49 protein-coding genes (1 of these 49 running past the window's edge) are annotated in these 57671 nt (G+C 60.3%); 33 read left to right on the plus strand and 16 right to left on the minus strand.

The window, feature by feature from the left end:
- Window positions 1-632 precede the first annotated feature (632 nt).
- Together clpA and clpS are read right to left on the minus strand one after the other, a co-directional pair.
- Window positions 633-2903 carry an ATP-dependent Clp protease ATP-binding subunit ClpA gene (gene clpA / locus C1X29_RS05260; RefSeq protein WP_007951436.1) on the minus strand — a complete coding sequence of 757 codons (2271 nt, stop codon included), beginning with the start codon at window positions 2901-2903 and terminating at the stop codon, window positions 633-635.
- Between the two features lie 30 nt (window positions 2904-2933).
- Window positions 2934-3317, minus strand: coding sequence for an ATP-dependent Clp protease adapter ClpS (gene clpS / locus C1X29_RS05265; protein WP_011334948.1), 384 nt, complete (start codon window positions 3315-3317; stop codon window positions 2934-2936).
- A gap of 224 nt (window positions 3318-3541) precedes the next feature.
- Between clpS and C1X29_RS05270 the strand changes: the two genes are divergently transcribed.
- Complete coding sequence (locus C1X29_RS05270; RefSeq protein ID WP_085745987.1) at window positions 3542-3823, plus strand: cold shock domain-containing protein; 282 nt, start codon at window positions 3542-3544, stop codon at window positions 3821-3823.
- A 79-nt stretch (window positions 3824-3902) separates the two neighbouring features.
- On the opposite strand, the gene icd is transcribed toward C1X29_RS05270, so the two are convergent.
- Window positions 3903-5159 carry an NADP-dependent isocitrate dehydrogenase gene (gene icd / locus C1X29_RS05275; protein WP_064380687.1) on the minus strand — a complete coding sequence of 419 codons (1257 nt, stop codon included), beginning with the start codon at window positions 5157-5159 and terminating at the stop codon, window positions 3903-3905.
- A gap of 481 nt (window positions 5160-5640) precedes the next feature.
- Here icd and C1X29_RS05285 point away from each other — a divergent pair, with 481 nt between their 5' ends.
- The 25 genes from C1X29_RS05285 (at window position 5641) to C1X29_RS05405 (ending at window position 34935) form a co-directional block, all read left to right on the plus strand.
- Window positions 5641-7866 (plus strand): NADP-dependent isocitrate dehydrogenase, encoded by a 2226-nt coding sequence (locus C1X29_RS05285; RefSeq protein ID WP_102716997.1) that lies wholly within the window; start codon window positions 5641-5643, stop codon window positions 7864-7866.
- 78 nt (window positions 7867-7944) lie between these two features.
- Complete coding sequence (locus tag C1X29_RS05290) at window positions 7945-8391, plus strand: NUDIX hydrolase (RefSeq protein ID WP_102716998.1); 447 nt, start codon at window positions 7945-7947, stop codon at window positions 8389-8391.
- A gap of 59 nt (window positions 8392-8450) precedes the next feature.
- Window positions 8451-9575 (plus strand): tRNA 2-thiouridine(34) synthase MnmA, encoded by a 1125-nt coding sequence (gene mnmA / locus C1X29_RS05295; RefSeq protein WP_102716999.1) that lies wholly within the window; start codon window positions 8451-8453, stop codon window positions 9573-9575.
- A complete protein-coding gene (hflD, locus tag C1X29_RS05300; protein ID WP_039767411.1) occupies window positions 9572-10195 on the plus strand; it encodes a high frequency lysogenization protein HflD in 624 nt (207 codons plus the stop codon). The genes mnmA and hflD overlap by 4 nt, the downstream gene beginning before the upstream one ends.
- Window positions 10196-10322: 127 nt before the next feature.
- Complete coding sequence (purB, locus tag C1X29_RS05305; RefSeq protein ID WP_085712387.1) at window positions 10323-11693, plus strand: adenylosuccinate lyase; 1371 nt, start codon at window positions 10323-10325, stop codon at window positions 11691-11693.
- An 86-nt stretch (window positions 11694-11779) separates the two neighbouring features.
- Entirely contained in the window at window positions 11780-12955 is a 1176-nt protein-coding gene (locus C1X29_RS05310) for a cupin domain-containing protein (RefSeq protein WP_007951451.1), read from the plus strand.
- Window positions 12948-13373, plus strand: coding sequence for a GNAT family N-acetyltransferase (locus C1X29_RS05315; protein WP_007951452.1), 426 nt, complete (start codon window positions 12948-12950; stop codon window positions 13371-13373). Before C1X29_RS05310 ends, C1X29_RS05315 begins: the two co-directional genes overlap by 8 nt.
- A 242-nt stretch (window positions 13374-13615) precedes the next feature.
- Complete coding sequence (locus tag C1X29_RS05320; protein ID WP_007951453.1) at window positions 13616-14368, plus strand: secretin N-terminal domain-containing protein; 753 nt, start codon at window positions 13616-13618, stop codon at window positions 14366-14368.
- 476 nt (window positions 14369-14844) lie between these two features.
- Complete coding sequence (aceA, locus tag C1X29_RS05325) at window positions 14845-16170, plus strand: isocitrate lyase (RefSeq protein WP_007951455.1); 1326 nt, start codon at window positions 14845-14847, stop codon at window positions 16168-16170.
- 547 nt (window positions 16171-16717) lie between these two features.
- On the plus strand, window positions 16718-17131 hold the full coding sequence (locus C1X29_RS05330) for an NADH-quinone oxidoreductase subunit A (RefSeq protein ID WP_003223812.1): 414 nt from the start codon (window positions 16718-16720) through the stop codon (window positions 17129-17131).
- Window positions 17132-17141: 10 nt separating this feature from the next.
- Complete coding sequence (locus C1X29_RS05335; RefSeq protein WP_007951456.1) at window positions 17142-17816, plus strand: NADH-quinone oxidoreductase subunit B family protein; 675 nt, start codon at window positions 17142-17144, stop codon at window positions 17814-17816.
- A 69-nt stretch (window positions 17817-17885) separates the two neighbouring features.
- A complete protein-coding gene (nuoC, locus tag C1X29_RS05340) occupies window positions 17886-19670 on the plus strand; it encodes an NADH-quinone oxidoreductase subunit C/D (RefSeq protein ID WP_085745981.1) in 1785 nt (594 codons plus the stop codon).
- 2 nt (window positions 19671-19672) lie between these two features.
- Window positions 19673-20170 (plus strand): NADH-quinone oxidoreductase subunit NuoE, encoded by a 498-nt coding sequence (gene nuoE / locus C1X29_RS05345; protein ID WP_003223804.1) that lies wholly within the window; start codon window positions 19673-19675, stop codon window positions 20168-20170.
- A complete protein-coding gene (gene nuoF, locus C1X29_RS05350; RefSeq protein ID WP_007951458.1) occupies window positions 20167-21522 on the plus strand; it encodes an NADH-quinone oxidoreductase subunit NuoF in 1356 nt (451 codons plus the stop codon). The genes nuoE and nuoF overlap by 4 nt, the downstream gene beginning before the upstream one ends.
- Before the next feature lie 136 nt (window positions 21523-21658).
- Window positions 21659-24373: an NADH-quinone oxidoreductase subunit NuoG gene (gene nuoG / locus C1X29_RS05355; RefSeq protein ID WP_102717000.1), complete on the plus strand. Its 2715-nt coding sequence runs from the start codon at window positions 21659-21661 to the stop codon at window positions 24371-24373.
- Complete coding sequence (gene nuoH / locus C1X29_RS05360; RefSeq protein ID WP_007951460.1) at window positions 24370-25377, plus strand: NADH-quinone oxidoreductase subunit NuoH; 1008 nt, start codon at window positions 24370-24372, stop codon at window positions 25375-25377. Before nuoG ends, nuoH begins: the two co-directional genes overlap by 4 nt.
- An 11-nt stretch (window positions 25378-25388) precedes the next feature.
- Entirely contained in the window at window positions 25389-25937 is a 549-nt protein-coding gene (gene nuoI / locus C1X29_RS05365) for an NADH-quinone oxidoreductase subunit NuoI (RefSeq protein ID WP_007951461.1), read from the plus strand.
- Window positions 25938-25946: 9 nt separating this feature from the next.
- The gene (nuoJ, locus tag C1X29_RS05370; protein ID WP_007951462.1) at window positions 25947-26447 is read left to right on the plus strand and encodes an NADH-quinone oxidoreductase subunit J; all 501 of its coding nucleotides are present in this window, start codon (window positions 25947-25949) and stop codon (window positions 26445-26447) included.
- 3 nt (window positions 26448-26450) lie between these two features.
- Window positions 26451-26759 carry an NADH-quinone oxidoreductase subunit NuoK gene (nuoK, locus tag C1X29_RS05375; RefSeq protein WP_003180046.1) on the plus strand — a complete coding sequence of 103 codons (309 nt, stop codon included), beginning with the start codon at window positions 26451-26453 and terminating at the stop codon, window positions 26757-26759.
- Window positions 26756-28609 carry an NADH-quinone oxidoreductase subunit L gene (gene nuoL / locus C1X29_RS05380; protein WP_085612666.1) on the plus strand — a complete coding sequence of 618 codons (1854 nt, stop codon included), beginning with the start codon at window positions 26756-26758 and terminating at the stop codon, window positions 28607-28609. The genes nuoK and nuoL overlap by 4 nt, the downstream gene beginning before the upstream one ends.
- 39 nt (window positions 28610-28648) lie before the next feature.
- Window positions 28649-30181: an NADH-quinone oxidoreductase subunit M gene (gene nuoM / locus C1X29_RS05385; protein WP_011334963.1), complete on the plus strand. Its 1533-nt coding sequence runs from the start codon at window positions 28649-28651 to the stop codon at window positions 30179-30181.
- A gap of 7 nt (window positions 30182-30188) precedes the next feature.
- Window positions 30189-31652: an NADH-quinone oxidoreductase subunit NuoN gene (gene nuoN / locus C1X29_RS05390; RefSeq protein ID WP_011334964.1), complete on the plus strand. Its 1464-nt coding sequence runs from the start codon at window positions 30189-30191 to the stop codon at window positions 31650-31652.
- A 193-nt stretch (window positions 31653-31845) separates the two neighbouring features.
- Window positions 31846-32031, plus strand: coding sequence for a hypothetical protein (locus C1X29_RS05395; RefSeq protein WP_102687963.1), 186 nt, complete (start codon window positions 31846-31848; stop codon window positions 32029-32031).
- Between the two features lie 215 nt (window positions 32032-32246).
- Window positions 32247-33572 carry an OprD family porin gene (locus C1X29_RS05400; RefSeq protein ID WP_102717001.1) on the plus strand — a complete coding sequence of 442 codons (1326 nt, stop codon included), beginning with the start codon at window positions 32247-32249 and terminating at the stop codon, window positions 33570-33572.
- A 181-nt stretch (window positions 33573-33753) separates the two neighbouring features.
- On the plus strand, window positions 33754-34935 hold the full coding sequence (locus tag C1X29_RS05405) for an acyltransferase (protein WP_102717002.1): 1182 nt from the start codon (window positions 33754-33756) through the stop codon (window positions 34933-34935).
- Between the two features lie 85 nt (window positions 34936-35020).
- Here the strand turns inward: C1X29_RS05405 and C1X29_RS05410 are convergent, their stop codons facing one another.
- From C1X29_RS05410 to C1X29_RS05430, 5 genes are all read right to left on the minus strand, one after another.
- Window positions 35021-35353 (minus strand): DUF2790 domain-containing protein, encoded by a 333-nt coding sequence (locus C1X29_RS05410; protein ID WP_085745975.1) that lies wholly within the window; start codon window positions 35351-35353, stop codon window positions 35021-35023.
- Between the two features lie 66 nt (window positions 35354-35419).
- A complete protein-coding gene (locus tag C1X29_RS05415; protein WP_102717003.1) occupies window positions 35420-35620 on the minus strand; it encodes a co-regulatory protein PtrA N-terminal domain-containing protein in 201 nt (66 codons plus the stop codon).
- A 134-nt stretch (window positions 35621-35754) separates the two neighbouring features.
- A complete protein-coding gene (locus C1X29_RS05420) occupies window positions 35755-38907 on the minus strand; it encodes an efflux RND transporter permease subunit (RefSeq protein ID WP_102717004.1) in 3153 nt (1050 codons plus the stop codon).
- A gap of 15 nt (window positions 38908-38922) precedes the next feature.
- Window positions 38923-40116 carry an efflux RND transporter periplasmic adaptor subunit gene (locus C1X29_RS05425; protein WP_102717005.1) on the minus strand — a complete coding sequence of 398 codons (1194 nt, stop codon included), beginning with the start codon at window positions 40114-40116 and terminating at the stop codon, window positions 38923-38925.
- Window positions 40117-40165: 49 nt separating this feature from the next.
- Entirely contained in the window at window positions 40166-41413 is a 1248-nt protein-coding gene (locus C1X29_RS05430) for a TolC family protein (protein ID WP_102717006.1), read from the minus strand.
- A gap of 408 nt (window positions 41414-41821) precedes the next feature.
- Here C1X29_RS05430 and C1X29_RS05435 point away from each other — a divergent pair, with 408 nt between their 5' ends.
- The 6 genes from C1X29_RS05435 (at window position 41822) to C1X29_RS05455 (ending at window position 47499) form a co-directional block, all read left to right on the plus strand.
- Window positions 41822-42496, plus strand: coding sequence for a heavy metal response regulator transcription factor (locus tag C1X29_RS05435; protein WP_007951475.1), 675 nt, complete (start codon window positions 41822-41824; stop codon window positions 42494-42496).
- Window positions 42493-43902 carry a heavy metal sensor histidine kinase gene (locus C1X29_RS05440; protein WP_102717007.1) on the plus strand — a complete coding sequence of 470 codons (1410 nt, stop codon included), beginning with the start codon at window positions 42493-42495 and terminating at the stop codon, window positions 43900-43902. Before C1X29_RS05435 ends, C1X29_RS05440 begins: the two co-directional genes overlap by 4 nt.
- A 372-nt stretch (window positions 43903-44274) precedes the next feature.
- Window positions 44275-44403, plus strand: a complete 129-nt coding sequence (locus C1X29_RS29635; protein ID WP_007951477.1) for a hypothetical protein — start codon at window positions 44275-44277, stop codon at window positions 44401-44403.
- Between the two features lie 50 nt (window positions 44404-44453).
- Window positions 44454-45677, plus strand: coding sequence for a YcaO-like family protein (locus C1X29_RS05445; RefSeq protein WP_102717008.1), 1224 nt, complete (start codon window positions 44454-44456; stop codon window positions 45675-45677).
- Window positions 45674-46624 (plus strand): trans-aconitate 2-methyltransferase, encoded by a 951-nt coding sequence (locus C1X29_RS05450; RefSeq protein WP_102717009.1) that lies wholly within the window; start codon window positions 45674-45676, stop codon window positions 46622-46624. Before C1X29_RS05445 ends, C1X29_RS05450 begins: the two co-directional genes overlap by 4 nt.
- Window positions 46621-47499 carry an alpha/beta fold hydrolase gene (locus C1X29_RS05455; protein ID WP_102717010.1) on the plus strand — a complete coding sequence of 293 codons (879 nt, stop codon included), beginning with the start codon at window positions 46621-46623 and terminating at the stop codon, window positions 47497-47499. Before C1X29_RS05450 ends, C1X29_RS05455 begins: the two co-directional genes overlap by 4 nt.
- Window positions 47500-47541: 42 nt before the next feature.
- Here C1X29_RS05455 and C1X29_RS05460 read toward each other — a convergent pair whose 3' ends face one another.
- The 6 genes from C1X29_RS05460 to C1X29_RS05485 are packed head-to-tail and all read right to left on the minus strand — an operon-like array spanning window position 47542 to window position 53494.
- Entirely contained in the window at window positions 47542-49284 is a 1743-nt protein-coding gene (locus C1X29_RS05460) for an ABC transporter substrate-binding protein (RefSeq protein ID WP_007951484.1), read from the minus strand.
- Window positions 49285-49331: 47 nt separating this feature from the next.
- Window positions 49332-49604, minus strand: a complete 273-nt coding sequence (locus C1X29_RS05465; protein ID WP_039767461.1) for a DUF2160 domain-containing protein — start codon at window positions 49602-49604, stop codon at window positions 49332-49334.
- 10 nt (window positions 49605-49614) lie between these two features.
- On the minus strand, window positions 49615-50415 hold the full coding sequence (locus tag C1X29_RS05470; RefSeq protein WP_007951486.1) for a carbohydrate ABC transporter permease: 801 nt from the start codon (window positions 50413-50415) through the stop codon (window positions 49615-49617).
- A 9-nt stretch (window positions 50416-50424) separates the two neighbouring features.
- Window positions 50425-51291, minus strand: coding sequence for a carbohydrate ABC transporter permease (locus tag C1X29_RS05475; RefSeq protein WP_007951487.1), 867 nt, complete (start codon window positions 51289-51291; stop codon window positions 50425-50427).
- Window positions 51288-52400 carry an ABC transporter ATP-binding protein gene (locus C1X29_RS05480; protein WP_102687950.1) on the minus strand — a complete coding sequence of 371 codons (1113 nt, stop codon included), beginning with the start codon at window positions 52398-52400 and terminating at the stop codon, window positions 51288-51290. Before C1X29_RS05480 ends, C1X29_RS05475 begins: the two co-directional genes overlap by 4 nt.
- Complete coding sequence (locus tag C1X29_RS05485; RefSeq protein ID WP_102717011.1) at window positions 52400-53494, minus strand: ABC transporter ATP-binding protein; 1095 nt, start codon at window positions 53492-53494, stop codon at window positions 52400-52402. Before C1X29_RS05485 ends, C1X29_RS05480 begins: the two co-directional genes overlap by 1 nt.
- A 270-nt stretch (window positions 53495-53764) precedes the next feature.
- On the opposite strand from C1X29_RS05485, the gene C1X29_RS05490 reads away from it, so the two are divergent.
- The gene (locus C1X29_RS05490; protein WP_102717012.1) at window positions 53765-55615 is read left to right on the plus strand and encodes a sigma-54-dependent Fis family transcriptional regulator; all 1851 of its coding nucleotides are present in this window, start codon (window positions 53765-53767) and stop codon (window positions 55613-55615) included.
- A gap of 16 nt (window positions 55616-55631) precedes the next feature.
- Here the strand turns inward: C1X29_RS05490 and C1X29_RS05495 are convergent, their stop codons facing one another.
- Window positions 55632-56843: an MFS transporter gene (locus C1X29_RS05495; RefSeq protein ID WP_102717013.1), complete on the minus strand. Its 1212-nt coding sequence runs from the start codon at window positions 56841-56843 to the stop codon at window positions 55632-55634.
- A 339-nt stretch (window positions 56844-57182) separates the two neighbouring features.
- Window positions 57183-57671, minus strand: partial view of a cysteine--tRNA ligase gene (gene cysS, locus C1X29_RS05500; RefSeq protein WP_085690018.1) — the end only. Its footprint extends 894 nt past the window's final position; the window shows 489 of its 1383 coding nt (coding positions 895-1383); the start codon falls outside the window, past its right edge; it ends in the stop codon at window positions 57183-57185.

Below are 57671 nucleotides of genomic sequence, written 5' to 3' on the forward strand. Positions count from 1 at the left end.
CTCCTGACCATGATTGATACCTGTAAACCATGTCCCCGGTCTCAAACGTAAAGGATGTACCCGGTCTTTACCCACCCTAGCCCTCTCCCGGAGGGAGAGGGGACTGATCGAGTGATTTGGGAGAGGTTCGCCGACATGCGATACCGCGTTGAACTCAGGCTTTGAAAAGCACAAAAATCGGCTCCCTCTCCTCGGGGAGAGGGCTGGGGTGAGGGGTAAACCCACCACAAAACCAAAGCCGAACACCCGCTCCTCTCCACTCAAAACGATGAGCGTTAGCTCGAGTACCGCTTTTGATCGCAGGGCCCGTCGGCAGGCTGAGTGGAGGGATTGATCCGGGGGTGGGAGCGCAGCGACCGTGCGGCGCAGCCGCATGCATCGAGAGGAGGTGCAGCGAAGCAAACCGTAGGCGATGCCCCCGGATCAATCCCGGAGCGAAGGAACCCGAGCCACAGCGAGGGCCGTACGTCAGGGTTGAAGCCTTTTGGGTTACCTTTTCGGCGTTTGGAAAAGGTGACTCGCCGTAAGGGCGAAACCGCCAGCGGCAGCTCCCGAAGCAACGGATATGCCCCCAAAATAAAAACCGCAGACAATAAAAAGGCGCCCGAAGGCGCCTTTTCACTTACCAGCCGTCAGGCCATTTCTGCAGTGGTCTCGAAGTCAAACGTCAACTCACCATCCTTGATGTCGATGTGAACCACACCACCATGCTCGGCCAGCTCGCCAAACAGAATCTCCTCCGCCAGCGGACGCTTGATCTTGTCCTGGATCAGACGCGCCATCGGACGAGCGCCCATGGCCGAATCGTAACCACCGGCCGCCAGCCAGCTGCGCGCCGCATCGGTAACTTCCAGAAGCACACGCTTGTCTTCCAGCTGCGCCTGAAGTTCGGTGAGGAACTTGTCCACCACGCTTTTGATGACCTCATGACTGAGGCGACCAAACTGAATGATGGTATCCAGACGGTTGCGGAATTCCGGCGTAAAGCTCTTCTTGATCACTTCCATCGCATCAGACGAGTGGTCCTGATGGGTGAAACCGATCGAAGCACGTGCCGCCGTCTCAGCACCGGCGTTGGTGGTCATGATCACGATCACATTGCGGAAATCCGCCTTGCGCCCGTTGTTGTCGGTCAGCGTACCGTGGTCCATCACCTGCAGCAGCAGGTTGAAGACTTCCGGATGCGCCTTCTCGATTTCATCGAGCAGCAATACGCAATGCGGCTGCTTGGTGATCGCTTCGGTCAACAGACCGCCCTGGTCGAAACCGACATACCCCGGAGGCGCACCGATCAGACGCGATACGGTGTGACGCTCCATGTACTCGGACATGTCGAAGCGCACCAGTTCGATCCCCAACGCCTTGGCCAATTGACGCGCGGCTTCGGTTTTACCAACACCGGTCGGTCCTGCGAACAGGAACGAACCGACAGGCTTGTCAGGCGACTTGAGCCCGGCACGGGACAGCTTGATCGCAGTCGACAGCGAATCGATCGCCGCGTCCTGACCGAACACCGTCAGCTTCAGGTCACGCTCGAGGTTACGCAGCAGTTCCTTGTCGGAGCTGGTGACGTGCTTCGGCGGAATCCGCGCGATTTTCGCAACGATGTCCTCGACCTCAGGCACTTCGATGCGTTTCACACGCTTCTCGACCGGTTGCAGACGCTGGTAGGCGCCCGCCTCGTCGATCACGTCGATGGCCTTGTCCGGCATGTGCCGGTCATTGATGTAGCGCGAAGCCAGTTCCGCAGCGGCGCGCAGCGACTCATCGCTGTATTCGATGTTGTGGTGCTGTTCGAAACGCCCTTTCAGGCCGCGCAGGATACCGATGGTGTCTTCCACCGACGGCTCGACGACATCGACCTTCTGGAAGCGACGCGCCAGGGCACGGTCTTTTTCGAAGATGCCACGGAATTCCTGGAACGTGGTCGAGCCGATGCAGCGAATGTCGCCAGACGACAGCAGCGGTTTGAGCAGGTTCGAGGCATCCATGACGCCACCGGACGCAGCACCCGCACCGATGATGGTATGGATTTCGTCGATGAACAGGATCGCCTGCGGACGTTTTTTCAGTTCGTTGAGCAGCGCCTTGAAGCGCTTCTCGAAGTCACCGCGATACTTGGTGCCCGCGAGCAGAGCGCCCAGATCGAGGGAATAAACGACGCTGTTGGCCAGCAGGTCCGGCACCTGGTTGTCGACAATACGTTTGGCCAGGCCTTCGGCAATCGCGGTTTTACCCACGCCAGCCTCGCCTACCAGCAGCGGATTGTTCTTGCGACGGCGCGCGAGAATCTGCGCGACACGCTCGACTTCCGTTTCACGCCCGACCAGCGGATCGATCCGGCCCTGGCGTGCGAGTTCGTTGAGGTTGCTGGCGTAAGCGTCCAGCGGATTGCCTGAAGAAGAAGACTCACCGCCCTCGTCGTCCTGCATATCTTGTTCACCTTCAGAGTGATCGCCATGCCCCGGCACTTTGGAAATGCCGTGGGCGATATAGTTGACGACATCAATGCGTGCAACGCTCTGCTGTTTCAGCAGGAACACCGCCTGACTCTCTTGCTCACTGAAGATTGCAACCAGCACGTTGGCGCCGGTCACTTCGCGTTTGCCCGAGCTCTGCACATGAAAGACAGCACGTTGCAGCACACGCTGGAAGCCCAGGGTTGGCTGGGTTTCGCGATCCTCGTCATGGACGGGGATCAGTGGCGTGGTGGAGTCGATGAACTCCTGCAGGTCGTGCTTGAGTTTGTCGAGGTTTGCGCCGCAGGCACGCAATACGGTGGCGGCAGCCTCATTGTCCAATAGGGCCAGCAGCAGGTGTTCGACGGTCATGAATTCATGACGTTTCGAACGTGCCTCCTTGAAGGCAAGATTGAGGGTGACTTCGAGCTCGCGGTTTAACATAGCTTCACCTCATACCCAAGTGGTCGGCGATTAACCGTCCTTCTCGATTTCACAGAGTAGCGGATGCTGGCTTTCCCTGGCGTACTGGTTGACCTGCATGGCCTTTGTCTCGGCGATGTCGCGGGTAAACACTCCACATACTGCCCGCCCTTCTGTGTGGACGGCCAGCATGACCTTGGTCGCCAGCTCGCGATTCAGGTTAAAAAACACCTCGAGCACTTCGACGACGAAATCCATCGGTGTGTAGTCATCATTAAACAAAACCACCTTGTACATCGGCGGCGCCTGTAACGCAGGCTTTGCTTCCTGAACAGCAACGCCTGCCGAATCGTCGTCGTGCTCCTGTGGAAGATCCTTTTGGAGAAGCGGGCGATCCTGATTGAATGTTAGTCGAATCTGGCTGATTGCATGCATGGAAAGAAAGGTTCGTCAGTTGTGCAAATACAGTGGTGGGGGCGGCTTGACACGTTTTCAACTCCGACTGCCCGGTCACCTTGACTATCGGGAAAACGGTGTTACAACCAATAGAACCCACAGTGGGGAAAAAAGATCCGCGGAGTCAATCTTTTTAACGGATTCGACTGCGGATGAATTGGATGATACTCCAGCGATGGAGACTGTTGCAGAGGGATTTGAGCATGGCTGTCGGCAAGGTGAAATGGTTCAACAATGCCAAGGGGTTCGGCTTCATCAATACCGAATCCCGCGAGGGGAAGGACGAGGACGGCAAGGATATCGATTTCTTTGCCCATTTTTCCGCCATCAAGATGGACGGGTACAAAACCCTCAAAGCCGGGCAAATCGTCGAATTCGTGATCGTACAAGGCCCCAAAGGCCTTCACGCTACAGAAATCAAGAATGTCGAAGCCGCAAAAGATGCCGCCTCGGCAGCCGCTCATCACCAATCAGTGACCAGCTGAAGCAACCCGAACACCTGCCAGAAAACAAACCGCCCGGCTCGATCACTCGAGCCGGGCGGTTTCGTTGCAGCTGGCTTTATTACATGTGCTTGATCAGCGCATCACCGAAGCCCGAAGAAGACACCAGCGTGGCGCCTTCCATCAGACGTTCGAAGTCGTAGGTCACGGTCTTGGCCTTGATGGCGCCATTGGTGCCCTTGATGATCAGGTCGGCCGCCTCGGTCCAGCCCAGGTGGCGCAGCATCATCTCCGCCGACAGGATCACCGAGCCCGGGTTGACCTGGTCCTTGCCAGCATATTTCGGCGCAGTACCGTGGGTCGCCTCGAACATGGCCACGGTGTCGGACAGGTTGGCGCCCGGCGCGATACCGATACCGCCCACTTCCGCCGCCAGCGCATCGGACAGGTAGTCACCATTGAGGTTGAGGGTGGCGATCACATCGTATTCGGCCGGACGCAGCAGGATCTGCTGGAGCATGGCGTCGGCGATGGCGTCCTTGACGACGACTTCGCGGCCGGTTTTCGGGTTCTTGAATTTCATCCATGGGCCGCCATCGAGCAGCTCGGCGCCGAATTCTTCCTTCGCCACCTCGTAGCCCCAGTCCTTGAAGGCACCTTCGGTGAATTTCATGATGTTGCCCTTGTGCACGATGGTCAGCGACTTGCGGTCGTTGTCCACCACGTATTGCAGGGCCTTGCGCACCAGACGCTTGGTGCCTTCTTTCGAAACCGGCTTGATGCCGATGCCGCAATCCTGGTCGAAACGGATCTTGGTGACGCCCATTTCTTCTTTCAGGAACTTGATGACCTTGGTGGCCTCAGGGGAGCCGGCTTTCCATTCGATACCGGCATAAATGTCTTCGGAGTTCTCGCGGAAGATCACCATGTCGACGTCGCCAGGCTTTTTCACCGGGCTTGGCACGCCTTCGAACCACACCACAGGGCGCAGGCAGACATAGAGATCGAGCTGTTGGCGCAGGGCAACGTTGAGGGAGCGGATGCCGCCACCGACCGGGGTGGTCAGCGGGCCCTTGATGGAAACCACGTAATCCTTGACCGCGTCCAGGGTTTCCTGGGGCAGCCAGGTGTCCTGGTCATAGACTTGAGTTGCTTTTTCGCCAGCATAAACCTCCATCCAGGAAATCTTGCGCTTGCCCCCGTAGGCTTTCTCTACGGCAGCATCAACCACTTTGATCATCACAGGGCTGACGTCGACGCCAATGCCGTCACCTTCGATGAAGGGAATGATCGGGTTATCAGGGACATTGAGAGAATGGTCTGCGTTGACGGTGATTTTGTCGCCGACGGCTGGAACCTGAATCTTCTTGTAACCCATGCTGAACTCCATTGTTTGGATTGAACATCTGGCTTGGTTCGAGCGTAACCCAGTTAAATCAACACGCAAACCCTCTGTTCCGGGCGCGACCACATCTCGGTTCGTACAAGCCTGAAAGCAAAGGGAAAAGCGCCAATCTCAAGCATTCACGGCGACTCTACGCCCCACCCCGGCCTGCGACCTTTAGACCAATGGACGAGAATCGTTGCATATGAACCATCGGCAGATTGCCAGCTACCTATGTATAATGCCGCCCGCTGACCAAAGGGTCACGACGGCTGGCCTCTCTAGCACGAGACTTTCCGCCTGATTGGTCGGGTTGTTACCGCAGTCCGACTGCTTGACGCTCTACTGATGCACCCAACATCACCGCGAAGATTCTCGACATTCGGTTCATGGATGACTTTGAACGAACGCGCTTACCCGGCGCCCCTCGAGTTTCTGCGCACGCTTTAGCAAAGAAGAGAGAGTTAATCCGAATATGCCCACCCGCTCGAAGATCATCTATACCTTCACCGACGAAGCTCCAGCCCTCGCCACCTATTCCCTGCTGCCGATCATCGAGGCTTACACCGCCTCGGCCGATATCGCCGTGGAAACCCGCGATATCTCTCTTGCAGCACGCATTCTGGCCAGCTTCCCCGAGCAACTGGGCGACAAAGCCGTAGCCGACCACCTCGCCGAACTGGGCGACCTGGCCGTTACGCCTGAAGCCAACATCATCAAGCTGCCGAACATCAGCGCTTCGGTTCCGCAGTTGCAAGCCGCGATCAAAGAACTGCAAGCCCAGGGCTACAACCTGCCGGACTACCCGGAATCTGTGACCAACGACGCCGAAAAAGAAGCCAAGGCGCGTTACGACAAGGTCAAGGGCAGCGCCGTGAACCCGGTTCTGCGTGAAGGCAACTCCGACCGTCGTGCGCCGCTGTCGGTCAAGAACTACGCTCGCAAGCACCCGCACAAAATGGGCGCCTGGGCCAAGGACTCCAAGTCCCACGTCGCTCACATGAGCACCGGCGATTTCTACGGCAGCGAAAAAGCGGCCCTGATCGACGCCGCTGACACCGTGAAAATCGAGCTGGTCGCCCAAGACGGCACCACCACCGTCCTGAAAGAAAAAACCACCGTTCAGGCGGGCGAGATCCTCGACTGCTCCGTGATGAGCAAAAAGGCTCTGCGCGCGTTCATCGCCGCTGAAATCGACAGCGCCAAGCAACAAGGCGTGCTGCTGTCGGTTCACCTGAAAGCCACCATGATGAAGGTCTCCGACCCGATCATGTTCGGCCAGATCGTTGCCGAGTTCTACAAAGACGCCCTGACCAAGCACGCCGACGTGCTGGCCGAGATCGGCTTCAACCTGAACAACGGCATCGGCGACCTGTACGCCCGCATCAAATCCCTGCCGGCCGAACAACAAGCCCAGATCGAAGCCGACGTGCAGGCGGTCTACGCCGTTCGTCCTTCGCTGGCGATGGTCAACTCCGACAAAGGCATCACCAACCTGCACGTGCCGAGCGACGTTATCGTCGACGCCTCGATGCCGGCCATGATCCGTGACTCCGGCAAGATGTGGGGCACCGACGGCCAGCTGCACGACACCAAGGCTGTGATCCCGGATCGCTGCTACGCCACCATCTACCAGGCCGTGATCGAAGATTGCAAAGCCAATGGCGCTTTCGATCCGACCACCATGGGCAGCGTGCCAAACGTTGGCCTGATGGCTAAAAAGGCTGAAGAGTACGGTTCCCACGACAAGACCTTCCAGATCAAGGCCGACGGCGTGGTTCGCGTAACCGACAGCAAAGGCACCCTGCTGATGGAACAGGCTGTTGAAGCCGGCGACATCTTCCGCATGTGCCAGACCAAAGACGCGCCGATCCAGGACTGGGTCAAACTGGCCGTCAACCGTGCTCGTGCAAGCGCAACGCCAGCCATTTTCTGGCTGGACCCGATGCGCGCCCACGACGGCGTGGTGATCGAGAAGGTTCAGGCTTACCTGAAGGATCACGACACCGCTGGTCTGGACATCCAGATCATGGCGCCGGTCGATGCCATGAAATACACCCTGCAGCGCACCCGCGAAGGCAAGGACACCATTTCGGTGACCGGCAACGTACTGCGTGACTACCTGACCGACCTGTTCCCGATCATGGAACTGGGCACCAGCGCCAAGATGCTGTCGATCGTGCCGCTGATGAACGGCGGTGGCCTGTTCGAAACCGGCGCCGGCGGTTCGGCTCCGAAGCACGTGCAGCAACTGGTCGAAGAGAACTTCCTGCGCTGGGATTCGCTGGGTGAATTCCTGGCCCTGGCCGCGTCTCTCGAGCACCTGGGTGTGAACTACAACAACCCGAAAGCGCTGGTTCTGTCCAAGACCCTGGACCAGGCCACTGGCCAGTTTCTCGACAACAACAAGTCGCCATCGCGCAAAGTCGGCAACATCGACAACCGCGGCAGCCACTTCTACCTGGCAATGTACTGGGCACAAGCCCTGGCTGCCCAGACCGAAGACGCTGCACTGCAAGCGCAGTTCGCGACTCTGGCCAAGACCCTGACCGAGAACGAAGCGACCATCGTTGCCGAGCTCAACGCCGTTCAAGGCAAGCCAGTGGACATCGGCGGTTACTACCACGCCAATGCCGAGCTGATCAGCAAGGCCATGCGCCCAAGCGCAACCCTCAACGCGGCCATCGCTGCGCTGATATAAGGTTGTAAAGGGAACATCACAAACCCCGGCCTTGCGCCGGGGTTTGTGTTTCTGCCTATCGCTCAGGAGATTCAATCAATGCAATGGCAACCCCACATCACCGTCGCCACCATCGTCGAGGACAACGGTCGTTTTTTGATGGTCGAGGAACACAAGGCCGGGCGTAATGTGCTCAATCAGCCCGCTGGCCATCTGGATCCGGACGAAACCCTGATCGAAGCTGCCGTGCGCGAAACCCTCGAAGAAACCGGCTGGGACGTCGAACCCACCGCCGTGGTCGGCATTTATCTGTACACCGCCCCGAGCAACGGCGTGACTTACCAGCGCGTGTGCTTCAGCGCCAACGCCGTGAAACACCACCCAGATTATCAGCTGGACGACGGCATCGTCGGCGCCAAGTGGCTGACCCGCGACGAATTATTGGCCCAGCGCGACAACTGGCGCAGCGAGCTGATCATCCGTTGCATCGATGATTATCTGGCCGGCAATCGCTTCGGCCTCGAACTGATCCGCCCTTCCCTTTAGCCTTGAGGCCGTGAGCCTGATAGAATCGCGTCCTTTTTCAAGACACTCATTGAATCCCTATGCGTGATCCAGCCCCTTCTGACACATCCAAGAAGCGCGTCATTGTCGGCATGTCCGGCGGCGTGGACTCTTCCGTTTCCGCTCTCCTGCTGATCGAGCAGGGCTATGAAGTGGAAGGCCTGTTCATGAAGAACTGGGAAGAAGACGACGGAACGGAATACTGCACCGCCATGGACGACCTGGCGGATGCCCAGGCCGTGTGCGACAAGATCGGTATCAAGCTGCACACCGCCAACTTCGCCGCCGAGTACTGGGACAACGTGTTCGAGCACTTCCTGGCCGAATACAAGGCCGGCCGCACGCCGAACCCGGATATCCTGTGCAACCGCGAGATCAAGTTCAAGGCGTTCCTCGACTACGCCATGATGCTCGGCGCCGACCTGATCGCCACCGGCCACTACGTGCGCCGCCGCGACATCTATGGCCGCACCGAGCTGCTCAAGGGCCTGGATCCGAACAAGGATCAGAGCTACTTCCTGCACGCCGTCGGCGGCGAACAGATCGCCAAGACCCTGTTCCCGGTCGGCGAGCTGGAAAAACCGGAAGTCCGCGCGATTGCCGAGAAATACGAGCTGGCGACCGCCAAGAAGAAGGATTCCACCGGGATCTGCTTCATCGGCGAGCGTCGCTTCAGCGATTTCCTCAAGCAATACCTGCCGGCACAACCGGGCGAGATCAAGACCACCGAAGGCGAAGTCATCGGCCGTCACCACGGCTTGATGTACCACACCATCGGCCAGCGTCAGGGCCTGGGCATCGGCGGTCTGAAAGACGCCGGCGACGAGCCGTGGTACGTGCTGCGCAAGGATCTGGACACCAACGAGCTGATCGTCGGTCAAGGCAACAACCATCCGTGGCTGTTCTCCAGCGCCCTGCTCGCTTCGGAAATCTATTGGGTCAACCCGATCGATCTAAGCCAGCCGCTGCGCCTGACTGCCAAGGTTCGTTATCGCCAGAGCGATCAGGCCTGCACCCTTGAGAAAACCGAAACCGGCTATCGCGCCGTATTCGACGAGCCGCAACGCGCGGTCACGCCGGGCCAGTCGGTGGTGTTCTATGACGGTGAAGTCTGCCTCGGTGGCGGCGTGATCGAAGTCGCCGAGCCGTGGAGCGGCCAGGCATGAGCCCGACTCAGGAGCAATTGACCGCTCTGGGCGGCGTGTTTCTCGCCGCCGTGCTGGTCGACCGGATCGCCAAGACCGGCCAGACCAACGAGGCCGGCCTGAGCTGCATGCTCGGCAGCCTGCTGGTTCGCGACCCGAAAGATACCCTGGATGTTTACGGCGGCGACGATATCAACCTGCGCGAGGGTTACCGCGCGCTGATCGGCGCCCTCGAGCGCGACCCAAGCACCTTGCAACGCGAACCGCTGCGCTACGCCCTGTCGATGCTTGGCCTTGAGCGACAACTGGCCAAGCGCAACGACATGCTCGACGTGATCGGCAAGCGCTTGCCGCAGATCCAGTCGCAGGTCGAGCACTTCGGCCCGGCCCACGAAAACGTGATCGCAGCCTGCGGTGCGCTGTATCAGGACACCCTGAGCACGCTGCGCCAGCGCATTCAGGTGCATGGCGACATGCGCAATCTGCAGCAGCCGAGCAACGCCTCGAAGATTCGCGCTCTGCTGCTCGCCGGCATTCGTTCGGCACGCCTGTGGCGTCAGCTCGGCGGTCACCGCTGGCAGCTGGTCGTCAGCCGACGCAAATTGCTCAAAGAGCTGTATCCGTTGATGCGCAGCGAGTAAATCGCCGCGCAATAAAAGCTTTGTAGTCTGTAACGCGTAATACGCCGGTCAGTTGGCGACGGACCGGCGGATTTTTTCATGTATGATACGCGCCCCATTTCGTTGCCCGACTGTCCGAGAACACCCCATGCAGCTCTCTTCGCTCACTGCGGTTTCCCCTGTTGACGGCCGCTACGCCGGCAAAACCCAGGCCCTGCGCCCAATTTTCAGCGAGTACGGTCTGATCCGTGCCCGCGTTCTGGTTGAAGTGCGCTGGCTCCAGCGCCTGGCCGCTCACGCCGGCATCCCGGAAGTGCCAGCCTTCTCCGCCGAAGCCAACGCCGTTCTGAATGAACTGGCCGAGAACTTCTCGCTGGAGCACGCCGAGCGCGTGAAAGAGATCGAGCGCACCACCAACCACGACGTCAAAGCGATCGAATACCTGCTCAAGGAGCAGGCGGCCAAGCTGCCGGAGCTGGCCAAGGTCAGCGAATTCATCCACTTCGCCTGCACCAGCGAGGACATCAACAACCTGTCCCACGCCCTGATGCTGCGCGAAGGCCGTGACGACGTGATGCTGCCGCTGATGCGCCAGACCGCCAACGCCATCCGCGAACTGGCCCTGCGCTTCGCCGACGTGCCGATGCTGTCGCGCACCCACGGCCAGCCGGCTTCGCCGACCACTCTGGGTAAAGAGCTGGCGAACGTGGTTTACCGTCTCGAGCGTCAGATCGCTCAGGTCGCTGCCGTTCCGCTGCTGGGCAAGATCAACGGTGCTGTCGGCAACTACAACGCTCACCTGTCGGCCTACCCGCAGATCGACTGGGAAGCCAACGCCCGCGCCTTCATCGAAGACGAGCTGGGCCTGGCCTTCAACCCGTACACCACGCAGATCGAGCCGCACGACTACATCGCCGAGCTGTTCGACGCCATTGCGCGCTTCAACACCATCCTGATCGACTTCGACCGTGACATCTGGGGCTACATCTCCCTGGGCTACTTCAAGCAGCGCACCATCGCCGGCGAAATCGGTTCGTCGACCATGCCGCACAAGGTCAACCCGATCGACTTCGAAAACTCCGAAGGCAACCTGGGCATCGCCAACGCGCTGTTCCAGCACCTGGCGAGCAAACTGCCAATCTCCCGCTGGCAGCGCGACCTGACCGACTCCACCGTGCTGCGTAACCTCGGTGTCGGCTTCGCCCACAGCGTGATCGCGTACGAAGCGAGCCTCAAAGGCATCAGCAAGCTCGAGCTGAACGCTGACAAGATCGCTGCCGATCTGGACGCTTGCTGGGAAGTCCTGGCCGAGCCGATCCAGACCGTGATGCGCCGCTACAACATCGAAAATCCGTACGAGAAGCTGAAAGAACTGACGCGCGGCAAGGGCATCAGCCCTGAAGCGCTGCAGACTTTCATCGATGGCCTGGACATGCCGGCCGCTGCGAAAGCCGAGCTCAAGCAACTGACGCCGGCCAACTACATCGGAAACGCTGTAGCGCAAGCCAAACGCATCTGATCGACTGTTTGACCCGTTTGAGACGCCCGGCCGCGCCGGGCGTGTTTATTCCCGTCTGAAAAATGCTTTTTTTCAATAGGTTACATATGAATCCCGATATTCCTCTTCAACTTCTGGGTGGTCTTACGGCGCGCGAATTCATGCGCGACTACTGGCAGAAAAAACCACTGCTGATCCGTCAGGCGATTCCTGATTTCGAAAGCCCGATCGACGCCGACGAACTCGCCGGCCTGGCCCTGGAAGAAGAAGTCGAATCGCGCCTGGTGATCGAGCACGGCGAGCGCCCTTGGGAACTGCGTCGCGGCCCGTTCGCCGAAGACGAATTCAGCAAACTGCCGGAGCGCGAGTGGACCCTGCTGGTGCAGGCGGTCGATCAGTTCGTGCCGGAAGTCAGCGAGCTGCTGGAAAACTTCCGCTTCCTGCCGAGCTGGCGCGTCGACGACGTGATGATCAGCTTCGCCGCTCCGGGTGGCAGCGTCGGTCCGCACTTCGACAACTACGACGTGTTCCTGCTGCAAGGCCACGGCAAGCGCAACTGGAAAATCGGCCAGATGTGCGACTCCGAAAGCCCGCTGCTGCAACACGCGGATCTGCGCATCCTCGCCGAATTCCACGAGACCGAAGAGTGGGTCCTGGAGCCGGGCGACATGCTCTACCTGCCGCCGCGCCTGGCTCACTGCGGCGTTGCCGTCGATGACTGCATGACCTACTCGGTCGGCTTTCGCGCACCGAGCGCCGCTGAAGTGCTGACCCACTTCACCGACTTCCTCAGCCAGTTCCTGACTGACGAAGAGCGCTACACCGACGCCGACGCCAAGCCGGTCAGCGATGATCCACATCAGATCCAGCACGATGCACTCGGCCGCCTGAAAGCGCTGCTCGCCGAACACATGAGCGACGAACGCCTGCTGCTGACCTGGTTCGGCCAGTACATGACCGAGCCGCGTTATCCAGAGCTGGTGGTCGGCCCGGAAGAAGTCGAGGAAGAAGACCTCCTCGGCGCGCTCGAAGACGGTGCCATCCTGATCCGCAACCCGAGCGCGCGTCTGGCGTGGTCGGACGTCGATGACGATCTGCTGCTGTTCGCCAGCGGTCAGAGCCGTTACCTGCCGGGCAAGCTGCGCGAACTGCTGAAGCTGATCTGCTCTGCCGACGCCCTGCACACAGACAATCTCGGTGACTGGCTGAGCGACGAAGACGGTCGCGGCCTGCTGTGCGAACTGGTCAAACAGGGAAGCCTGGGGTTCGCCGACGATGAATAAGATTCGCGTACGTGTTGCAGACTGGCAAAAGGACAACGCCGAGATCCGCCGCATTCGCGAAACGGTGTTCATTGCCGAACAATCGGTTCCACCCGAGCTTGAGTGGGACGCTGATGACGCCACGGCGGTGCATTTCCTGGCTTTCGAAGGCGACTTTCCGATCGGCACCGCCCGCCTCTTGCCCGACGGGCATGTCGGCCGGGTTTCGGTGCTGAAGGACTGGCGCGGCCTGAAGGTCGGCGATGCGCTGATGCAAGCGGTGATTGCCGAAGCGGAAGCACGCGGCCTGAAGCAGCAGATGCTCAGCGCCCAGGTACAGGCCACGGCGTTCTATGAGCGCCTGGGTTTCAACCTGGTCAGCGAGGAATTCCTCGAAGCCGGGATTCCGCATGTCGATATGGTTCGTCACTCAGCTTAAGACCGAGGCGCCGATCGTTCCCACGCTCTGCGTGGGAATGCCTCTCGGGACGCTCCGCGTCCCTTGCGGCATGTGACGCAGAGCGTCACTGGCTGCATTCCCACGCGGAGCGTGGGAACGATCACGTAAAACGCCCCGCCATCTCACGATGCCGGGGCGTTTTGCTGTCTAGGATTCAACTTGCCCCACCCCGGGCCGACAAACTGGCAATATCAAGCCTTTCGAAAGCGGAGATAACGGACATGTCCCTACGCACCCTGCTCACCACCCTGCTGCTCGGCTGCAGTTTTTCGGTGATGGCAGCCACAGAAATCGTGCCCCTCAAATACCACACCAGCGCCGACATGCTGCCGGTGGCTCAAGACTTCATCGGCAAGGACGGCCAGGTCAGCGCCTATGGCAACCAACTGATCGTCAAGGCTGAACCCGGCAAGATCGAAGAACTCAAGGACCTGCTCTCGCAACTCGACACCGCGCCCAAGCGCCTGCTGATCACGGTCGACACCAACGAAAACAACGGTCGTGGCGATGAAGGCTATTCGGTCAATGGCGCGCAAACCCGCATCATCAGTCGCAGCACTGCCAGCCGTGACGGCGGCATTCAGCAGATCCAGGCCAGCGAAGGTGCACCGGCGCTGATCCAGGTCGGCCAGAGCGTGCCGATCACCAGCAGCCAGACCAACTCCTACGGCGATTACAGCAGCCAGACTCAATATCGCAACGTCACCCAGGGGTTTTATGTCACCGCAAGCGTCACCGGCGAAACCGTTCACCTGGCAATCAGTACCAACCGTGACCGCATGAGCCAGGAACGTCCCGATGTAGTGAACGTGCAAAGCACCGACACAACTGTCACCGGACGCCTGGGCGAATGGATTACCCTCGCTGGCGTAAATCGCCAGACCCAGGCCGACAAACAGGGCCTCGCCCGCAGCTACTCGACTCAAGGCCGGGATGACATGACGTTGCGGGTGAAAGTCGACACGTTGGACTAAAGCACCGAAAACTGACTGATTAGTCGTATTAGACGAAAGATGTAGTGCTTGAAAAAAAGCACTACAAAACGTTTGACGAGCCAAAAAAGCGAAGGCATGATGGCCTCGCTCCCGCTAATCAGAGGCCCTGGCAAGGGCCTTCGAAGCGCTGCTCGCAACCATCCCCGCGAGCCGTTTCGTGTCTGTACCGCCCACAAGGTGTGTTTGACGAGGTTGCCGACTGGAACGAAGTTGTCCCGAGGGACGGAAGCGTAATTAGGTAACCCGGCTTTACACTGTAGTTCGTATAAAGGCCCACGACGCCCGAATGCGCCCGCCAGTTCGCCTTTACCTGCTCACTTCCCCTCGAGCCCATCGTTCATCCCGTCGCCTGCCCCGCCGAACCCGACCTGACCACCTAAGCTTCTGGTCAGCGAGCGCAAGGAATTTTCCACCGCAGAACAACTTTTCATAAAGACGCGACGAGGTTTATCTCCATGGCACTGACACGCGAACAGCAAATTGCAGCCCTTGAAAAAGACTGGGCTGAAAACCCGCGCTGGAAAGGCGTGACTCGCAATTACTCCGCTGCTGACGTCGTCCGTCTGCGTGGCTCGGTTCAACCAGAGCACACCTTTGCAAAAATGGGCGCCGAAAAACTGTGGAACCTGGTCACCCAGGGTGCCAAGCCGTCCTTCCGCCCAGAGAAAGATTTCGTCAACTGCATGGGCGCCCTGACCGGCGGCCAGGCTGTGCAGCAGGTCAAAGCCGGTATCCAGGCGATCTACCTGTCGGGCTGGCAAGTCGCTGCGGATAACAACTCCGCCGAATCGATGTACCCGGACCAGTCGCTGTACCCGGTGGACTCGGTTCCAACCGTGGTCAAGCGCATCAACAACTCGTTCCGTCGTGCCGACCAGATCCAGTGGAAAGCCGGCAAGAATCCGGGCGACGATGGCTACATCGACTACTTCGCGCCAATCGTAGCTGACGCCGAAGCCGGCTTCGGCGGCGTACTGAACGCCTACGAGCTGATGAAGAGCATGATCGAAGCAGGCGCCGCCGGCGTTCACTTCGAAGACCAGTTGGCCTCCGTGAAGAAATGCGGCCACATGGGCGGCAAGGTTCTGGTTCCAACCCAGGAAGCCGTACAGAAGCTGACCGCTGCTCGTCTGGCTGCCGACGTTGCCGGTGTACCGACCATCATCCTGGCCCGTACCGACGCCAACGCTGCCGACCTGCTGACTTCCGACTGCGACCCGTACGACCAGCCGTTCGTGACTGGCACCCGTACTCAGGAAGGTTTCTACAAGGTTCGTGCAGGCCTGGACCAGGCAATCGCCCGCGGCCTGGCTTACGCGCCGTACGCCGACCTGATCTGGTGCGAAACCGCCAAGCCGGACCTGGACGAAGCCCGTCGTTTCGCTGAAGCGATCAAAAAGGAATATCCGGACCAGATCCTGTCGTACAACTGCTCGCCTTCCTTCAACTGGAAGAAAAACCTGGACGACGCGACCATCGCCAAGTTCCAGCGCGAACTGTCCGCCATGGGTTACAAGCACCAGTTCATCACCCTGGCCGGCATTCACAACATGTGGCACAGCATGTTCAACCTGGCGCACGACTACGCCCGCAACGACATGACTGCCTACGTGAAGCTGCAAGAGCAGGAATTCGCTGACGCCGCCAAGGGTTACACCTTCGTGGCTCACCAGCAGGAAGTGGGCACTGGCTACTTCGACGACATGACCACCGTGATCCAGGGCGGCACGTCCTCGGTGACCGCGCTGACCGGTTCGACCGAAGAAGAACAGTTCCACTGATCGACTTCGCCTGAGCGAACGGCCTTTGCGGACCGTATAGAAAGCTAACCGCATTGCCGAAAAACTGACGCCCCGACTGGTTCGGGGCGTTTTTTTTGCCTGCGGTTTTCCGGGCGCCTCAGGAATTGGCACAACCTGTCAGGCAAAACATTGATCCAGAGCGGTATCCGCATCGCAAAAATCGGCTAAAACGGGCGCCGCCGCTACTTGCAGTAACGCGCATATAAGACAACTTCCCAACTACTGACCCGTTAAACAGTTACGAAACCACTCCAAACGATATTAATTATCATTTAGCGGCAACTATGTTCGTTACATTTCCTACAAAACATAATTCTTGAAATTCCGGCTAATGCCCGCAACGCATGGGCTGCGGGGCCTTCGAGGCGCGCTATGTCCTTATTCCAATAAATAATTTCGCTATAGGAATTTTACTTGCCGGGTGTTTAGCCATAAAATCAGCGCGATTGATTGCTGCGACATATCGTCACTGCCTTATTTCTTTATCAAGCTCAGAGACCTTTGCTCTCTGTTAAGGATTTCCAGCATGCCCGAAGCGACAGGACTCATGGCCCACAACTGGGGCTTTGCCATTTTCCTTCTGGGTGTAGTCGGCCTGTGTGCCTTCATGCTCGGTGTCTCCAGCCTCCTCGGGTCAAAAGCCTGGGGCCGCAGCAAAAACGAACCGTTCGAGTCCGGCATGCTACCTACCGGTGGCGCCCGCTTGCGGCTCTCAGCCAAATTCTATCTGGTCGCGATGCTGTTCGTGATCTTCGATATCGAAGCCCTCTTTCTCTTTGCATGGTCTGTGTCCGTCCGCGAAAGCGGCTGGACCGGATTCGTCGAAGCTCTCGTTTTCATAGCAATTCTGTTGGCAGGTCTTGTCTACCTGTTCCGAGTGGGCGCCCTTGACTGGGCTCCGGAAGCTCGTCGCAAGCGGCAGGCGAAGCTGAAACAATGAGGCTTTGGCAATGCAATACAATCTCACCAGAATCGACCCCGATGCTCCTAACGAGCAGTATCCGATCGGCCAGCGGGAAACCGTTTCCGATCCGTTAGAGGATCAAGTCCACAAAAACATTTTCATGGGCAAGCTGGAAGACGTGCTGAGTGGCGCGGTCAACTGGGGACGTAAGAACTCCCTGTGGCCGTACAACTTCGGTCTGTCGTGCTGCTACGTGGAAATGACCACCGCCTTCACGGCGCCCCACGACATCGCGCGCTTCGGCGCCGAAGTTATCCGGGCATCACCGCGTCAGGCCGACTTCATGGTTATCGCCGGGACCTGCTTCATCAAGATGGCGCCGATCATTCAGCGCCTGTACGAGCAGATGCTCGAGCCCAAGTGGGTGATCTCGATGGGTTCGTGCGCCAACTCCGGCGGCATGTACGACATCTACTCCGTGGTTCAGGGGGTGGACAAGTTCCTGCCCGTTGACGTCTACGTACCTGGCTGCCCGCCCCGTCCAGAAGCATTTCTGCAAGGCTTGATGCTGTTGCAGGAATCCATTGGCCAGGAGCGTCGCCCACTTTCCTGGGTCGTTGGCGATCAAGGCGTTTATCGCGCCGACATGCCTTCGCAGAAGGAACAGCGCCGCGAACAGCGAATCGCAGTCACCAACCTGCGCAGCCCTGACGAAGTCTGATCCAGTCTGTTTCAAAGAAACGAGAAGCTGGCTTCATTCTTTACGTTGACCGAAAGCGAAAAAATAACCATGACTACAGGCAGTGCTCTGTACATCCCGCCTTATAAGGCAGACGACCAGGATGTGGTCGTCGAACTGAACAACCGTTTTGGCGCCGAAGCGTTCACCGCTCAGCCGACCCGCACCGGCATGCCGGTGCTGTGGGTGGCTCGCGCCAAACTCGTCGAAGTCCTGACCTTCCTGCGCAACCTGCCCAAGCCGTACGTCATGCTCTATGACCTGCACGGCGTGGATGAGCGTCTGCGCACCAAGCGTCAAGGGCTGCCGAGCGGTGCCGATTTCACCGTGTTCTATCACCTCATGTCGCTGGAACGTAATAGTGACGTGATGATCAAGGTCGCCTTGTCCGAGAGCGACCTCAGCTTGCCGACCGTCACCAGCATCTGGCCGAACGCCAACTGGTACGAGCGTGAAGTCTGGGACATGTATGGCATCGACTTTAAAGGTCACCCGCACCTGTCGCGCATCATGATGCCGCCGACCTGGGAAGGTCACCCGCTGCGCAAGGACTTCCCGGCGCGCGCCACCGAATTCGATCCGTTCAGCCTGAACCTGGCCAAGCAACAGCTTGAGGAAGAAGCCGCGCGTTTCCGTCCTGAAGACTGGGGCATGAAGCGCTCCGGCCCGAACGAGGACTACATGTTCCTCAACCTGGGTCCGAACCACCCTTCGGCTCACGGTGCGTTCCGCATCATCCTGCAACTGGACGGTGAAGAGATCGTCGACTGCGTTCCGGACATCGGTTACCACCACCGTGGCGCCGAGAAGATGGCCGAGCGTCAGTCCTGGCACAGCTTCATTCCGTACACCGACCGTATCGACTACCTCGGCGGCGTGATGAACAACCTGCCGTACGTGCTCTCGGTCGAGAAGCTGGCCGGCATCAAGGTACCCGAGAAGGTCGACGTCATCCGCATCATGATGGCCGAGTTCTTCCGGATCACCAGCCACCTGCTCTTCCTGGGCACCTACATCCAGGACGTCGGCGCCATGACTCCGGTGTTCTTCACCTTCACCGACCGCCAGAAGGCGTACACGGTGATCGAAGCCATCACCGGTTTCCGCCTGCACCCGGCCTGGTACCGCATCGGTGGCGTCGCCCACGACCTGCCGCGCGGCTGGGAAAAACTGGTGAAAGACTTCGTTGAATGGCTGCCAAAGCGCCTCGACGAATACACCAAGGCCGCCCTGCAGAACAGCATCCTCAAGGGTCGTACCATCGGCGTTGCCCAGTACAACACCAAAGAGGCCCTGGAATGGGGCGTCACCGGTGCCGGCCTGCGTTCCACCGGTTGCGACTTCGACCTGCGCAAGGCGCGTCCGTACTCCGGTTACGAGAACTTCGAGTTCGAAGTGCCGCTGGCCGCCAACGGCGATGCCTACGACCGCTGCATGGTTCGCGTCGAAGAGATGCGCCAGAGCGTCAAGATCATCGACCAGTGCCTGCGCAACATGCCGGAAGGCCCGTACAAGGCGGATCACCCGCTGACCACGCCGCCGCCGAAAGAGCGCACGCTGCAGCACATCGAAACCCTGATCACGCACTTCCTGCAGGTTTCGTGGGGCCCGGTCATGCCGGCCAACGAATCCTTCCAGATGATCGAAGCGACCAAGGGCATCAACAGTTATTACCTGACGAGCGACGGCGGCACCATGAGCTACCGTACCCGGATCCGTACTCCGAGCTTCCCGCATCTGCAACAGATCCCTTCGGTGATCAAAGGCAGCATGGTCGCGGACCTGATTGCGTACCTGGGTAGTATCGATTTCGTTATGGCCGACGTGGACCGCTAAGCATGAACAGCACGCTTATCCAGACAGACCGTTTCACCTTGAGTGAAACCGAGCGCTCGGCCATCGAGCACGAGCTGCATCACTACGAAGACCCGCGCGCGGCGTCGATCGAAGCCCTGAAGATCGTTCAGAAGGAACGCGGCTGGGTGCCGGACGGCGCCCTGTACGCCATCGGCGAGATCCTCGGCATCCCGGCCAGCGACGTTGAAGGCGTGGCCACGTTCTACAGCCAGATCTTCCGTCAGCCGGTCGGCCGTCACATCATTCGCGTCTGCGACAGCATGGTCTGCTACATCGGCGGCCACGAGTCGGTGGTCAGCGAAATCCAGAACAACCTGGGTATCGGCCTGGGTCAGACCACTGCCGACGGTCGCTTCACTCTGCTGCCGGTCTGCTGCCTCGGCAACTGCGACAAGGCACCGGCGCTGATGATCGATGACGACACCTTTGGCGATGTCCAGCCTGCCGGCGTCGCCAAACTGCTCGAGGGCTACGTATGACCCTGACTTCTTTCGGCCCGGCCAACCGCATCCAGCGTTCGGCCGAGACTCACCCGCTGACCTGGCGCCTGCGTGACGACGGCGAAGCCGTGTGGCTCGACGAGTACCAGGCCAAGAACGGTTACGCCGCTGCGCGCAAGGCCTTCGCCGACATGGATCAGGACGCCATCGTCCAGACCGTGAAAGACGCCGGCCTCAAGGGTCGCGGCGGTGCAGGCTTCCCCACTGGCGTGAAGTGGGGCCTGATGCCAAAAGACGAATCCATCAACATCCGCTACCTGCTGTGCAACGCGGATGAAATGGAGCCGAACACCTGGAAAGACCGCATGCTGATGGAGCAACTGCCCCATCTGCTGATCGAAGGCATGCTGATCAGCGCCCGCGCGCTGAAAACCTACCGTGGCTACATCTTCCTGCGTGGCGAGTACACCACCGCTGCCAAGCACCTGAACCGTGCCGTGGAAGAAGCCAAGGCAGCCGGCCTGCTGGGCAAGAACATCCTGGGCAGCGGCTTCGATTTCGAGCTGTTCGTCCACACCGGCGCCGGGCGTTACATCTGTGGTGAAGAAACCGCACTGATCAACTCCCTCGAAGGTCGCCGCGCCAACCCGCGCTCCAAACCGCCCTTCCCTGCCGCCGTTGGTGTGTGGGGCAAGCCGACCTGCGTGAACAACGTTGAAACTCTGTGCAACGTGCCGGCGATCATTGCCGACGGCGTGGACTGGTACAAATCGTTGGCCCGCGACGGCAGCGAAGACATGGGCACCAAGCTCATGGGCTTCTCCGGCAAGGTCAAGAACCCTGGCCTTTGGGAACTGCCATTCGGCGTGACCGGTCGCGAACTGTTCGAAGACTACGCCGGTGGCATGCGCGACGGCTTCAAGCTGAAAGCCTGGCAGCCAGGCGGCGCCGGTACCGGTTTCCTGTTGCCGGAACACCTCGACGCACAAATGTACGCCGGCGGCATCGCCAAAGTGGGCACCCGTATGGGTACCGGCCTGGCCATGGCGGTGGACGACAGCGTCAACATGGTGTCCCTGCTGCGCAACATGGAGCAGTTCTTCGCTCGCGAATCCTGCGGCTTCTGCACACCGTGCCGTGATGGTTTGCCATGGAGCGTCAAGCTCTTGATGGCGATCGAACAAGGTCGCGGCCAGCCAGGCGACATCGAGACCCTGCTGGGTCTGGTCAACTTCCTCGGCCCGGGCAAGACCTTCTGTGCTCACGCACCGGGTGCCGTGGAGCCGTTGGGCAGTGCCATCAAATACTTCCGTCCAGAGTTCGAAGCCGGTATCGCGCCTGCAAGCGCCGCCGTCCCGCCTCTGGCGAAGCCGATCGTAGTCGGCGCGTAAACGCTTAAAAAGGCGAAGGGTCCGTGCCCTTCGCCTTTCGTCCGATGACGCCTTTCGGGGCTGACTGGATTCGGACGGATAACAAGATTCCATTAGCCACGCCCGCTGACACCGGGCCAACGAAGACCTTTGAACCATGGCCACTATCCACGTAGACGGCAAAGCGCTCGAAGTCGACGGGGCAGACAACCTGTTACAGGCATGTCTGTCGCTGGGCCTCGACATCCCTTATTTCTGCTGGCACCCCGCGCTTGGTAGCGTCGGGGCCTGCCGCCAGTGCGCGGTCAAGCAGTACACCGACGAGAACGACACACGTGGTCGCATCGTCATGTCCTGCATGACCCCTGCCACCGACAACACCTGGATCTCCATCGACGATGAAGAATCCAAGGCGTTTCGCGCCAGTGTTGTTGAATGGCTGATGACCAACCACCCGCACGACTGCCCTGTGTGCGAGGAAGGCGGTCACTGCCACCTGCAAGACATGACCGTGATGACCGGCCACAACGAGCGCCGTTATCGCTTCACCAAACGTACCCACCAGAACCAGCAACTGGGCCCGTTCATTTCCCACGAAATGAACCGCTGCATCGCCTGCTACCGCTGCGTGCGTTTCTATAAGGATTACGCCGGCGGCACCGACCTCGGTGTATTTGGCGCCCACGACAACGTGTACTTCGGTCGCGTTGAAGACGGCACCCTCGAAAGCGAGTTCTCCGGCAACCTCACCGAGGTCTGCCCGACCGGTGTGTTCACCGACAAGACTCACTCCGAGCGCTACAACCGCAAGTGGGACATGCAGTTCTCGCCGAGCATCTGCCATGGCTGCTCGAGCGGTTGCAACATCTCCCCGGGCGAGCGTTACGGCGAACTGCGTCGCATCGAAAACCGTTACAACGGTTCGGTGAACCAGTACTTCCTGTGCGACCGTGGCCGTTTCGGTTATGGCTACGTCAACCGCACCGACCGTCCACGTCAGCCGCTGCTGGCCGACGGCACCAAGCTTGGCCTGGATGCTGCGCTGGACAAAGCCGCTGACCTGCTGCGCGGTCGCAACATCGTCGGTATCGGTTCGCCGCGTGCCAGCCTGGAAAGCAACTACGCGTTGCGTGAACTGGTCGGCGCCGAGCACTTCTACTCCGGTATCGAAGCCTCCGAGCTGGAACGCATCCGTCTGGTCCTGCAAGTGCTGAAAGACAGCCCGCTGCCAGTGCCGAACATGCGCGACATCGAAGACCACGACGCCGTGTTCGTCCTCGGTGAAGACCTGACCCAGACCGCTGCCCGCATGGCCCTGGCCCTGCGTCAGTCGGTAAAAGGCAAGGCCGAAGACATGGCCGAAGCCATGCGCGTTCAGCCTTGGCTCGACGCCGCCGTGAAGAACATCGGTCAGCACGAGCTGAACCCCCTGTTCATCGCCAGCCTGGCTGAAACCAAGCTCGACGACATCGCCGAAGAATGCGTACACGCCGCTCCGGACGATCTGGCCCGCATCGGTTTCGCCGTGGCTCACGCCCTGGACGCCAGCGCCCCTGCCGTTGAAGGTCTGGATGCCGAAGCCCTGGAACTGGCCAAGCGCATCGCCGACGCCCTGCTCGCGGCCAAGCGTCCACTGATCATCGCCGGTACTTCGCTGGGCTCCAAAGCCTTGATCGAAGCCGCTGCGAACATCGCCAAGGCCCTGAAGCTGCGCGAGAAGAACGGTTCGATCAGCCTGATCGTGCCGGAAGCCAACAGCCTCGGCCTGGCCATGCTCGGTGGCGAATCGGTTGATGCTGCGCTGCAAGCGGTCATCGACGGCAAGGCCGACGCCATCGTCGTGCTGGAAAACGATCTGTACACCCGCACCGCCAAGGCCAAGGTCGATGCGGCACTGAACGCTGCGAAAGTAGTGATCGTTGCCGACCATCAGAAGACCGCCACCAGCGATCGCGCGCATCTGGTTCTGCCAGCCGCCAGCTTCGCTGAAGGCGACGGTACGCTGGTCAGCCAGGAAGGTCGCGCCCAGCGCTTCTTCCAGGTTTTCGACCCGCAATACATGGACGCGAGCATTCTGGTCCACGAAGGCTGGCGCTGGCTGCACGCCCTGCGCGCCACCCTGCTGAACCAGCCGATCGACTGGACGCAACTCGACCACGTGACCGCTGCCGTTGCTTCGAGCACGCCGCAACTGGCGCGTATCGTCGACGCCGCACCGTCCGCTTCGTTCCGCATCAAGGGTCTGAAACTGGCGCGTGAACCGCTGCGTTACTCCGGTCGCACCGCGATGCGCGCCGACATCAGCGTTCACGAACCACGCACCCCGCAAGACAAGGACACCGCGTTCGCCTTCTCGATGGAAGGTTACTCGGGCTCCGCCGAACCGCGTCAGCAAGTGCCGTTCGCCTGGTCGCCGGGCTGGAACTCGCCGCAAGCCTGGAACAAGTTCCAGGACGAAGTCGGTGGTCACCTGCGCGCTGGCGATCCGGGCACCCGCCTGATCGAGAGCACCGGTGATTCGCTGAACTGGTTCGCCAGTGTTCCGCGCGCGTTCAACCCGGCCCAAGGCACCTGGCAAGCCGTGCCGTTCTACCACCTGTTCGGCAGCGACGAGAACTCGTCGAAAGCCGCTCCGGTCCAGGAACGCATCCCGGCCGCCTACGTAGCACTGGCCAAGTCCGAAGCGGACCGTCTGGGCGTCAACGACGGCGCATTGCTGAGCCTCAATGTTGCCGGCCAGACCCTGCGTCTGCCGCTGCGCATCAATGAAGAGCTGGGCGCTGGCCTGGTTGCACTGCCGGCCGGTCTGGCAGGCATTCCGCCGGCGATTTTCGGCCAAACCGTTGATGGTCTGCAGGAGGCAGCGCAATGACCTGGTTCACCCCTGAAGTGATCGATGTGATCCTGACGGTCATCAAGGCCATCGTGATCCTGCTGGCCGTGGTGGTCGCAGGCGCGTTGCTCAGCTTTGTCGAGCGTCGCCTGCTGGGCTGGTGGCAGGACCGTTACGGTCCGAACCGCGTTGGCCCGTTCGGCATGTTCCAGATCGCGGCCGACATGCTGAAGATGTTCTTCAAGGAAGACTGGACCCCGCCGTTTGCCGACAAGGTGATCTTCACCCTGGCACCGGTCGTGGCCATGTCCGCCCTGCTGATCGCTTTCGCGATCATCCCGATCACCCCGACCTGGGGCGTGGCGGATCTGAACATCGGCCTGCTGTTCTTCTTCGCCATGGCCGGTCTGTCGGTCTACGCGGTGCTGTTCGCCGGCTGGTCGAGTAACAACAAGTTCGCCCTTCTCGGCAGCTTGCGTGCCTCGGCGCAGACCGTGTCCTACGAAGTGTTCATGGGCCTGGCCCTGATGGGCATCGTGGTGCAGGTCGGCTCGTTCAACATGCGCGACATCGTCGAGTACCAGGCGCAGAACCTGTGGTTCATCATTCCGCAGTTCTTCGGCTTCTGTACCTTCTTCATCGCTGGCGTGGCCGTGACTCACCGTCACCCGTTCGACCAGCCGGAAGCGGAACAGGAACTGGCCGACGGTTACCACATTGAATACGCCGGTATGAAATGGGGCATGTTCTTCGTCGGTGAATACATCGGCATCATCCTGATCTCGGCGCTGCTGGTCACCCTGTTCTTCGGTGGCTGGCACGGTCCGTTCGGCATCCTGCCGCAACTGTCCTTCGTCTGGTTCGCACTGAAGACCGCGTTCTTCATCATGCTGTTCATCCTGCTGCGCGCTTCCATCCCGCGTCCGCGTTATGACCAGGTGATGGATTTCAGCTGGAAATTCTGCCTGCCACTGACCCTGATCAATTTGCTGGTGACCGCTGCAATCGTGTTGTGGAACACGCCTGCGGTTGCGGTTCAGTGAGGATTTGACCCATGTTCAAATATATTGGCGACATCGTTAAGGGTACCGGTACCCAGTTGCGCAGCCTGGTCATGGTCTTCGGCCATGGCTTTCGTAAGCGCGACACCCTGCAATACCCGGAAGAGCCGGTCTACCTGCCACCACGCTACCGTGGTCGCATCGTCCTGACCCGCGACCCCGACGGCGAAGAACGCTGCGTAGCCTGCAACCTGTGCGCCGTGGCCTGCCCGGTGGGTTGCATCTCGCTGCAGAAAGCTGAAACCGAAGACGGTCGCTGGTACCCGGACTTCTTCCGTATCAACTTCTCGCGCTGCATTTTCTGCGGTCTCTGCGAGGAAGCCTGCCCGACCACCGCGATCCAGCTGACCCCGGATTTCGAGATGGCCGAGTTCAAACGTCAGGACCTGGTGTACGAGAAAGAAGATCTGCTGATCTCCGGCCCCGGCAAAAACCCTGATTACAACTTCTATCGTGTTGCAGGTATGGCCGTTGCGGGCAAGCCGAAAGGCGCCGCACAAAACGAAGCCGAGCCGATCAACGTGAAGAGCTTGCTGCCTTAAGGAAGAACGATGGAATTCGCTTTCTATTTCGCATCGGGTATCGCTGTTGTGTCCACACTGCGTGTGGTCACCAACACCAATCCTGTGCACGCCCTGCTCTACCTGATCATTTCGTTGATCGCCGTGGCCATGACCTTCTTCGCACTCGGCGCTCCGTTCGCCGGCGTGCTGGAAGTGATCGCCTACGCTGGCGCCATCATGGTGCTGTTCGTGTTCGTGGTGATGATGCTGAACCTCGGTCCCGCCTCGGTTCAGCAGGAACGCACCTGGCTCAAGCCCGGGATCTGGGCGGGGCCGGTGATTCTCGCCGCCCTGCTGCTGGCCGAGCTGCTGTATGTGCTGTTCGCTCACCAGAGCGGTCAGGCCATCGGCCACACCACCGTCGATGCAAAAGCCGTGGGCATCAGCCTGTTCGGTCCGTATCTGCTGGTGGTCGAACTCGCCTCGATGCTGCTGCTCGCTGCAGCCGTCACGGCGTTCCATTTGGGCCGTAACGAGGCGAAGGAGTAAGACATGCCTGCTATCCCTCTCGAACATGGATTGGCCGTCGCCGGCATCCTGTTCTGCCTTGGTCTGGTCGGCCTGATGGTCCGCCGCAACATTTTGTTCGTGTTGATGAGTCTGGAAGTGATGATGAACGCCTCTGCACTGGCCTTCATCGTTGCGGGCGCCCGCTGGGCGCAACCGGATGGACAGATCATGTTCATCCTGGTGATCAGCCTTGCAGCCGCCGAAGCCAGTATTGGCCTGGCGATCCTGCTGCAACTGTATCGCCGCTTCCACACGCTCGATATCGACGCTGCCAGTGAGATGCGCGGATGAACCTACTCTTTCTGACTTTCGTATTCCCTCTGATCGGGTTCCTGTTGCTGTCGTTCTCGCGCGGCCGCTTCTCGGAAAACCTGTCGGCGCTGATCGGTGTCGGCTCCATCGGCCTGTCTGCCATCGTCGCGGCCTACGTGATCTGGCAATTCAACGTCGCGCCACCGGAAGGTGGCGTCTACACCCAGGTGCTGTGGCGCTGGATGTCGGTGGAAGGTTTCCAGCCTGACTTCGCGCTGTACCTGGATGGTCTGTCCGTGACCATGCTCGGTGTGGTCGTTGGTGTCGGCTTCCTGATCCACCTGTTTGCATCGTGGTACATGCGTGGCGAAGACGGTTACTCGCGCTTCTTCTCGTACACCAACCTGTTTATCGCCAGCATGCTGTTCCTGATCCTGGGCGATAACCTGCTGTTCATCTACTTCGGTTGGGAAGGCGTGGGCCTGTGCTCGTACCTGTTGATCGGCTTCTACTACAGCAACCGCAACAACGGTAACGCCGCACTCAAAGCCTTCATCGTCACCCGTATCGGCGACGTGTTCATGGCGATCGGCCTGTTCATCCTGTTCCAGCAACTGGGCACGCTGAACGTCCAGGAACTGCTGGTGAAGGCGCCTGAGCACTTCAAGGTCGGCGATTTCTGGATCGTGCTGGCGACCCTGATGCTCCTGGGCGGTGCGGTCGGTAAATCGGCTCAACTGCCGCTGCAGACCTGGCTGGCGGACGCGATGGCCGGCCCTACCCCGGTTTCGGCACTGATCCACGCCGCAACCATGGTGACTGCCGGTGTCTACCTGATCGCCCGTACCCACGGTCTGTTCGCCCTGGCGCCGGACATCCTGCACCTGGTCGGCATCGTTGGTGGTGTGACCCTGGTACTGGCCGGTTTTGCAGCACTGGTGCAAACCGACATCAAACGTATCCTCGCCTACTCGACCATGAGCCAGATCGGCTACATGTTCCTGGCGCTGGGCGTTGGCGCCTGGGAAGGCGCGATCTTCCACCTGATGACCCACGCCTTCTTCAAGGCCCTGCTGTTCCTTGCTTCCGGTGCGGTGATCGTTGCCTGCCACCACGAGCAGAACATCTTCAAGATGGGCGGCCTGTGGAAGAAACTGCCGCTGGCCTACGCCAGCTTCATCGTCGGTGGTGCCGCTCTGGCCGCCCTGCCGCTGGTGACCGCAGGTTTCTACTCCAAGGACGAAATCCTCTGGGAAGCGTTCGCCAGCGGCAACCACGGTCTGCTTTACGCAGGTCTGGTCGGCGCATTCATGACGTCGCTGTACACCTTCCGCCTGATCTTCATCGCGTTCCACGGTGAAGCCAAGACCGAAGCCCACGCCGGTCACGGCATCGCTCACTGGCTGCCGCTGTCGGTGCTGATCGTACTGTCGACCTTCGTCGGCGCCATGATCGTTCCACCGCTGCACGGCGTACTGCCCGAGAGCGTTGGCCATGCCGGTGGCGAAGCCAAGCACAGTCTGGAAATCGCTTCGGGCGCCATCGCCCTGGCCGGTATCCTGCTGGCGGCCCTGCTGTTCCTCGGCAAGCGTCGCTTCGTGACCGCGATTGCCAACAGCGGCATCGGCCGTCTCCTTTCGGCCTGGTGGTTCGCTGCCTGGGGCTTCGACTGGATCTACGACAAACTGTTCGTGAAGCCGTACCTTGCGATCAGCCACATGCTGCGCAAAGACCCGCTCGACCAGACCATCGGTCTGATCCCGCGCATGGCCAAGGGTGGTCACACCGCCCTGAGCCGTACCGAAACCGGTCAACTGCGTTGGTACGCTGCTTCGATGGCTGCTGGTGCCGTGTTGGTCATCGGCGCTGTCGTGCTGGTAGCGGTCTGATATGAACCTTGCGAATTTGCGAAAGGAAACGAGCCCGTCATGATTCTGCCTTGGCTAATCCTGATCCCCTTCATCGGCGGCCTGCTGTGCTGGCTGGGTGAGCGCTTCGGCGCCACCCTCCCCCGCTGGATTGCGCTGTTGACCATGACCCTGGAACTCGCCCTCGGCCTCTGGCTGTGGGCCCACGGTGACTATTCATTTGCTCCGGCGCCTGGCGCCGATCCGACCTGGGCGCTTGAGTTCAAGCACGTCTGGATCCAGCGCTTCGGCATCAACGTGCACCTGGCCCTCGACGGCCTGTCGCTGCTGATGATCCTGCTGACCGGTCTGCTGGGTATCCTGTCGGTACTCTGCTCGTGGAAAGAGATTCAACGTCACGTTGGCTTCTTCCACCTGAACCTGATGTGGATCCTGGGCGGCGTTGTCGGCGTGTTCCTGGCCCTCGACCTGTTCATGTTCTTCTTCTTCTGGGAAATGATGCTGGTGCCGATGTACTTCCTCATCGCGCTCTGGGGTCACAGTTCTTCGGACGGCAAGAAAACCCGTATCTACGCCGCGACCAAGTTCTTCATCTTCACTCAGGCTTCCGGCCTGATCATGCTGGTGGCGATCCTCGGTCTGGTCCTGGTCAACTACAACAGCACCGGCGTGATCACCTTCAACTACGCCGATCTGTTGAAGACCAAGATGTCGATGACCACCGAGTACATTCTGATGCTCGGCTTCTTCATCGCCTTCGCGGTCAAGCTGCCAGTGGTTCCGTTTCACTCCTGGCTGCCTGACGCTCACGCCCAGGCGCCGACTGCAGGTTCCGTCGACCTCGCCGGTATCTTGCTGAAAACCGCGGCCTACGGTCTGCTGCGTTTCGCCCTGCCGCTGTTCCCGAACGCCTCGGCCGAATTCGCGCCGATCGCCATGACCCTCGGTCTGATCGGGATCTTCTACGGTGCGTTCCTCGCTTTCGCGCAAACCGACATCAAGCGTCTGATCGCCTTCTCGTCCGTTTCCCACATGGGCTTCGTACTGATCGGCATCTACTCCGGCAGCCAACTGGCGCTGCAAGGTGCCGTGATCCAGATGCTGGCGCACGGTCTGTCGGCGGCGGCACTGTTTATCCTCAGCGGTCAGCTGTACGAGCGTCTGCATACTCGTGACATGCGTGAGATGGGCGGTCTGTGGTCGCGTATCGCTTACCTGCCGGCGATCAGCCTGTTCTTCGCAGCCGCCTCTCTGGGTCTGCCGGGTACCGGTAACTTCGTCGGCGAGTTCCTGATCCTGATCGGTACGTTCGCCAGTGCTCCATGGATCACCGCGATTGCCACCTCCGGTCTGGTGTTCGGTTCGGTCTACTCGCTGATCATGATCCACCGCGCTTACTTTGGTCCGTCCAAATCGGATTCGATCCTGCACGGCATGGACGGTCGCGAACTGATCATGGTGCTGGGCCTTGCGGTACTGCTGATTTACCTCGGCGTCTACCCGCAACCGTTCCTCGACACTTCTGCCGCCACGATGCATGGCGTGCAGCAGTGGCTCGGCACCGCCTTCACTCAACTCGCTTCGGCCCGGTAAGAGCGCTATGGAATTCACGATTCAACACTTTATTGCGCTTGCGCCACTGTTGATCACCAGCCTCACCATTATCGTGGTGATGCTGGCAATCGCCTGGCGCCGCAACCACTCGCAGACCTTCCTGATTTCGGTGGCAGGTCTGAACCTGGCCTTGCTGTCGATCCTGCCGGCCCTGAAAGTCGCGCCTCTGGCCGTGACCCCATTGCTGCAGATCGACACCTTTGCCTGCCTGTACATGGCGCTGATCCTGGTCGCCACCCTCGCTTGCGTCACCCTCGCCCACGCCTACCTCGGCGATGGCGGTTCGGGTTACCCGGGCAACCGTGAAGAACTGTACCTGCTGATCCTGATGGCCGCCGCCGGTGGCCTGGTTCTGGTCAGCGCGCAGCACCTGGCCGGCCTGTTCATCGGTCTGGAACTGCTGTCGGTGCCGGTCTACGGTCTGGTGGCCTACGCCTTCTTCAACAAGCGTTCGCTGGAAGCCGGCATCAAGTACATGGTGCTGTCGGCCGCCGGTTCCGCGTTCCTGCTGTTCGGTATGGCGCTGCTGTACGCAGACTCGGGTTCGCTGAGCTTCGTCGGTATCGGTCAGGCCCTGGCCGCGACCGGCTTGCCAAGCTCGCTGGCACAACTGGGCCTGGGCATGATGCTGATCGGTCTGGCGTTCAAGCTGTCGCTGGTACCGTTCCACTTGTGGACGCCGGACGTGTACGAAGGTGCTCCGGCACCGGTGGCCGCGTTCCTCGCCACCGCGTCGAAAGTGGCTGTGTTCGCGGTCATGGTTCGTCTGTTCCAGATCTCCCCTGCCGCAAGCAGTGGCGTACTGAGCAACGTGCTGACCATCATCGCCATCGCTTCGATCCTGTTCGGTAACCTGCTGGCCCTGACCCAGAGCAACCTCAAGCGTCTGCTCGGTTACTCCTCCATCGCGCACTTCGGCTACCTGCTGATCGCACTGGTGGCGAGCAAGGGTCTGGCGGTGGAAGCCATCGGCGTGTACCTGGTCACCTACGTGATCACCAGCCTCGGCGCCTTCGGCGTGATCACCCTGATGTCCTCGCCGTACAACGGCCGTGACGCAGACGCGCTGTACGAATACCGCGGCCTGTTCTGGCGCCGTCCGTACCTGACCGCCGTACTGACCGTGATGATGCTGTCCCTGGCCGGTATCCCGCTGACCGCTGGCTTCATCGGCAAGTTCTACATCATCGCTACCGGTGTCGAGTCGCACCAATGGTGGCTGGTAGGTTCCTTGGTACTGGGCAGCGCCATCGGCGTGTTCTACTACCTGCGCGTGATGGTCACCCTGTACCTGATCGAACCGAACCTGCGCCGCCACGACGCCCAACTGCACTGGGAACAGAAAGCAGGCGGCGTGATGCTGCTGGCGATCGCTGTGGTTGCGTTCTTCCTCGGCGTCTACCCACAACCGCTGCTGACCCTGGTTCAGCAATCGGGCCTGGCGGGCTGATCGCTCAGCGATAGTTGGCTAGAAACAGAAACGGCACCTTCGGGTGCCGTTTTTGTTTTTGTGGGATTTTGATTTTCAACGCCCTCCCCTTTTTAGGAATTTGCCTTCAAAACGATGAGCAACGGCTGACATCACGCAGTTGGCCTATGCCGTTAAATTCGAAAGTCACCCATCAAGTGGAGATCCAGAAACCATGAAGCGAGATATTTTTTCAGAGTTGATGGACGGCCTAAAGGCGTTAGCCGAAGAACGCAAAGACAAAGTCACCTTGAAAAAAACGCGCGCCCAACGGATCGGAACCATGAAGGGCCAACTCACACTTCCCAATGACATCGATACCTCTCTGCCAGAAGACGTGCTGGATAGCTTCGAACGGTAGAAACGAACATTTGCATACATGGAACGATCAGACCCACCCTGTGTGTGAGTTTCGCCCGCCCCACCTGACAAAATTGTAATTCCCCAATCACCTCCGCGTTATCTGCAGCCTGCAACGATGTCACCCGGCGACCATGCCGGCGGGCCCCTTGTCCGTCGAACAATAAAACCCACGCCGAAGCTCGTTCCCGTTCTGCCGAACCCAAGGAGTGATTGATGGTTAACAACACAAAAATATCGATGGCCGCTCTGGCAGTGGTCGTCGGCGCCGGACCGTCCTCGGTGTTTGCAGAAGAAAAACCCGAAGGGTTTATCGAAGGCAGCAGCCTGACGGTGCTCAACCGTAACCTTTACTTCAACCGTGATCACCGCAACGGTCAGTCCAGCCCTACCGGCAATGGATACTCCGAAGCCTGGGCCCACGGCATCATCGGCAAGTTCGAATCCGGTTTCACCCAGGGCACCGTCGGGGTCGGGGTGGATGCATTTGCGATGATCGGCCTGAAGCTCGACACCGGCGACGGCCGCAACGGTGGCCGCAGTTCGTTCGATGTGTTGCCGGTCAACAGCGACGGTGAAGCACGGGACGAATACACCAAGGTCGGCGGCGCCGCCAAAGTGCGGGCCTTCGATACGGTGGTGAAAGTCGGTGATGTGTTCCCGGCCAACCCGGTGGTCGCGGCAGGTGATTCGCGATTGCTGCCGGAAAGCTTTCGCGGTGTGACCGCGACCAACAACAGCGTCGAAGGCCTGTCGATCCAGGGCGGCCGGTTGCATGCGATGAGTCAACCGGTGTCCAGCGACCTGCGCGAGAACTTCGCGACCTTCTATGCCGGCCCGGTCAACTCGCCGTGGATCGCTTACGGCGGCGGCGATTACGCGCTGAACAAAAACCTGAGTTTCAGCCTGTACTCCAGCCGCCTCAAAGATGCCTGGAACCAGTACTACGCCGGCACCGCCTGGACGTATCCGCTGTCGGATGACCTGTCGCTGTTTGGCGGCCTGAATTACTACAAGGCGGTCGACGAGGGCAAACAATTGCTCGGCGAGTTCGACAACAACATCTGGAGCGGCCGCGTCGGCGTGAAATTCGGCGCGCATTCCGTCGCCCTTTCCCACCAGCGCAACAACGGCAACGACGACTTCGACTACCTGCGCCAGTCCGACTCGATCTTCCTCGACAACTCGATCCAGTACAGCGACTTCAACTCGCCGAAAGAGCGTTCGTGGATGGTGCGCTACGACCTCGACATGACCCCCTACGGCGTGCCCGGCCTGTCGTTCATGACCCGTTATGCACGCGGCACCGACGCCGATTACTCCAACGCCAACGCCGTGTACATGCGCCGCGATGCCGACGGCAATCCACTGACCGACCAGAAGCGCTGGGAGCGTGACGTCGAAGTCAAATACGTGGTGCAGAGCGGTTCGATGAAAGACCTGTCGCTGCGCCTGCGCCAGGCCACGACCAGGGCCACGGCATTTGAGTCGGACCTGGATGAGGTACGAGTGATCGTCGAATACCCGCTGGCGATTCTCTGAGTTTCACGAGCAATGCCCATTCACCTTTAGAAGCTCCTTGCTCCTTTGGTAAGAGGTGAATCCTTTGGCGTCCTTCAGGGCGCTTTTTTTTGTTCCGCAAATAACAGATCGATTTCTTGACCGGACAAGCGGTCACCTGCCATCTTCGCCAGCGCTGAAAAACAAGAACAACGAGGGATCGATGAGCGCGCGTAAAAACCTGGAAATCGAATACTTGAGAGGCGCGGCCGTCGCCATGACCCTCTTGAGCCACGTCAACATGATGCTGCCGTTTCACGCCGATACGCTGCTGAGGATCTTTTCTGTCTTCATGCCCTGGACCGGGGTCGATCTGTTCTTCTGCATTTCCGGTTTCGTGGTGAGCAAGGCCTATCTGGACTATTTCGACAAACACCGCGCGCAAGGCCAGCCGGGGCGGGCCGCCGCTTGTTTCTGGCTACGGCGCGCCTACCGGCTGTTGCCCACTGCGTGGCTCTGGATTCTCCTCCCGCTGTTGTTTTCCATTGTGTTCAACCAGTCGAACGCCTTCGGCTCGTGGTACGACAATCTGCGCAGTTTCACTGCCGTAGCAACATTCACTGGCAACATCGCTCATTACCAATCACTGCTGGGTTCCAGCCCCCAATACTGGAGCCTGGCGCTGGAGGAGCAGTTCTACTTCGTCTTTCCGTTTTTTCTGCTGTTCATAACGTCGCCACGCTGGCGCGTCATCGTCCTGTTCGCGCTCATTGCCTTGCAGTTTGGTGTGGATCGAAATCCTTTCGGCCACCCCATGAGCATCCTCACGTACTTCCGCCTGGACGCAATGCTCTGGGGAATTCTCCTGTGCCTGTTTACCCGAACCCGCCTCTATCGGCAGATCGAACCGCGTGAGCTGGGGCAGAGTTCGACCAGATCCATGTTCTGCACGCTGTTTCTGCTCTACATGCTGGGTGCTGTCGCCATACAACTGATAGCCATGCCGATTGCCGTCGGCATGGTCGCGCTCGTCGCGGTGCTGATTGTCTGGCTGGCGAGTTACGAGAAGGGTTACATCTACTGCCCGGCCTTCATGCGCGGTTTCATGCAGTGGGCCGGCTCGCGATCCTATGGACTCTACGTGATTCACGTCTTCACCAATCACCTGAGTACAGAGATCTGGACCCGTGTGGCCGCCAGTCAGGGCGTGCCCCTGGACGGGCGTTTTACCCTTGAGCTGTTAGCGACGTCTCTGGTTCTGCTGGTAGTGCTGAGCGAGCTCAATTACCGCTTTATCGAAACGCCCCTGCGCCAGCGTGGAGCAGAGATTGCCCGCCGCAAACTGAGCCATGAAGCGCCTGCGGTAACTGCCGGCGCGACTGCTGAGCCATTGCCAGTCAAATAACCCGCAAACGCAAAAGCGCGGCAGACGCCAGGGTCTTCCGCGCATGACCACAATGGCCGGGTGCACACCGTGAAAGTGCGCAGCATCAGCTGCCGCTGTTTCGGCAGGCACCCGCCACGCGGTACTTGAGCGTATTGAGCTGCCCGTTCGAATCCTCATAGGTCATCGCAGTGGGGACGACGGCGCAAGCGGGCTGGGGCTTCACAACGCTGACGATTTTCACCACATCAAGCTTCATTCCGTATTCGTAATCCTTCACCACGGGCGCCGCCTTGCCCCGTTCGGCCGCGTATTGCTCCATGGCCTTGGCGTTGGCGCTGAACGCTCGCTCGAAGGTTCGATCACCACCGCCTTCGGCCAGCACATTCACAGACATCGCCATGGCGCCGGCGAAGGTCATCCACTTGATCCACTTCATGTTCAATTCCTCCAAAAAAGCCCGGCATCGGAATTCGGACGACAGGCTTGTTCCAGCGCGGCGTTTTTAAAGGTCCTTGGTGGTGTCGTCTTTCTTCTCATTGACGACAACCGGGTCGCGGGCCTTTTCCCTGGCGACATATAGCTCCATGGAACGGTCGTTGGCGGTCATCATTCGGTCGAAGGTGCGATCCCCGCCACCTTCGGCCAACACCAGCGAAGACATCATCAGAGCCACGGCAAACGCGCCAATCTGTGCAAGTTTCATCGTTGATTCCTCATTCAAGTCACTGACGGGATCAAGGTAACAATCCGAACCTTTCGTGACGGTGGCGCCGAAATTACATATTCGTCATGTAGAAAGGCCCGCAATGGCGGGCCTGTTGTTGAGGTAAAAAGTGACTAGGCAGCCGTGGGGGATTCCTCGTCCCGGCGATGCGCCAACTGGTACAGCGCTGGCAGGATCAGCAGCGTGAGAATGGTCGAGGACAGGATCCCGCCAATCACCACCGTCGCCAGCGGTCGCTGCACCTCGGCCCCGGTGCCGGTCGCAAGAGCCATCGGAATGAAGCCTAAAGACGCCACCAGCGCCGTCATCAACACCGGGCGCAATCGCGTCAGCGCGCCTTCATGGATCGCTTCGGACAACGACCGGCCTTCCTCCCGCAAGTTGCGAATGAACGCGATCATCACCAGCCCGTTGAGCACCGCCACGCCGGACAGCGCGATAAACCCGACGCCCGCCGAGATCGACAGCGGAATGTCCCGAAGCCACAACGCCATGACCCCGCCGGTCAGCGCAAACGGAATCCCGGTGAACACCAGCAAGCCGTCCTTGAGGTTGTTGAACATCATGAACAGCAACCCGAACACCAGCAGCAACGCCACCGGCACCACGATCTGCAAGCGCTTGGCCGCCGATTGCAGTTGCTCGAACTGACCGCCCCAGGTGGTCCAGTAACCCGCCGGCACCTGCACGTCGCGCTCGATCACTTCGCCCGCCTCGGCGACGAAAGAACCGATGTCACGCCCACGCACGTTGGCGCTGACGATCACCAGGCGCTTGCCGTTCTCGCGGCTGACCTGATTCGGCCCCAGCACCAGATCGAGGCTGGCAACGTCCTTCAGCGCAATGAAACCGATCTGACTGGAAGCATCACCACCCGCCGCCGGCACCGGAATCAGCAGCGCCGACAACCCGTCGATGTCCTTGCGCATGGCGTCGGACAAGCGCACCACCATGTCGAATCGACGGTCGCCTTCATACAGCGTCCCGGCCTTTTGCCCACCGACGGCCACCGCAATGGTGTCCTGCACATCGCCAACGTTGAGCCCGTAACGCGCCGCCTTGTCACGATCAATGTTGATGGTCAGCACCGGCAGACCGGTGGTTTGCTCGACCTTGACCTCGGACGCGCCGTTGACCTTCTGCATCGCGGCGGCAATCTTCGCCGCCGTGGCGTTGAGTACGTCCATGTCATCACCAAACACCTTGACCGCCACGTCGCTGCGCACGCCGGAGATCAGTTCGTTGAAGCGCAACTGGATCGGCTGCGACAGTTCATAGTTGCTGCCCGGCAGCGTCGCCGCGGCCTGTTGCAGTTCGGCCATCAGGGTTTCGCGGGACTTGCCCGGGTCAGGCCATTGCTCTTTGGGCTTGAGCATCACGTAGCTGTCGGAGATGTTCGGCGGCATCGGGTCAGAGGCGATTTCCGCAGTACCGGTGCGGGCGAACACGCGCTCGACTTCCGGCACTTTATTGAGGATCAACGTTTCCAGCCGCTGCTGCATATCCACCGATTGCGTCAGGCTGGTGCCCGGCACGCGCAACGCCTGCAAGGCAAAATCGCCTTCGCTGAGACTCGGCACAAACTCGCTGCCCATGCGGCTGGTGACCACGCCACTGAGGACGATCACGCCCAGCGCCGCACCCACGGCAACAGCACGATGCGACATCACCCAGGCCAGCACCGGTGCATACACGCGACGTGCACCACGCATCACCACGCCCTCTTCTTCCTTGACCTTGCCGGTCACGAACAGCGCAATCGCCGCCGGCACAAAGGTCACGGACAAGAGCATCGCACCGAGCAACGCAATCACCACGGTAAACGCCATCGGGTGGAACATTTTTCCTTCCACGCCGCTCAGAGCGAAGATCGGCAGATACACGACCATAATGATCAACTGGCCGAAAATCAGCGGTCGCCGCGCCTCTTTCGCTGCCGCAAACACTTCATGGAAACGCTCGGATCGCGTCAGCAGACGCCCGTGACGCTGCTGCGCATGGGCCAGTCGGCGCAGGGTGTTTTCAACGATTACCACCGCGCCGTCGACAATGATCCCGAAGTCCAGCGCGCCGAGGCTCATCAGGTTGGCGCTGACCTTGTTGCTGAACATGCCGGTGAAGGTGAACAGCATCGACAGCGGAATAACCATCGCCGTGATCAGCGCAGCGCGGATGTTGCCGAGGAACAGAAACAGGATAGCGATCACCAGAATCGCGCCCTCGACGAGGTTCTTCTTCACCGTGGCGATGGCCTTGTCGACCAGATGCGTGCGGTCGTACACCGGCACCGCGATCACGCCGGCGGGCAACGATTTGTTGATCTGTTCGAGCTTCGCGGCGACGGCCTGGGAAACCGTGCGACTGTTTTCACCGATCAACATGAACACCGTGCCGAGCACCACTTCGCGGCCATTTTCCGTGGCGGCGCCGCTGCGCAGTTCGCGGCCGATGTCCACGGTGGCGACGTTCTTGATCCGGATCGGCGTGCCGTCGACGTTGGCCATGACGATGTTGGCGATGTCCTCGGTGCTCGCCACCTGGCCCGGCGCGCGAATCAGCAATTGCTCGCCGCTGCGCTCGATGTACCCGGCGCCGACGTTGGCGTTGTTGCGCTCCAGCGCCGTCACCAGATCGGTGAGGGTCAGTTTGTAGGCCGCGAGTTTTTTCGGGTCGGGCGCAATCTGGTACTCCTTGGCAAAACCGCCGATGGTGTTGATCTCGGCCACGCCGGGGACGTTGCGCAGTTGCGGCTTGATGATCCAGTCCTGGATCACCCGCAAGTCGGTCGGCGTGTAGGGCGTGCCGTCATCTTTCAGCGCGCCTTCCTTGGTCTCGACCGTCCATAAGAAGATCTCGCCGAGACCGGTGGAAATCGGCCCCATCACCGCTTCCACGCCCTCAGGCAATTGCTCCTTGGCCGACTGCAATCGTTCGTTGACCAATTGCCGGGCAAAGAACAGGTCAGTACCGTCCTTGAAGATCACCGTGACCTGGGACAAACCCGAGCGCGACAGCGAGCGCGTCTGCTCCAGCGCCGGCAGGCCGGCCATCGCGGTTTCAATCGGAAAGGTGATGCGCTGCTCGGTTTCCAGCGGCGAGAACCCGGCCGCACCAGTGTTGATCTGTACCTGGACGTTGGTGATATCGGGCACGGCGTCGATCGGCAGTTTCTGATAACTGGCGATGCCGAGGCCGGCCATGAGCAGAACGGCGAGCAGCACGATGATGCGCTGCTCGATGGCAAACTGGATCAGGCGTTCGAACATGGGAGTCTTCCGCGATTAATGACTGTGCTCGGCCGAGGCTTTGCCCAGCTCCGATTTGAGGACGAAGCTGCCGGCGCTCGCGACTTGCACGCCAGGCTCCAGTCCGGCGGTGACTTCCACTTGCCCCGCCGCGCGACTGCTCAGCTCTACCGCTTGGGCCTTGAAGCCATCTTCTGTGCGGACGAAGACCGTGGGTTTGTCCTCGACGGTCTGGACTGCGGTTTCCGGTACGGCGACTTTGGCCTGACGGCTGTCGGTGGCGACCAGCGCGGTGACAAACAGGCCGGGTCGCCACGAACCTTGCGGGTTTTCCAGGGTAACGCGCACGGTCGCGGTGCGGGTCTGTTCGCCGAGCAGGCTGCCGACGTAAGCCACGGTGCCGCTGACTTCGGCGTTCAATTCCGCCGCGCTGACGGTGACGGATTTGCCCACTTGCACCTTGTTCAGGTCCTTCGGTGACACGCCGAACGTAACCCACACTCGGGACAGATCCGAAAGCGTGAACGCCGCCGTGGTTTCGTCGACCACCTCCCCCGGCGTCAGGTGTTTTTCCACCACCACACCGTCAAAAGGCGCGCGCAGTTCATAACGATTGCCACCGGTGGCGACCACGCTGCCACTGAGCACGCTGATCTTTTGCCGGGCATTGCTCACGGCGATTTCGGCTTCTTCCAAAGCCTGACGTGCCTGGAGGAAATCCTGTTCGGCGGAGATCTTGTCCTGCCACAGTTTCTTCTCGCGTTCGAACGTCGTGCGGGCCAAAGCCAGACGGCGTTGCGCGGCTGCCTGCTCGCTGCGCTGATCGGAAATCTGCTGACTGGCGATCACCGCCAGCAACTGGCCCTTCTTCACCGACTGCCCGAGATTGACCGACACCGACTCGACCACGCCCGGCACGCGCGGCACCACATGCGCGGTGCGGTCTTCGTCAAAACGCACTTCACCGGGGAACGACAGACCGAGGCTGAAGTTCTGCGCTTGGGCGGCGGCCAGTTGAATCCCCGCCGCCGCGATCTGCTCGGCAGTCAATTCGATGTGCCCTTCTTCGGTGTGCCCGCCGTCAGCGGCGGCGCCTTCTTCAGCGTGATCGGCGTGTTCCGCCGCTTCATCGGCATGCGCATCGATGGACGCATTGCCGCTCCACATCACGCCGATGCCAATGCCCAGCGCCAACGTCGCCGCAGCGACCACGATCAGTTTTTTGTCCATGGAAACTCCTCTGCGCCAAACCATCGCGCAGTGATCAGAAAGTTGAAATTCAAGGGTTGGCGCTGAGGTCGCCGAAGATGCGTTCGATGCGGACCCGGGCGTCGGTCGCCTCGCTCACCGCCTGGATGTATTGGCTGCGAGCGGCGATCAATGTGCGCTGGGCATCGAGTACGTCGAGGAAGCCGAACTTGCCCATTTCGAAACCGCGAGTGGCGCTGTCCACCGCACTTTGCGCGGCGGGCAGGATGGTCCTGTCAAATGCCTGGATTTCGCCGTTGGCGGTCTGCCATTGCGCCAGCGTGGTCTGGATTTCCGTGCGCAAACGCAGTTCGGTGGCGTTGCGCAGGTCACGCGCCTGATCGGTACGCCGCGCCGCCGCCAGCACGTTGCCCTGATTGCGGTTGAACAGCGGAATCGGCATCGACAGCCCCACCACGTTGACCCGCTCGCGCTCGGCTTCGCTGTATTGGCTGCCGACGCTGACGGTGAGATCGGGAATCCGCTGGGACTTTTCCAGCCCCAGCGACGCCTCGCGCTGGTCGATCTGCAACCTGGCCAGGCGCAGCTCCGCCGTCTCATTCAAGCGTTCAAGCAAACGGGTGGGCAGCGGTACGCTGGGCAGGCTTTGAGTCGCGGTCTGCACCGTAGTCGACGTCGGCAACGGTGCGCCCATGACCTGTGCCAACTGCTGGTACGCATTGGCCTGATCGCGCTCGGCGCGGCTCAATTCCAGGCGCACTTCCGAAAGCTGCACTTGCGCCCGCGTGCCTTCGACCGGCGACGACTTGCCCGCCTCGATCCGCCCCTGTGCCACACGCAAACCGTGCTCGGCGAGCTGCAGCGACTGCCGGGCCAGTTGCAAACGTTGCTGCGCGGTTTGCGCACCGTTGAACGCTTGAAGCACGTCGGCGCGCAGTGCGTTGCGCTTGCGCTCCAGCTCGATGCCGGCGGCATCCTGCGCACGACTCGCTACTTCAATCCGCGCGCCACGCTTGCCGCCCAGCTCGATCGGCTGGCTGAGCATCACCGTGGTGGTGCGCGATTCGCGCCGGGTGTCTTCGGCCTCCCACGACACCTCGGGGTTGGGGATCAGCCCGGCCTGCTTGCGGTCGCCTTCGGCAATGCCGATTTCCCACTGTGCGGCGGCCAGCTCCGGGTTGCCGGCGAACGCGGTTTGCAGTGCCTGATCCAGCGTCAAAGTCGATGCGCCGGCAAGGCTGGTACAAGCCAGCAACAAGAGGCCGCTGGCGGTTTTTTTCAGGCGTGATCGCGCCGTCAGTTCAATTAAACCGGGCAATGGAAGGCTTCCTTCAATCAAGAATCGTTGATGGCGCAACGGTAGGGTTTTGAACTTATCGACAAGGTGACGTGAACATTACAAATCCGTTATCCACGGTTTATCGAAGTTGTTTTGCTCTAGGATTCGAAGTTCGAATGGCTTTATTGCAATAGATAGAAACAAATGCACGTTAGTTATCTGCCGGACAGCACTTGCCGAAATGAAAGTCGTGAAAAATGCGCCATTCCACTGCGACAGGCTGTCGCGGACGGCCGATTTAAAGCGCTCAGGCGTTGACTCTGTAGCCACTACAGCCTTTACCGTGCCCGCCACTCAGTTTCAAAGTCCGTCAGGAAGCCCCTGCAAAAACTGCAACTTCCAGACTCACTTACTTAAATACCCATTCATTAAAAGTGGTGAAACATCATGCGAATCCTTGTCGTCGAGGACGAGCTTAAAGCTGCCGAATACTTGCATCAGGGTCTGACCGAAAGTGGTTATATCGTTGACCACGCCGTTAATGGCGCTGACGGTTTGCACCTGGCGCAACAACAGGTTTATGACCTGATCATTCTCGATGTGAACCTGCCGGAACTCGATGGCTGGAGCGTGCTGGAACAACTGCGTCGCACCCACTCAACCCGGGTGATGATGCTCACCGCACGCGGGCGGCTGGCGGACAAGATCCGCGGTCTGGATCTGGGCGCCGACGATTATCTGGTCAAGCCGTTCGAGTTCCCGGAACTGCTGGCGCGGGTACGCACGTTGATGCGGCGCAGTGAAAACATTCCGGTGCCGCAGGTGCTCAAGGTCGCCGATCTGGAACTTGATCCGGGCCGTCACCGGGCCTTTCGTGGCACGCAGCGCATCGACCTGACCACCAAGGAGTTCGCCCTGCTGCATCTGCTGATGCGCCAGTCCGGCGAAGTGCTGACCCGCACCCAGATCATCTCGCTGGTGTGGGACATGAATTTCGACTGCGACACCAACGTGGTCGAAGTCTCGATCCGCCGCCTGCGGGCGAAGATCGACGACCCGTTCGACAGCAAACTGATCCACACCCTGCGCGGTGTCGGCTATGTGCTGGAGGCCCGGGAATGAAGCCGGCCAGCCTGTCGCTGCGGCTGGGTCTGACGGTCAGCATTCTGGGTGCATTGCTGGTGGTGTTCCTGGCGATCCTCGCGTATTTCGCCCTGACCCATGAGCTGAACGCGCTATCGCGCGACAGCCTGGAAAAGAAGATGGAACAGGTCGAGCACAGCCTGACGCTGTACTTCGACACCAGCGAGATCAGCGCCAAGCCGCACATTCTGCTCGATCAGGTCATGGGGCATGACAACCTGACCCTGACCATTTACGACCTGAACAACCTGCGCACCCCGCTGCTCAAGTCCGGCTCGGGCCTGACCGATCCACGGATTGAACTGAAGGCAGTTCGGGCGACCACCGATCAGTTGACCCACACCGACAGCGCCGATGCTGAAGGCGCGAAGTTTCTCACCGTCTCCAAGCTGATTCGCCTCAAGGACGGCAGCAACGTACCGGTGCTGCTGTCGATGGATAACGCCCACGATCAGGCTCTGCTCAGTGCTTATTTGCGCTCGACGTTGATGGCTTTGCCATTGCTGCTGGTATTCATCGGTCTGACCGCATGGGGGGCGGTGCAACGAGGGCTGGCACCGTTGCGCGAATTCCGCAAAGTGGCGGCACGAGTGACGACGCAGGATCTCGATCACCGGTTGTCGGTGCTGAACATGCCCCAGGAACTCAGCGAACTGGCGCAGGGCATCAACGTCATGCTCGATCGACTGGACAGCGGCGTGCAGCAGTTGTCGCAGTTCTCCGATGACCTGGCCCACGAGCTGCGCACGCCGATCAACAACCTGATGGGCAAGGCCCAAGTGACGCTGTCGCGAGAGCGCTCGGTCGAGGAATACACCAACGTTCTGGTGTCCTGCACCGAGGAGCTGGAGCGGGTCGCGCGGATTGTTTCGGACATGCTGTTCCTGGCCCAGGCGAGCCAGCCTGCGGCACACACCTCGTTCGAGCCGATTGCGCTGGAGGAAGAGGCGTTCAAAGTGGCGGATCTGTTTTTCCTGACGGCACAGGACAAACAGATCGATCTGAAGGTCATCGGCAGCGCTCAGGTATCGGGCGACCGGCTGATGATTCAGCGAGCGATTTCCAATCTGCTGTCCAATGCCCTGCGCCACTGCCCGTCCGGCAAGACCGTTTCGCTGTTCATCGAACAAACGCCGAACGAGGTGTCGCTGCGGGTGAGCAATCCCGGCACAGGCATCGAAGCGCAGCACCTGCCGTATCTGTTCGACCGTTTTTACCGGGTCGACAGCAGTCGCACCCGTTCACAGGGCAGTACCGGGCTGGGGCTGGCCATCGTGCATTCGATCATGACCTTGCATCAGGGCTCCGCGCAGGTTCAAAGCCGTCCGGGGGCGATGACGGTGTTCAGTCTGGTGTTTCCTGTGATGCACCGGGAACGGCACTGAACCGTGAAGCCGATTTGTGCGGTGTTTTCTCAAACCTCATGGGAAAAATCACCGCACAAGTGCTGCATCCATCTCCGTAAATCCTTCAGTACGAATTTGCGTCGTCCCCGCGCTGAAACGTCCGACAGGGGCACACGACAGAACGCCTCAAACCGCTGACTCCTTTCGCATGGTTCGCCCGTTGCCACGCAGTGCTGCCCCCCAGAAACACATCCGCCCGGCGTCAATTCACTTTTTATCAGTACGTATTTCGACACCGCTGAAGCCCGCGGCTGGAAACGTCCGGACATTTTTGACCCCGCCCTCACCGCCCTTTTAGATTCGGTTCGTGCTTGCAACAGCACTCCCAAACAACAACCAAGGAGCAACATCATGGGCTACATGGGCAGCTTGAACGCAAACCCTATCGATGAACTGGAAGAGCAGGAAGCACCCTCGCCAGAGCAGATCGAAGCGCTGCAACTGACCGAGGAAGAACAGGCGGAACTCAACGCCGAGTGACAGAACCCGCGGGGGCCCTGCGCCCTCGCGGGCTTTCCAGGAAGGGAATCATGGACAAGACAACGTTGGCCGAGCGTGAGCTCACGGCCGCTCAGGCAGAACGGCGTATTCACACCGAACTTTCACGCCTGGGCCTCACACCACACACCCGCACCCTCGGCAGCAAAGTGGTTGCCGCTCAGGCCAGTCTGCATGGCAGCGACAACCGTCATGCCCGTGGCTCCGGCAAGGGCTATGCGGATCAGGCGCACCTGGGCGCGCTCTATGAAGCGCTCGAGCACTATTGGACGGATGAGCTCTGTACCTACGATGTTCACCACGAGACGGAAGGCTATTTCAAAGACACGCCGGTGTTTGCCGATGACTCGCTTCTGCACAGGCTCACTTGCCAGCAAAACGTGCGCATCACCTGCCGGACCTATGCCTGTCCGCCGTGGGATGACCGGTTTTCCTATCCGGTGGCGCTGACCTCGCCGAACGGTTCACGTTTGCCCTCGTCACCGGATATGGCGGACTACCGCGCCGTGCAGCGCTACGCCAGCAACAGCGGCACCGCGATTGGCGCCACCTACAACGAAGCGATGCTGCACGCCGCCAACGAATGCATCGAGCGCGACGCCGTGTCGTTGTTTTTGCTCAACCATTTTTACTACGAGAATCATCCACCACTGCGGCGGGTGGCGCGTCTCACTGAAAGCGACGAACTCGGTCGTCTGTGGGCCGATGCCGAACAGGAGATCGACGGCGAAATCGTGCTGGTGGATATCAGCACCGAGTTCACGACCCGGACTTTTCTGGCCCTCACCACGAAGCCGGGCGCTCACCCACAGGTATTCGGCAGTGGCAGCTCCCTCGACCCGCGCCACGCGGCGTGGCGGGCGCTCACTGAACTGGTGCAATTGCAACTCAGCGCCGCCGAACCCGAATACCGACAGACGCTGAGCAATGCGCTGCGCAATCTGCAGCCCTTCCCGCGCCTGCTGCGCTGTGCGCAGTTCGATCCGCAGACGCTCCTGCATCGCTGCGTTCAACACGAGGTGAGACTGCCGGGTTCCGCTAAAGACCTGTCGGTAGAAAATCAACTGCACTTGCTGACTCAAGACCTGCGGATTCATGGCCGTACGCTGGGGGCCGCCATCCTGCAGCGAACCGAGCTCGGCACCACCCTGCTCAACGTGGTGATCCCCGGACTGGAACGCTTCTTCGTGGTCTCCAGCGGGAACGTCGTCATTCCGCAAGCCCGAGGCCGTACGCTGGAGAGGCCAGCCGTATGAAACGACTCGATTGCACCCGGGAACTGACACTGGCCCGTTCGATGCGCCTTTACCTCAACGAGAACGGCACGGTTGGCCACTTCCTCGAACCACGAGGCAGCGGACTGCACCACGTTTTTTTCCTGCGGGTGAACGATGAGCTCTGGGTCGGCCGCAAGCTCCTGCAGCGTGACCGGCATTTCCGGTGGCAGGCCGGCAGTGCGCTCCAACCCGACATGTTGTTTGGCCCGCACCTCCACTCATTGTGGGGTGATGACGGGTTGTCGATCGGCTATCGGACGGTCTCACCCGCAGACAAAGCGCAGTTCTTCGAGCACGCCTTGCATCAGGCTGACAGCGAGGTCCTGTTTCCCTTTCCGCTGCTGGATGAGGCGGGCCGGGAAGCGGTCTGCCCGGCAGACTTCTGGCAATGCAACGAATCACTGGCCGAACGGCTGAACACTGACGAACACCACTTGCGCGAATACTGCGCCGGGCTGCTCCAGGCCATCACTGAAAAAGGCGCGCTGATTTACGACCCGGCCTGTTCGACCGGCGCGTTCATCGCCCACCTCGCCCGCGCCCTGCCCGACTGTCTGTGCCTGGGCAGTGACCGTTCGGCCTCGATGATCGAACACGCCAGGCGCTGGCACAGCGGAACATCCATCGAATTCGACGTGCTGGAGGCGAGTGAAGCTTTCGATTCCGGGATTCGCTGCGATGTCTTGGTCCTGCGGTTCCTCAACGCCGAAGTCTTGACCCGACGGGATGCCCAGGCCGCATTCGAATCGCTGATCCGCTGCGTCAAGCCCGGCGGCACGATCCTTGTTTTCGGTCACACACCGGTGTTGATACCTGTCTCCTGGCTGGCTTCCATCCACAACCTGAAACTTGAATCCAGCGTCGCGGCACGGCCCGGGCAGGTCGAACTGTTCCAGTTCTATCGTCTGACGGTTCCGGCGCCATGAGTTTTTCCCTGCACAGCCGAGGTTATTACCCGACCGGCGACGGCCATCAACTCTATTGGGAACGGCATGGTGTTCCGGGACACGAACCGGTGTTTTTTATCCATGGTGGTCCCGGCGGGCGTATCAGCCGCCACCATTTGCAGTTCTTCGACACGGGCCGGTTCGACATCATCCTGTTTGATCAACGAGGTTGCGGACGCTCGACGCCCTACGGCGAACTTCGGGATAACACTACCGGGCAGTGTGTCGAAGACATCGATGCCCTGCGCCAGCATTTCGGCTTCGAAAAAATCAGCGTGCTGGGGGTGTCATGGGGTAGCTGGCTGGCGATTCAGTACCAGCAGCGTTACCCGCAGCACCTGCTGAAAACCACGTTGGTCTCGGTGTTCGTGCCGTTTGCCGACAATGTCCGGGCCTACGATCAGGCGCTCAATGACGGGCTGGCGCAATCGCCTCAAGCGTCGTCAGGCCATCGCGCGAAGGACATCTACCGGATCCTTGGCGAAGGCTGTCCATCGCAGCAAAACCGCGCCGCCATCGAATGGTTGAACGCTGTTCTACGTCGCACAGGGCAGACGATTTGCCCCGACACGCTGGAGCGTTTCGTCGATCAGGAAGCCGTGCTCGCGATTCGTCTGGAACTGCATTACCACCTGCAGAACTACTGCTTCACGCCAAAGGATGAAGACCTGACCCTCGATGACAACACCCTGCTGATCCAGGGCATCCGCGATACCCATGGCATGGCCAGCGTGCGCTGGCTCAGGCAACGCATGAACATCCACTGCCGGCTGCTGCACGCCGGGCACAACGCCTTTGAAAACGCCCTCCTTAAAGCGGTGCGCCGGGCGGTGAAACGTGAAATCGAGGGCTAAAAAAACGGCACCCGAAGGTGCCGTTCCGTCCCGCAAAAGCGCTTACTTGCGTGCCGCCTCCCACGACTTGAGCAGTTCGTTGTAGCTCACGGTTTCGCCCTTCGGCTTCTCGTTGGCCAGCTTCGGTTTTGGTGCGCCCGGTTGGTCGAACCAGTATTGCGCGTCGCGCTCGGGGTTCATTTTCGGTGCGCACACCGCTTGGGCCTTGGACCGTTCCAGACGGGTCATGATCGCGTCCTGATCCTTGGCCAGACCGTCGAGGGCCTGTTGCGGGGTCTTCTCGCCGCTGGCGGCCTCGGCGATGTGGCTCCACCACAGTTGTGCCAGGCGTGGATAATCCGGCACGTTGGTGCCGGTCGGGGTCCACTGCACACGGGCCGGGCTGCGGTAGAACTCGACCAGACCACCGAGTTTCGGCGCCAGGTCGGTCATCGCTTGCGAGTTGATGTCCGACTCACGAATCGGCGTCAGGCCGACGATGGTTTTCTTCAGCGACACGGTTTTCGAAGTCACGAACTGCGCGTACAGCCAGGCCGCGAGTTTCTGTTTCTCAGGCGTGGACTTCATGAAGGTCCAGGAGCCCACGTCCTGATAACCGAGCTTCATCCCTTCCTCCCAGTACGGCCCGCGTGGCGACGGTGCCATACGCCATTTCGGCGTGCCGTCGGCGTTGACCACCGGCAGGCCCGGTTTGGTCATGTCGGCGGTGAACGCGGTGTACCAGAAGATCTGCTGGGCGATGTTGCCCTGGGAGGGTACCGGGCCGGATTCGGAGAAGGTCATGCCCGCCGCTTCCGGTGGCGCGTACTTTTTCAGCCAGTCGACGTATTTGGTGGTGGCGAACACCGCCGCCGGGCCGTTGGTGTCGCCGCCGCGGGTCACGCTGGAGCCGACCGGGTGGCAATCCTCGACACGAATCCCCCACTCGTCCACCGGCAAGCCGTTGGGAATGCCCTTGTCGCCGCCACCGGCCATGGAGAACCAGGCATCGGTGAAGCGCCAGCCCAGCGACGGGTCTTTCTTGCCGTAGTCCATGTGCCCGTAAATGCGTTTGCCGTCGATTTCCTTGACGTCTTCGCTGAAGAACTTGGCGATGTCTTCATAGGCGGACCAGTTCACCGGCACGCCCAGTTCATAGCCGTACTTTTCCTTGAACTTGGCTTTCAGGTCGGCACGTTCGAACCAGTCGGCGCGGAACCAGTACAGGTTGGCGAACTGCTGGTCGGGCAATTGGTAGATCTTGCCGTCCGGCGCGGTGGTGAAGGAGATGCCGATGAAGTCTTTGATGTCGAGGGTCGGCGAGGTGAAGTTCTTGCCTTCGTTGGCCATCAGGTCGGTGATCGATTCGGTCTTGCCGTAGCGAAAGTGCGTACCGATCAGGTCCGAGTCGTTGACCCAGCCGTCGTAGATGTTCTTGTCCGACTGCATCACCGTCTGCATTTTTTCCACAACGTCGCCTTCCTGCAGCAGGTCGTGGGTCAGCTTGATGCCGGTGATTTCGCTGAAGGCCTTGGCCAGCACCTTGGATTCATATTCGTGGGTGGTCAGGGTTTCCGAGACGACCTTGATGTCCATCCCGCGAAACGGCTCGGCCGCCTTGATGAACCACTTCAGTTCTTCGAGTTGCTGCTCGGCCGTCAGGGTCGACGGCTTGAACTCGCTGCCGATCCATTTTTTTGCGGCATCTTCGTAGGCGTCGGCCCAGGCGGACGCGCTCAAACCGCTGAGTGCCAGCATGGCTGCCAATGAAATGCTATGTCGCAGCTTATTTTTCTTATCGAACATAGAGACCTCCTGTTAGGTTTTCGGAGCAAGATTGCCGAGCGATTCGACTAGCCCCAACGCATCACAGCCAACAGCCACACCAGGGACAACGCGGACGCTACCCAGATGCTCCAGTCGGTCACGCCGATTACCAGCAGATGCAGGTAGGCGCTGCCGAGAAGACCAATGAACAAGCGATCGCCACGGGTGGTGGCAATCGGCAGAAACCCTCGCCGCAAGATGCTCGGCGAGCGCAATTCCCAGGTGGTCATGCCCACCAGGATCAACCCGATCACGATGAAAAACGCCGCCGTCGGGACGGTCCAGCTCATCCATTCCATCATCAGTTCCTCAGACCCGGCCCAGGGCAAAGCCCTTGGCCACGTGGTTGCGAACGAACCAGATCACCAGCATGCCGGGGAGGATAGTCAACACCCCCGCCGCCGCCAGTACGCCCCAGTCAATGCCGGACGCCGACACCGTGCGCGTCATCACCGCCGCGATCGGTTTGGCGTTCACCGAGGTCAGCGTGCGCGCCAGCAGCAGTTCGACCCAGGAAAACATGAAGCAGAAAAACGCCGTCACACCGATGCCGGAGCCGATCAGCGGTATGAAGATCTTCACGAAGAACTTGGGAAAACTGTAGCCGTCGATGTAGGCGGTTTCGTCGATTTCCTTCGGCACCCCGGACATGAAACCTTCGAGGATCCACACCGCCAGCGGCACGTTGAACAGGCAGTGCGCCAGCGCCACGGCGATATGGGTGTCGAACAGGCCGATCGATGAGTACAGCTGAAAGAACGGCAGCAGGAACACCGCCGGTGGCGCCATGCGGTTGGTCAGCAGCCAGAAGAACAGATGCTTGTCACCGAGAAAGCGGTAGCGCGAAAAGGCATACGCCGCCGGCAGCGCCACGGTCAGAGAAATGATCGTGTTCAGACTGACGTAGTACAGCGAATTGATATAGCCGGTGTACCAGCTCGGGTCGGTGAAGATCACCTTGTAGTTCGCCAGCGTGAAATCCTGTGGGAAAAGGGTCAGTCCGCCGAGGATTTCGGTGTTGCTCTTGAACGACATGTTCAGCAGCCAGTAGATCGGCACCAGCAGGAACAGGATGTAGAGCAGCAGGGGGATCAGCTTTCTTTTGCTCATGGCCGGGCCTCAGCGGTTGGCATCGTTGTGGGTCATGGCGGTGTAGAACAGCCAGGACACCAGAAGGATGATCAGGAAGTACACCAGCGAGAATGCCGCCGCCGGCCCCAGGTCGAATTGGCCTACGGCCATCTGGGTCAGGGTCTGACTCAGGAAGGTCGTCGAGTTACCCGGCCCGCCGCCGGTGAGCACGAACGGCTCGGTGTAGATCATGAAGCTGTCCATGAAGCGCAGCATCACCGCGATCAGCAGCACGCTCTTCAACTTGGGCAACTGAATATGGCGGAACACGGCCCAGGCCGAGGCCCGGTCGATGCGCGCGGCCTGGTAATACACGTCGGGAATCGCCCGCAGCCCGGAGAAACACAACAGTGCCACCAGCGAAGTCCAGTGCCAGACGTCCATCACCAGCACGGTGACCCAGGCGTCCATGGTGTTGGCCGCGTAGTTGTAGCTGATGCCCATGGCGTTGAGGCTTGAACCGAGCAGGCCGATGTCGGCGCGGCCGAAAATCTGCCAGATGGTGCCGACCACGTTCCATGGAATCAGCAGCGGAATCGCCAGCACGATCAGCACCACCGACGACCAACGGCCCTTGGTCGGCATGGTCAGCGCAATGGCGATGCCGAGGGGGATTTCGATCAGCAACACACACGCCGAGTAGATGAACTGGCGCAGCAACGAGTCGTGCAGACGCGGATCTAGCAGCACCTGCTTGTACCAGTCGGCACCGACGAAGTAGCGGCTGGACTGGTCGAAGATGTCCTGCACCGAATAGTTGACCACGGTCATCATTGGGATCACCGCACTGAACGCCACCAGCAGGAACACCGGCAACACCAGCCACCAGGCTTTGTTGTTCTGCACCTTGTTCATGGCTGTACCTCGCTGTCGGTGGCATCCAGCAGAAACTCGTCGGCATAGACCATCAGCCACTGCGCCGGAAAACTGATGTTCGCGGTGCCCTGCGGCACCGGTTTGTCTTCGGCCAGACGCACTTTCAGCGGCGCGCCGTCCAGATCCAGGGTCATGATCTTGTAGGTGCCGAGGTCCTCGACGTGTACGACCCGCGCCTGCATCGCGTCATCGAACGGCTCGTCCCACACATGGATGAACTCGGGACGGATGCCGACCTTCAGATTTTTCCACTGACCGTGTTCGATATGCCGTTGCAAGCCGTCGGAGAGCGGCAGGTGGGTCGAGTTGAAACCGACCCCGCCCGGTTGCGGCTGCACTTCGATCAGGTTCATCCCCGGGCTGCCGATGAAGTAGCCGACAAAGGTGTGGCTCGGCCGCTCGAACAATTCCCGTGGGGTACCGAACTGGACGATCTGGCCGCCGTACATCACCGCGATCTTGTCGGCGAAGGTCGAAGCCTCCAGCTGATCGTGGGTGACGTAGACCATGGTGATGTTGAATTGCTCGTGGATCTGCTTGAGCTTGCGCCGCAGTTTCCATTTCAGGTGCGGGTCGATCACCGTCAGCGGCTCATCGAAGAGGATCGCCGACACGTCATCGCGCACCAGGCCACGGCCCATGGAAACTTTCTGTTTTTCGTCGGCAGTAAGGTTGCGCGCCTTTTTGCTCAACAAGTTCTGCAGGTCGAGGACTTCGGCGATTTCCTGCACCTTGCTGTGTACTTTCGCTTCGGCCAGGCCCTGATTGCGCAAGGGAAAGGCCAGGTTGTCGAACACGGTCATGGTGTCGTAGACCACCGGGAACTGGAAAACCTGCGCGATGTTGCGCTTTTCCGGGGTCAGATCGTTGACCGCTTTGCCGTCGAACAGCACATGACCCTGGGACGGGCTGAGCAGACCGGAAATGATGTTGAGCAAGGTCGACTTGCCGCAACCCGACGGACCGAGCAAGGCATAGGCGCCGCCCTGCTCCCAGATGTGGTCCATCTCGCGGATCGCGTAATCCTCGGGCCCGCTCGGGGTTTTGCTGTAGCTGTGGGCGAGGTGCTGCAAACGGATTTCGGCCATCAGGCAACCCTCGCGACGCGCCGGCCCGGTGCCTGCACCAGACGGCCCTGCGCATCGAACACAAACAGTTTATGGGTCGGGATGTAGATGCGGATCGGCGCATCGACGTCGTATTCGTGAACCCCCGGCAAATGCAGCACCAGCAGGAAATGCTCGTTGCGCACGTGGAGGAAGGTTTCGGAACCGCTGATCTCCGCCACCTCGACGGTCACCGCCAGTTCCAGGTCGTCGTCGTTGCTCGGCACCAGCGAGATGTGGCTCGGGCGCACGCCAAAGCGGAACTCGCCCTCGCCCACCGGCCGCAGGTCGACGTTCAACGGAAAGTGCACGAAGTTGGCGAAACTCACTTCGTTGCCGGCGATGCGCCCCGGCATCAGGTTGATCGGCGGTTCGGAGAACAATTCAGCGGCCAGCACCGTTTGTGGCTGGTGATAGACCTCGGTCGAGGGGCCGCTCTGGATCACCCGGCCTTCATGAAGAATGGTGGTGGTGCCGCCCAGCGCCAGCGCTTCGTTGGGCTCGGTGGTGGCGTAGATGGCGATGGTGTGGCGCGCCTTGAACAGCTCGCGCATTTCCTGGCGCAGCTCTTCGCGCAGTTTGTAGTCGAGGTTGACCAGCGGCTCGTCGAACAGAATCAGTTCGGCATCCTTGACCAGCGCCCGGGCCATGGCCGTGCGCTGCTGCTGGCCCCCGGACAGTTCCAGCGGATAGCGCTTCAGAAACTTCTCGATGCGCAGCATCTTCGCGGTTTCCTGCACCTTGCTCTGGATCTGTTCGTTGGAGATCCCGGCCTGGCGCAGCGGCGAGGCGATGTTCTCGAACACCGTCATGGTCGGGTAATTGATGAACTGCTGATAGACCATCGACACGTTGCGCAGACGCACCGGGCGCTGGGTGACGTCGACGCCGCTCATCAGGATGCGGCCGCTGTCGGGCTTGTCCAGACCGGCCATCAGGCGCATCAGACTGGTTTTACCGGACAGCGTGCGCCCGAGCAAAACGTTGAAGGATCCAGGTTCGAATTTCAGGCTCGCATCGTCGATCCAGGTCTGGCCCTCGACGGTGCGGCTGACGTGCTCCAGGGTGAGTGACATGGCTCGGCCTTTTTATTATTGGAGTCAAGCGACCTGTCCTGTAGAGCGACATTCGTGCCAGAAACGGCAAGCTGTTGATTTGCCGTCGAATTCGCTGAAAGCCACGCAATCCGTGGTTCGTAGCTGAACACAAGTGAACAGTTGCGACTGAACAATTGAACAGTCTGGCGATTGACAATGAACAATAGTGAACAACACTCTATGGATGCTTTTTGCTCGTTGAACGAGCCATAACAAAAACAACAAAGCACCCTTCAGAGACTGCCAATCATGGCCGCACCTGCCCCGCCGCTTTCCCATGACGCCATCGTCCAGGACTCCTGGTCCCGTTGCCGCGCCTTCGGTCTCAATCATCAAAGCGCACCGGCCTTCGATCAGTTGCCCGCTGCCAGCATTGCGCAGTTGCTCGACCGCCATCATTCACTGGTGCAGACCACTCACCAGGAAGTGCTGCCGTATTACGAGAACATCCTGAGCAACTCCAACTGCCTGATCATGCTGGCCGACAATCAGGGCCAGGTGCTGACGTCCTGGGGCACCCAGCGCTTTATCGAGCCGAACCTGGCGCGCGGTTTTCAGGCCGGCGCCAGTTGGGTCGAGCGCGCCAGCGGCACCAACGCCATCGGCACGGCGCTGGCCTGCGAGCAGGCGGTGCACATTGAACACGATGAACACTTTCTCAAGGCCAATCGCTTCATGACCGGTTCCGCCGCGCCGATTTTCGATGCAGAGCGCAAGGTCATCGCCGTGCTCGATGTGTCCAGCGACAGCTATCTGCCACCGTCGCACACCCTCGGCATGGTCAAGATGATGAGCCAGACCGTGGAGAACCGGCTGATCCTCAACCTGTTCCATGGCCAGCACTTTCAACTGACCTTCAACACCGGGTTGAACAACCTCGACAGCCAGTGGGCCGGGCTGCTGATCTTTGATGAGAGCGGTCAGGTGTTGTCGGCCAACCGTCGGGCCGACAATCTGTTGGGCGTGCGGTTGTCGCGGGTCAGCGTTGAAAGCCTGTTCAAGGTGTCGTTGCTGGAGTTGATCAATCAGCCGGACGGTTTGCCGTTTGCCTTGCAGACTTCCGGGCGCAATCGTTTTCAGTGTTTGTTGAAACGGCCTAAACAGGCGCCGATTCAAGCCCGGGTCTTTGCTGAAACCAGAACCGCTGAACCGAAAGTCGTCGTACCTACGGCCATCAGCCTGAGCACTTTGCACTTCGGCGACAGCCGCGTGGAAAAAGCCGTGCGCCAGGCCGAACGCCTGCTGGAAAAGGACATCCCGCTGCTGATTCACGGGGAAACCGGGGTCGGCAAGGAAGTCTTCGTCAAGGCCCTGCACCAGGCCAGCTCCCGCAGCAAACAGGCGTTCATTGCCGTCAACTGCGCGGCGATCCCCGCCGAACTGGTGGAGTCCGAGCTGTTCGGCTATGAAAAAGGTGCGTTCACCGGCGCCAACCAGAAAGGCAGCATCGGACTGATCCGCAAGGCCGACAAGGGCACGCTGTTCCTCGACGAAATCGGCGACATGCCGCTGCCGACTCAGGCTCGCCTGTTGCGCGTGTTGCAGGAACGCTGCGTGCAACCGGTGGGCAGCAGCGAGCTGTTTCCGGTGGATCTGCGGATCATCTCCGCCACCAACCGCTCGCTCAGGGAACAGGTGCAACTGGGGCGCTTCCGCGAAGATCTGTACTACCGCATCGGCGGTCTGACCCTGGAATTGCCACCGCTACGCGAGCGCAGCGACAAGCAGGCGCTGTTCAAGCGGTTGTGGGAACAGCATCGCGAGCCATCGCAGTGGGCGGGATTGAGTCGCGAGGTGCTGGACTTGTTTGAACGACACCCGTGGCCGGGTAATCTGCGTCAGGTCAGCAGTGTGATGCAGGTGGCACTGGCGATGGCCGAGGAACAACCGATTCGACCCGAGCATTTGCCGGACGACTTTTTTGTCGATCTGGAGATGGAGCCGGTGGAAGTGGCCGAACCGTTGGGCATCGACCTGAACGATGCCGAGGCTTTGAACCGGGAGTTGCAGCTGGCCGGGGGCAATATTTCCCATCTGGCCCGACGGTTGGGGGTGAGCCGCAATACGCTGTACAAGCGATTGCGGCAGCTTGAAAACTGAGTGCCCCCATAGCGGGTCAGGCCGAAACGGCGGGCTCAACAGGCGCAGCCGATGCGGCCGCCAACGTCCGCAGGCCCATCAACACCACAACCATCATCATCAGACCTGCGGCTATCGCAACGCCGAACCCTGCCCGTGCGCCCCAGGCATCAATTACCAGCCCCGCCAGCATGCCGCCGAGCGCCACGCCGATGCTGATTCCGGTGGTCATCCATGTCAGGCCTTCGGTCATCCTCGCTGCCGGGATGATGATCGTCCCCAGCTTCATGACTACAACCATGGTCGGCGCAAACGAGATGCCGGCGATAAACAACATCGCGGACAGGACATAAACGTCCGGTGAGAACACCGGCAATACGCCGGTGACTGCCGTGACCAGGATCCCGATAAAGAACTGTTTTTCAATCGCCAGCGAAACCCGCAACGCGCCGAAGGTCAGGCCCGCCACCAGCGAGCCGAACGCATAGGCGGCAAGAATGAAGGTGGCAGCCGATGGCCAGCCTTGCGCATTGGCGAAGGCCACAACGGCAACATCGATCGCTCCGCCAATAACCCCCATCGCCAGCAGCGCCAGAACAATGGTGCGAACGCCGGGAATCAGCAGGGTTGAACCACTGTTTTTCCGGTTGCTGGCCACCACTTTCGGTTCGGTCTGACGCTGCATGAGAAACGCCGTCACGCCGACGGCCAGCAGCCCCACCGCCACCAGCGGCCCGGCTTCCGCGAAGAAACTCACGCTCAAACCGATCGCCAGGGGTGGGCCGATGATGTAGGCCAGTTCGGTGAGGACTGTGTCCAGCGAGAAAGCGGTGTGCAGCTGCGGCTTGCCACGAAACAGCTGCGTCCAGCGTGCGCGGATCATCGACGGCATGCTCGGCATCGTCCCCGCCAGTGCCGCCAGTACAAAAAACAACGCAGCGGGCGCCCTCAGGTGCACGGCCACAATCAGCGCCAGCAACATGACGATGCTGAAAATCGTGACGACGGGCAGCACGCGACTCTGGCCATACTGATCAACCTGTTTCGAGATGCGCGGGCCGAGCAGCGCATTGGCCAGGGTAAACGTGCCGGCGACTGCGCCGGCCAGCCAGTAAACGCCGGTCTGCTGCACCAGCATGGTGATGATGCCGATGCCGATCATTGCCTGGGGCAGTCGGGCGATGGAGCTCGCGAGCACCAACCCGGTTGCGCCGGGGGTTGTCAGGAGTTCGCGATAGTGGTTTGCCATGATGTCTTCATTCCGAATCGTCGCCGCTCAGCATCCGGCTGAGCGCGTTGCCGACATCAAGACCTACGCGAACGTCAAAAGCAATCCCTCACCCCAGCCCTCCCGAAACGTCGGACCGCCCGGAGGGAGAGGGAGCCGACCGAGGTGTCTGGCGTTCTACATCGACCTGAGAGATTGCGTCGATTATGGATTCGGAGAAAACCTTTCAGGTCGGCGTATTTCTTGAATATCCCCCATTCAGTCCCCTCTCCCTCTGGGAGAGGGTTAGGGTGAGGGGCTCTTCTCGCAGCCAAACAAAAACCCGCACAAGGCGGGTTTTGTTTGTAGCAAGCGCAGCGATCAGTCAGCCAGACGCCAGGTCGTGCCGCCCTTGCCGTCTTCCAGCACCACGCCCATGGCGGTGAGCTGGTCGCGGATGCGGTCGGATTCGGCCCAGTCCTTGCCGGCACGTGCCGCCAGACGCGCAGCGATCAGCGCCTCGACTTCGGCTGCATCGACACGCCCTTCGGCGCCGGCCTGCAGGAAGTCATCGGCTTCGAGCTGCAACACACCGAGCACGCTGGCCAGTTCTTTCAGGCGCGCTGCCAGACCGGCCGCTGCATCGAGATCGCTCTCGCGCAGACGGTTGATCTCACGCACCATCTCGAACAGCACCGCGCAGGCTTCCGGCGTGCCGAAGTCGTCGTTCATCACCGTGGTGAAACGCTCGACGAACGCTTCGCCGCCCGCCGGCGCCACGTTCGGCAGGCCTTTCAACGCGTGGTAGAAACGCTCCAGTGCGCCCTTGGCGTCCTTGAGGTTGTCTTCCGAGTAGTTGATCGCGCTGCG

Source organism: Pseudomonas sp. GW456-12-10-14-LB2 (assembly GCF_002884345.1).
In the GTDB taxonomy this organism is placed as follows: Bacteria; Pseudomonadota; Gammaproteobacteria; order Pseudomonadales; family Pseudomonadaceae; genus Aquipseudomonas; species Aquipseudomonas paraglycinae.

What these genes read in the sequence shown, in the direction of transcription:
- C1X29_RS05395 (WP_102687963.1), top strand. Translation starts at nt 31,846, where the DNA reads ATGAAGCGAGATATTTTTTCAGAGTTGATGGACGGCCTAAAGGCGTTA.
- nuoF (WP_007951458.1), top strand. Translation starts at nt 20,167, where the DNA reads ATGACCCTGACTTCTTTCGGCCCGGCCAACCGCATCCAGCGTTCGGCC.
- mnmA (WP_102716999.1), top strand. Translation starts at nt 8,451, where the DNA reads ATGCGTGATCCAGCCCCTTCTGACACATCCAAGAAGCGCGTCATTGTC.
- nuoJ (WP_007951462.1), top strand. Translation starts at nt 25,947, where the DNA reads ATGGAATTCGCTTTCTATTTCGCATCGGGTATCGCTGTTGTGTCCACA.
- C1X29_RS05445 (WP_102717008.1), top strand. Translation starts at nt 44,454, where the DNA reads ATGGACAAGACAACGTTGGCCGAGCGTGAGCTCACGGCCGCTCAGGCA.
- C1X29_RS05485 (WP_102717011.1), bottom strand. Translation starts at nt 53,494, where the DNA reads ATGTCACTCACCCTGGAGCACGTCAGCCGCACCGTCGAGGGCCAGACC.
- C1X29_RS05285 (WP_102716997.1), top strand. Translation starts at nt 5,641, where the DNA reads ATGCCCACCCGCTCGAAGATCATCTATACCTTCACCGACGAAGCTCCA.
- C1X29_RS05400 (WP_102717001.1), top strand. Translation starts at nt 32,247, where the DNA reads ATGGTTAACAACACAAAAATATCGATGGCCGCTCTGGCAGTGGTCGTC.
- C1X29_RS05465 (WP_039767461.1), bottom strand. Translation starts at nt 49,604, where the DNA reads ATGGAATGGATGAGCTGGACCGTCCCGACGGCGGCGTTTTTCATCGTG.
- C1X29_RS05405 (WP_102717002.1), top strand. Translation starts at nt 33,754, where the DNA reads ATGAGCGCGCGTAAAAACCTGGAAATCGAATACTTGAGAGGCGCGGCC.
- nuoE (WP_003223804.1), top strand. Translation starts at nt 19,673, where the DNA reads ATGAACAGCACGCTTATCCAGACAGACCGTTTCACCTTGAGTGAAACC.
- C1X29_RS05495 (WP_102717013.1), bottom strand. Translation starts at nt 56,843, where the DNA reads ATGGCAAACCACTATCGCGAACTCCTGACAACCCCCGGCGCAACCGGG.
- nuoI (WP_007951461.1), top strand. Translation starts at nt 25,389, where the DNA reads ATGTTCAAATATATTGGCGACATCGTTAAGGGTACCGGTACCCAGTTG.
- C1X29_RS05330 (WP_003223812.1), top strand. Translation starts at nt 16,718, where the DNA reads ATGCCCGAAGCGACAGGACTCATGGCCCACAACTGGGGCTTTGCCATT.
- nuoM (WP_011334963.1), top strand. Translation starts at nt 28,649, where the DNA reads ATGATTCTGCCTTGGCTAATCCTGATCCCCTTCATCGGCGGCCTGCTG.
- C1X29_RS05435 (WP_007951475.1), top strand. Translation starts at nt 41,822, where the DNA reads ATGCGAATCCTTGTCGTCGAGGACGAGCTTAAAGCTGCCGAATACTTG.
- C1X29_RS05425 (WP_102717005.1), bottom strand. Translation starts at nt 40,116, where the DNA reads ATGGACAAAAAACTGATCGTGGTCGCTGCGGCGACGTTGGCGCTGGGC.
- nuoN (WP_011334964.1), top strand. Translation starts at nt 30,189, where the DNA reads ATGGAATTCACGATTCAACACTTTATTGCGCTTGCGCCACTGTTGATC.
- nuoC (WP_085745981.1), top strand. Translation starts at nt 17,886, where the DNA reads ATGACTACAGGCAGTGCTCTGTACATCCCGCCTTATAAGGCAGACGAC.
- nuoH (WP_007951460.1), top strand. Translation starts at nt 24,370, where the DNA reads ATGACCTGGTTCACCCCTGAAGTGATCGATGTGATCCTGACGGTCATC.
- hflD (WP_039767411.1), top strand. Translation starts at nt 9,572, where the DNA reads ATGAGCCCGACTCAGGAGCAATTGACCGCTCTGGGCGGCGTGTTTCTC.
- clpS (WP_011334948.1), bottom strand. Translation starts at nt 3,317, where the DNA reads ATGCATGCAATCAGCCAGATTCGACTAACATTCAATCAGGATCGCCCG.
- C1X29_RS05460 (WP_007951484.1), bottom strand. Translation starts at nt 49,284, where the DNA reads ATGTTCGATAAGAAAAATAAGCTGCGACATAGCATTTCATTGGCAGCC.
- C1X29_RS29635 (WP_007951477.1), top strand. Translation starts at nt 44,275, where the DNA reads ATGGGCTACATGGGCAGCTTGAACGCAAACCCTATCGATGAACTGGAA.
- C1X29_RS05310 (WP_007951451.1), top strand. Translation starts at nt 11,780, where the DNA reads ATGAATCCCGATATTCCTCTTCAACTTCTGGGTGGTCTTACGGCGCGC.
- C1X29_RS05335 (WP_007951456.1), top strand. Translation starts at nt 17,142, where the DNA reads ATGCAATACAATCTCACCAGAATCGACCCCGATGCTCCTAACGAGCAG.
- C1X29_RS05415 (WP_102717003.1), bottom strand. Translation starts at nt 35,620, where the DNA reads ATGAAACTTGCACAGATTGGCGCGTTTGCCGTGGCTCTGATGATGTCT.
- C1X29_RS05475 (WP_007951487.1), bottom strand. Translation starts at nt 51,291, where the DNA reads ATGAACAAGGTGCAGAACAACAAAGCCTGGTGGCTGGTGTTGCCGGTG.
- nuoG (WP_102717000.1), top strand. Translation starts at nt 21,659, where the DNA reads ATGGCCACTATCCACGTAGACGGCAAAGCGCTCGAAGTCGACGGGGCA.
- C1X29_RS05470 (WP_007951486.1), bottom strand. Translation starts at nt 50,415, where the DNA reads ATGAGCAAAAGAAAGCTGATCCCCCTGCTGCTCTACATCCTGTTCCTG.
- nuoL (WP_085612666.1), top strand. Translation starts at nt 26,756, where the DNA reads ATGAACCTACTCTTTCTGACTTTCGTATTCCCTCTGATCGGGTTCCTG.
- C1X29_RS05480 (WP_102687950.1), bottom strand. Translation starts at nt 52,400, where the DNA reads ATGGCCGAAATCCGTTTGCAGCACCTCGCCCACAGCTACAGCAAAACC.
- nuoK (WP_003180046.1), top strand. Translation starts at nt 26,451, where the DNA reads ATGCCTGCTATCCCTCTCGAACATGGATTGGCCGTCGCCGGCATCCTG.
- icd (WP_064380687.1), bottom strand. Translation starts at nt 5,159, where the DNA reads ATGGGTTACAAGAAGATTCAGGTTCCAGCCGTCGGCGACAAAATCACC.
- C1X29_RS05270 (WP_085745987.1), top strand. Translation starts at nt 3,542, where the DNA reads ATGGCTGTCGGCAAGGTGAAATGGTTCAACAATGCCAAGGGGTTCGGC.
- C1X29_RS05490 (WP_102717012.1), top strand. Translation starts at nt 53,765, where the DNA reads ATGGCCGCACCTGCCCCGCCGCTTTCCCATGACGCCATCGTCCAGGAC.
- purB (WP_085712387.1), top strand. Translation starts at nt 10,323, where the DNA reads ATGCAGCTCTCTTCGCTCACTGCGGTTTCCCCTGTTGACGGCCGCTAC.
- C1X29_RS05455 (WP_102717010.1), top strand. Translation starts at nt 46,621, where the DNA reads ATGAGTTTTTCCCTGCACAGCCGAGGTTATTACCCGACCGGCGACGGC.
- C1X29_RS05440 (WP_102717007.1), top strand. Translation starts at nt 42,493, where the DNA reads ATGAAGCCGGCCAGCCTGTCGCTGCGGCTGGGTCTGACGGTCAGCATT.
- C1X29_RS05450 (WP_102717009.1), top strand. Translation starts at nt 45,674, where the DNA reads ATGAAACGACTCGATTGCACCCGGGAACTGACACTGGCCCGTTCGATG.
- clpA (WP_007951436.1), bottom strand. Translation starts at nt 2,903, where the DNA reads ATGTTAAACCGCGAGCTCGAAGTCACCCTCAATCTTGCCTTCAAGGAG.
- aceA (WP_007951455.1), top strand. Translation starts at nt 14,845, where the DNA reads ATGGCACTGACACGCGAACAGCAAATTGCAGCCCTTGAAAAAGACTGG.
- C1X29_RS05315 (WP_007951452.1), top strand. Translation starts at nt 12,948, where the DNA reads ATGAATAAGATTCGCGTACGTGTTGCAGACTGGCAAAAGGACAACGCC.
- C1X29_RS05410 (WP_085745975.1), bottom strand. Translation starts at nt 35,353, where the DNA reads ATGAAGTGGATCAAGTGGATGACCTTCGCCGGCGCCATGGCGATGTCT.
- C1X29_RS05420 (WP_102717004.1), bottom strand. Translation starts at nt 38,907, where the DNA reads ATGTTCGAACGCCTGATCCAGTTTGCCATCGAGCAGCGCATCATCGTG.
- C1X29_RS05290 (WP_102716998.1), top strand. Translation starts at nt 7,945, where the DNA reads ATGCAATGGCAACCCCACATCACCGTCGCCACCATCGTCGAGGACAAC.
- C1X29_RS05320 (WP_007951453.1), top strand. Translation starts at nt 13,616, where the DNA reads ATGTCCCTACGCACCCTGCTCACCACCCTGCTGCTCGGCTGCAGTTTT.